Here is a 55855-nt window from a genome sequence, read left to right on the forward strand (position 1 = left end):
CCCGGGTCAGCGCGGTGCGAACCATGCGGGCATTGCTGCGACCGGCATCAATGCACGACATGACGCTGGACGGATTAGAGCGGTCACGGAGCAGAAAATCGATGGCGTCGGCGCTGGTCAGCTTGTCGTAGAGATCGTCATAGATATCGCGGACGCCGGAGCTTTGCAGGACGCCGTCCCAGTCATCCTCGGTGGCTTCCGAGCGCGTCAGCGACATGCGCAGGCCGGCATCGATCAGGCGGGCGCTGTTTTCGGCCCGCTCGATGTAACGGAACATCCAGTAGAGGCCGTTTGCAGTTCTTCCAAGCATGTGCATCAGTCCTCCAGAACCCAGGTATCCTTGGTGCCGCCGCCCTGGCTGGAATTCACCACCAGCGAGCCGGCCTTCAGAGCCACGCGGGTGAGGCCACCCGGAATGATCTGCACCTTGTCTGAGACGAGGACGTAGGGGCGAAGGTCCACATGGCGCGGAGCAATGCCCTTGTTGACGAGGATCGGCACTGTCGAGAGTGAGAGTGTCGGTTGAGCAATGTAGTTGGCAGGGCGTGCCTTCAGCTTTTCGGCAAAGAGCGCGCGTTCCTTCTTGGATGCTGTCGGCCCGACCAGCATGCCGTAGCCGCCGGATCCATGCACTTCCTTGACGACAAGGTCGGCGAGGTTATCGAGCACATATTGCAGGCTGTCGGCTTCCGAACAGCGCCAGGTCGGCACATTCTCGAGCAGCGCCTTGCGACCGGTATAGAATTCGACGATCTCCGGCATGTAGGAGTAGATCGCCTTGTCATCGCAGATGCCGGTGCCGGGCGCGTTGGCAATGGTAATGTTTCCGGCGCGATAGACGTCCATGATGCCGGGAATGCCCAGCGCCGATTCCGGCTTGAAGGTCAGCGGATCGAGATAATCGTCGTCAACGCGGCGGTAGAGCACGTCGATCGCCTCGTAGCCGCGCGTCGTGCGCATCTTTACCTTGCCGTCGATAACACGCAGGTCCGAGCCTTCGACCAGTTCGACACCCATCATGTCGGCGAGGAAGGCATGTTCGTAGTAAGCGGAATTGTAGATGCCGGGTGTGAGCACGGCGACGCGCGGTTTGCCCTCGCAGCCCGGAGGGGCAAGGGATGCAAGGCTGTGGCGCAGCAGGTAGGGATAATTTTCGACCGGGCGCACCCGGTTCTGATGGAAGAGTTCCGGGAACATCTGCATCATCGTCTCGCGGTTTTCCAGCATATAGCTGACACCGGACGGCGTACGGGCATTGTCTTCGAGAACGTAGAACTGGTCTTCGCCGGTGCGCACGATGTCCGTGCCGACGATATGGGTGTAGACGCCGCCCGGTGGACGGAAGCCGATCATCTGCGGCAGGAAGGCGACGTTGCGCTCGATCAGTTCGCGCGGGATGCGCCCGGCCTTGATGATTTCCTGCTTGTGGTAGATGTCGTCGAGGAAGGCGTTGAGGGCGATGACCCGCTGTTCGATACCCTGTGCGAGCTTGCGCCATTCACGGCCGGAAATGATGCGCGGGATCAGGTCGAAGGGGATGAGCTTTTCGGAACTGTCTGCATGTCCGTAGACCGCGAAGGTGATACCCGTCTTGCGGAAGATATTTTCGGCCTCTTTCGATTTTGCAATCAGGCGGGTCCGGTCCTGGCTAGCGTACCAATCATTATAAGTCGAGTAAGGCTGGCGCGGGCTATTGTCCGCATTCATCATTTCGTCAAATGCCAACGGTGTGGTCCCCTTTTTTTGTCATTTGAGTACAACAACAGGGGCAATGCAAGAACCATGCACGTTTTGGGGCAAAAGAAATTCCGGCGCTGGATCGCCGCTTTTTTTTGCCAATAGAGACCATTTTGCCGATTTATCATGCGGTTTTGCCTGTCCTGCTTTCGGCTTTCCGGAAAATCGTGGCGGCGACGGCAGGAGGTGGTGGCGAAGTCACAGCACCGTTGCCTGTTTTATGGGCGAATATGAATTTGTCTCGGTTACGATAAATATCAGGAATTTTGTTTTGACCATCAATGACGGGCGCTCTATCGCAATCCCCGATCACGACATCGTACCGGGAAGCCCCGCATGACCCTCGACCGCCTGGCCCCGGCCATTTTCGTCCTTCTCTGGTCGACCGGATGGGTGATCGCGAAATATGCCCATATTTATGCCGATCCGCTGACTTTTCTGGTCCTGCGCTATATCTTCGCGACGCTGTTGTTCGTCGGTTTCTGTCTGGCGACGGGCGCTGCATGGCCGAAAAGTTGGGTTGCGGTCGGGCATGCCATGGTATCCGGCATTTTCCTGCACGGCCTTTATCTCGGCGCGGTCTGGTGGTGCATCGGGCAGGGCGTGCCGGCAGCGATTTCGGGGATCATTGCGGGGCTGCAGCCGCTGATGACGGCCGCCGTAGCGCCAGCCTTGCTGGGTGAAAACCTGTCAGGCCAGCAGAAGTTTGGGTTGATTCTCGGCTTCCTCGGCATCGGGCTCGCCGTGCTGCCCAAAGTGCTGGCCATCGACAGCGGTGCAACGCCGATCCATCTGTTTCCCGTCATCGTCAATGTGCTCGGCATGGCGGCGGTGACCTACGGCACGATCCACCAGAAGCGCCATTTGCAGGGCGGCGACATCCGCACCACAGCGACGCTGCAATATATCGGTGCGCTGATTGTCACGCTGCCGGCCGCATTGCTGCTGGAGGATATACGTGTCGTCTGGAACGTCCATCTGTTCATGGCGTTGGGCTGGGCGGTGCTGGGCCTTTCGATGGGCGCGGTCGTCCTGCTGCTGTACCTGATCCGGCGCGGACAGGTGTCGCGAGCGGCATCCTTGATCTATCTGGTGCCACCGCTCGCTGCGATCCAGGCCTGGCTGTTCTTCGACGAGGCCCTGACGACGCCGATGATCATCGGAACCTTCATCGCGGTTGCGGGCGTCTACCTGACCAACCGCAAACCCGCGCCGACCAACGTTTAGGCGCGGCGGCGCGGGCAAATACGTGAACGGAGTGGCAGCGGCGTGCTCAGGCGGCTGCGCCGTGGGCCGGGCCTTCTTCCTTGACTTCGCGCGGTGTCGGCGAAGTGATGACACCATGATCCGGATCATGTACGTCCTGGCCCTTCGAGCCGTCTGCCGCTTTCGGAAGCTCCCGGGCCTTGCTGTCGCGTTGCGTGTCGCGCAGGCGGGTTGCTTCGTCGATCAGGGTGGTCAGTTCGTCTTCGGAGAAGTCGGAAAGGTCAAACGTCTTGGCCATGATGGTCTCCTTTGGCGCGTTGATTTCCAAGGGTAAACGCGCGACGTCCGAAATCGACCAAGGCAGCGCGTATTTTTTTAGAATCGGCAGCCAAAGAAAAACGGCGGGATTTTCATCCCGCCGCTGCAATTCAGCAATCATGCTTGCGAAAAGGCTTACGCCTCGTCGCGGCGCTGGCCGTTGGCGCGCTTGCGCTGAGTGTGGGCTCCGGGGCCGGTGGCTTCGCGGTTCTGGTTGGCGCCGCCATGATTGCGGTTGCGCCATTCGCCCTGCTTCTGGCCAGGACGTCCGTTGCGGTTGCCGCCGGGACGCTTGGCGAGTGCCTGCTCGTGGGCTGCCTGTGCGGCCGGACCCTGGCCCTTGCGATGCTGCTTCTTCTGCTGGTTGTCGCCAACCAGAAGATCGTCACCCGCAAACGGGCTCGGTGCCGCACGTTCGGCGCGATGCACGTTGTCGCTGCCGCCCTGCGGACGCGGACGGCGTTCGTTATGGCCGTTGCCGGCCGGACGCGAGGCGTTGCGTGCGCCATTGCCGCCGCGCGCACCCTTCGGACGGGCGCGATCGGCCGGAACTTCGCCGCTGGCAACCTCGATCTCGATGTTCATCAGGCGTTCGATATCGCGCAGCAGGCGGATTTCGTCCGGTGCGCAGAAGGCAATCGCGATGCCGTCGCGGCCGGCGCGGGCGGTACGACCGATACGGTGAACGTAGGCGTCCGGAACTTCCGGCAGGTCGTAGTTGTAGACGTGCGTGACGCCGGGGATGTCGATGCCGCGGGCAGCAACGTCGGTGGCGACCAGAACGCGGGTTTCGCCATCACGGAAGGCCTTCAGGGCACGCTCGCGCTGACCCTGGCTCTTGTTGCCGTGGATCGAGGCGACGGAGAAGCCGACATGGTCGAGATGCTTCATCAGCTTTTCGGCGCCGTGCTTGGTGCGCGAGAAAACCATGGCGCGGCCATCCGGGTTTTCGGTCAGCGTCTTCTTCAGGATTTCGGTCTTCTGGCTGGCGCCCTGAACGAAGTGAACATACTGCTCGACCTTGTCGGCAGCCTTGCCCGGAGGCGTGACTTCGACGCGCTTCGGCGTGCTCAGGTATTCGGCGGCAAGTTCTGCGATCGCCTTCGGCATGGTGGCCGAGAACAAGAGCGTCTGGCGGTTCTTCGGAACCAGCTTGGAAATCTTCCGCAGGTCGTGAATGAAGCCGAGGTCTAGCATCTGGTCGGCTTCGTCGAGAACGAGGTAGCGCGCCTGGGTGAGGGTGACGGCCTTGCGGGCAACCAGGTCGAGCAGACGGCCGGGGGTGGCGACGAGGATGTCGGTGCCGCGGGCCAGCTGTTCGGACTGCTTGTTGATCGAGGCGCCGCCGACGACGGTCACGACCTTGATCGGCGTCTTCTTCACGAAGCCCTTCAGGTTGTCGGCGATCTGGTTCACCAGTTCGCGCGTCGGGGCGAGGATAAGGGCGCGGATGTTGCGCGGGTCGGGACGCTTGCCATCCGCCATCATCTTTTCGATCATCGGCAGGCCGAAAGCGGCCGTCTTGCCGGTGCCGGTCTGGGCGAGACCGATCAGGTCATGGCCTTCCATGACAAGCGGAATGGCTTGGGCCTGGATCGGCGTCGGCGTTTCGAACCCGAGGGAGGAGAGGGTCGAAAGCACGTGCTCGGAGAGGCCAAGGTCTTTGAAAGTGGTCAATGTAGTACCTTTATCGGGGGCGCAAAACGAACATCGCCGGAACTGCACCATGCGGTTCCGGTTTCGCTTCGCGTCAAGAACCCCGCGTGATTTGGGAACTTGTGGGTTGATTAAGCTGTCTGCGCTGCATTTTGCCACGTTTGGCAAAACATTTCTGGGTGCGCTTATCCTTCGTTACGGATCGGTTGATCCCGCAGGGCTCGCTCACGCGGCGGCCAGAAGGTGACGCTGCGCCTCATGTCGTTGTTTTCCCGTCAAAAGTCAAGGGATAGTTTTCGCAGATGCGAACACGATGGCGTGCTAGTTCATGGTGAGCGTGAAATCGCCACCGGCCAGAACCGCGCCGTTGACGAGGATCTCGACGCGGTGGGCGCCGGGGTAATATTGCCGGGTGGTGATGGCGCGCATGGCGTGGCTGCGCGCCATCACAAGCGTTTTGCCGGGCTTCAGCGTCAGGCTCTTCCACTTGAAGACTTTCGGCGCCAGGGTGCCATTGGCTTTCTGGTGATGGACGGCATAGTCGATCATCAACTGTTGCGGCGCAGCATTTTCATTGGTGAGGGACAGGGAGAAGGCGAGGGCGCCACCGAACATGACAACTTCGGTATCGACGGCCAGGACCGCGCTGATACCGGAACTCGGGGCGAAGCCGAAATTGGCGAGCGCGGTAGTATCGCCTTTTTTCAACAAGGTGCGTGAGGCGTGCCGCAGCAACTGTTTTCGTTCCGGTGAAGCACCGCCGATATGTTCGCCGACAAAAGCGGCGACCAGTGCCGGATGATCCTTGGCGATATCGTTCAAGCTGTTGGCGATCGAGCGGCGGACATAGTCTTGCGGGTCATCGAGCAGGGCAGTGAGGATCGGCAGGATCGGCTGTGGATCGCGCATCAGGGCCGGCAGACGCATGGCCCAGGGCAGGCGGGGGCGGGTGCCTTCGCTCGCAAGCCGGCGAACATGGTGGTTGGGATGAGATGCCCATGTGCCGATCGTCTTCAGTGCGCGATCCTGATCGGCATGGATGAAGGGGCGGATGCCGAACTCGGCGGTGAAATGCGGTGTGAGTTTTTTGAGCAGTTCGAGCGACAGATCGAAATGGCCGAGGCCTTTCTGCGCCACGAACTGGCTGACCGGCAGCAGCGCCCAGCCGGTGATGCCGGTGCGTCTGTCCTGCGGCAGGCTGGCGGAGAGGATGGCGGCGGCCTGTTCGAAATCATCAGGCAGGGTTTCTACGAGCGCATCTCGAATCTGCAGCGCACGCTGCATCAGTTCCAGTTGATTGATGTCTTTACTTGCCAGTTTGACAAACCGATCCCTGTCGAAGCCGGAGAATTGTTCCGCGACATTTCCCGCCATGGACAGGATAAGGGCAGGGTGGAGCAGGTTTTTCAGCGGTTCAGGCATGAGACGGGTCCGACATATGATTCGAAAGAGACCATAGCCGCTGTTTGACGTCGAATGTAGCGGCGCCGTGGCTGGCGTTCCGCCGGGGGATTTTTGCCGAAGCCTCGGGAACCTTCCCCATCCGCCGGGCGTTGATTCCTTCGCGCCGCTCGTTCCCCACGGGCGGTGAGGCGTTCGGTCCGGTGCCGCCGGTGCTGTGATCACGGAACGCCAAGATCACGCTCGAGGAGAAAAAAATGACGACGACATGGATTCTTGCCGCCGATGGAAACCAGGCCCGCCTTCTGAAGGGTGTGAATTTCCTCAAGGATGGACCGCAGAACCCCGAGCAGGAAATTTTCCAGATAGAACCCAAGCGCGTGCAGGACATCATGGCCGACAAGCCGGGCCGAAGCCATTCGTCCAACGGCCATGGACGTTCTGCGATGGAATATTCGAGCGATCCGGTGCGCGAAGAGCAGCAGCGGTTTACGGCGGATGTTGCGAGCAAGATCGATCACTATGAGCAGAAAGGGGCGTTCGACCGCCTGGTCGTGTGCGCAGCGCCCCAGACGCTCGGCGACCTCCGCACCATGCTGTCCACCGCGACACGGGCGAAGACCACGGTGGAAATCAGCAAGGATTACAGCAACCTGCCGACGGAAAAGCTGATCTCGTCCGTCCGCTCGGCCATGTCCAACTGATATCCTGCTTCAAAAATCCGTCGGAACGCCGCCTTCGGCTTTCCGGCGGGCAACGAAGGCATCGAGTTCTTCCTCGACCGCCGGATCGAGCGGTGGCTTTTCGTACTCGTTGAGCTTTTCCTTGAACACGCGATTGGCGTGATCGTAAGTGGTCGGCCGGCCGGCTTCCGTCCAAGTCTCGAAATTGCGCCAGTCCGACAGGATCGGCGAATAGAAGGCCGTCTCGTAGCGGGACAGTGTATGGGCGGTGCCGAAATAGTGGCCGCCGGGGCCGACGTCGCGCACCGCGTCGAGGCCGAGCGCATCTTCGCTGACATCGAGCGGCGTCAGGAATTCTGCCACCATCTGCAGCATGTCGACATCGAGGATGAATTTTTCGAAGGATGCCGTCAGGCCGCCCTCGCTCCAGCCGGCCGAATGCATGATGAAATTGCCGCCGCCCTGCGTCAGCGCCCAGAGCGACAGGGCCGATTCGTACGCCGCTTGCGCATCCAGCGTGTTGGATGCGTTGGTGTTGGATGTGCGGTAGGGAATGCCGTAGCGCCGTGCCAATTGGCCGCCGGCAATGACCGCCTTCATGTATTCCGGTGTGCCGAAGGCGGGCGCGCCCGTCTTCATGTCGACATTGGACGTGAAGCCGCCATACATGACCGGCGCGCCGCGGCGGACCATCTGGGTAAAAGCGATCCCAGCCAGCGCCTCGGCATTCTGCTGCACGACGGCGCCGGCAATGGTGACAGGAGCCATGGCACCGGCCAGCGTGAACGGTGTGACGACAACGACCTGATTGCGCGAGGACATTTCGATAATGCCCTGCAGCATCGGCCCGTCGAGACGCAGCGGCGAGGATGTGTTGATGATGGTGAACAGCGACGGCTCGCGCTCCATCTGTTCAGCGGTGATGCCGCGGCCGATCCGGGCGATTTCCAGCGCGTCGATATTGCGCTGCTGGCCGAGCGAATAGCAGTGAAACACCTTGTCGGTGAGCTTCACCATGTCGGACAGGCAATCGAGATGGCGCACTGAAGCATGGATGTCGATCGGCTCGACCGGATAGCCGCCGGTCGTATGGATGATGTCGTACGACTGGGCGAGCTTCACCAGCTTGCGGTAATCCTCCTGGTTGCCGGCGCGGCGGCCGCCTTCACGATCGGCCACGAAGGGAGCGGAGGCGATCTGCGCGAATACGAGGTTGTTGCCGCCGATCTGGACATTGCGGATCGGATTGCGTGCATGCATCGTGAAACCTGATGGCACGGACGAGATCATGTCCATGATCAGGCCACGATCGAAGCGCACGCGGTCGGTTCCCGCCGTCACGTCGGCGCCGGCGGCCTTCATCCGCTGGCGTGCCTCCGGCAGGATGACGTCCATGCCGATTTCTTCCAGAATAGTCAGTGACGCTTCGTGGATCGCTTCCAGCGCCTCCTCGGTCAGGACGGTGGATTTCGCGATCGTGTTGACGAGGTGGAGATATTTCGAACTTCCGGCACCCTTGCGCGAACGGTCCGCACCACGCCCGCCGGTTCGGCGGCGGCGTTCCACCGGCGCATCGGTATCGATGTTGGGGGACTGCGGAAATTCATTCTCACTCATGGTTTTTCCATCGGTTTGGACAGAGGCGCATGTTGCAGATTCGATGTCGTTTATGCGCCACCATTTGCGACAGCAAAAATCCCTGGGAGAGAAGACCGTTTTTCAGGCTGGCTTTTACGCGACGCCGGATGACGATTTCACGCCGCTGAGCATTTCCCGCTTGCTGCCAAATCCCTTTTTACGCTCGACCGCAAAGCCGGCGGCCTGAAGATTGCGACGCACAAAGCCGGCGGCGGCATAGGTGGCGAAGGTTCCGTCCTCGACAGTCTTGCCGTGAACGCGCCGCATCAGGTCCTCCGACCACATGTCCGGATTGCGCCGGGGTGCAAAGCCATCGAGATACCAGGCGTCGAATATAGGATCGAAATTCTGGATCTGGTCGAAGGCATTGCCGCAGGCGACGGTGAGACGGAGGCCACCGGAAAAATCGAGTGTGACATGGCCTGATGGCTGTTTCGGCCAGACAGCGCATAGCGCCTGCCGTTCAGCGGTGATTTCCGGCCAGTGGGACAGGGCCTTGCCGATCTCGTCCGCCTGCATCGGGAATCGTTCGAAGGAAACATAGTGCAACCTGCCGTCCGGAGTTCGCGCCTCTTTCCACTGCCGCCAGGTTTCGCAGAAATTCAGGCCGGTGCCGAAGCCCAGTTCGCCGATGGTGAAATCCGGTTGCCGTGCCCAGCGTTGCGGCAGGCCGTTTCCTTCCAGAAAGACATGGCCGCATTCCAGCCGGCCATCTTCCCGGCAATAAAAATGATCGCCAAATTCCTGCGAATAGGGCATATCGCCCTCGTGCCATTCGAGGGTCGACTGATCCGGGATTTTGGCTTCTGGCGCAGACGCAAGATCGGGGTGTTCGGTGGACATGCCGAACCGATAATCTCCACATCCGGGAAGGTCAATCGATGACGGATCTGTTGATCGTCGGCGGCGGTATCATGGGGCTCTGGGCGGCCGTCATGGCCGAGCGGGCGGGCTTGAAGACAGTGCTGATCGAGAAGGACCGGATCGGAGCGGGCGCCAGCGGTGGCGTGGTCGGCGCACTGATGCCGCATATGCCGGATCGCTGGAACGGCAAGAAGCGGTTCCAGTTCGATGCGCTGGTCGCGCTCGAAGCGGAAATCGCCGCGCTTGAAGCGCAGACAGGATTGTCGGCCGGGTATCGCCGATCCGGGCGGCTCATTCCATTGCCGAAGCCGCATTTGCGCACCATCGCCCTTCGGCACGAGCAGGATGCTTTGGCCAACTGGCGCGTCGGGGACAGGCAGTTCTTCTGGCATGTCCGCGACGATGCCACACCGGCCGGATGGCCGCAGAGCGAGACTATGGCAAGCGGCGTAGTGCTCGATACGCTCGCCGGGCGCGTTGATCCCCGGCGGATGCTGGCGTTGCTGTTGGCGTATCTTCGCCAATCGAACCTTGTACGGATCGAGGAGGGACGGGAATTGCTAAATCTCGATCTCGTCAAGGGACAGGCAATCCTTTCGGGTGGCGAGACGCTGTCGTTCGGGTCGTGCGTGCTTGCCGCCGGCGTCCAGTCCTTCGGGCATCTGGACCGGCTGGAAACAGCGGCTGCGGAGCCAACCGGTGTTGCTGTCAAGGGGCAGGCAGCCTTGCTTGAGGCCGATATCGATCCGGCTCTTCCTGTCATCTTCTTCGATGGACTCTATGTGATCCCGCATGACAATGGCCTTGTCGCCGTCGGCAGCACCAGCGAGAACAGCTTTTCCGATCCGCGATCGACCGACGGCCAACTGGAGGACCTGCTCGACCACGCGAGAACCATCGTGCCTCTGTTGCGCGATGCGCCGGTCGTCGAGCGCTGGGCCGGATTGCGGCCAAAGGCGATCGGGCGGGATCCGATGGTCGGGCGGCATCCTGATTTCGAGAAACTCTATATTCTGACTGGCGGTTTCAAGATCAGTTTCGGTCTCGCACATCGCCTTGCCGAAAGCGTGATCGGAGAAATCTGCGGGCGCCCGGACAAGGGCCTGCCGCAGTCCTTCCGCTGTCAGGAGCATTTTTCGCTGGTGCGCGGCACCTGAACGCAAAAAGCCCCGCAATCGCGGGGCTTTGCAGGCATTGGATGATTACATCCAATAGGGCGGAACGCCGTAATAGTCGTAGACGCGGCGGCCGTTTTCCTTGTTCCAGTCATATTCCTCATCGCCGTGATATTTCGGCGCATTCTCGACCTGCTCGCGGGTGACATCGGTGCGATAGCCGCCAAGGCTTTCATCGTAGCTCAGCTTGCTCCAAGGCAGCGGGTAGTGATCCTCGCCGATGCCAAGGAAACCGCCGAAGCCGAGAACCGCGTAGGAGACGCGACCGCTGCGCTTTTCCAGGATCACGCGCTCGATCGAGCCGATATGTTTGCCATCCTGGCCATAAACGCTGGTGCCTTCAACCTTGTCGCTGGCGATCAGGTCATGGGTTTCCTTGATGCCGGCATCCTGGAAATTGTTGGTCTGGTAAGTCATTGTTTTTCTCCTCGTTTGTTTTCACACACGAAAACGAGGAAAATCGCGGTTGGTTCCCGATATCGGCACAATTTTCCATCGGCAATTGCAACCTGTGATCAATTTTGTGTAAGCCCGACTTCGTCATTCTGTCACGCAAATCACTTAACTCCGGTCCAAGATTTCAAGTTGGAACGGAGCGAGCCCGATGCGGTACGCGATCTATTATACGCCGTCGATGTACGACCCGCTTTCGGTCGCCGCGGCAAGCTGGTTGGGCCGCAACGTCTATTCCGGCGAAGCGCCGGAAGCGCCATCAATTGCCGGTTTCAGCCGGCAGGAACTGGCCTTTCACACCGCCGTGCCGCGTCGTTACGGCTTCCACGGCACGATCAAGGCGCCGTTCCGTCTGCATCCCGACACCGACGAAGCGGCGCTGCTGAAGGCGCTGATGCATTTCGCCAGCACGATGACGCCATTCGAAATTCCCAGTATGGAAATTGCGCGACTGGGCGAATTTTTTGGCCTTACACCTTCGGTCCCGTGCGAGCAGATGAATCACCTCGCCGCTTCCGTCGTCCAGGCTTTCGATACGTTTCGCGCGCCGTTGAGCGACGCCGAAATCGAGCGTCGGAATCCGGACCATCTGACCGCACCGCAGTTTTCCAATCTGCATCGCTGGGGATATCCGTATGTGATGGACGAATTCCGTTTTCACATGATGCTGACGGGGCCGATCCATCCCAGGTTGAACGCCCGGTTCGAAACAGCCTTGCGCGATTTCTTCACGCCGGTTCTGCTTGAGCCGTTGAAGATTTCCAGCCTCGCCTTGTTCGTCGAGACGGAACCCGGCGCACCGCTAAGGGTCCATTCGCAGCATCCGCTCGGCAAGCTTTCGGCACATCGGCCGGTGTCCGGTGGCGTAAGAACTATGGCGGCAATGGCTTCGCCTGGGCCGTATATCACCGAAAGCAAGGCGGCAATGGCAGCACGCCGTCTGCAGGCCAGTTACTGAAAACCTGTCACGCCGAAACCACGACGCAGGCCAGTTTTCGCTTCGTGATTTCCGCCATTTTCACCTCGACTTTCCGGTCTCGGATGCTACCGTTCCGGCACATTCGAAAGGTGATTTGATGGTGGAACAATCCTATCCGCGTGATCTCGTTGGCTATGGCCGCAATCTTCCGGAGGTCCGCTGGCCGGGCGATGCGCGGATCGCCGTGCAGTTCGTGGTCAATTATGAAGAGGGCGGCGAAAGCTCGATCCTCGATGGTGACAAGGCATCGGAAATGCTCTTGTCGGAGATCGTCGGCGCGCAGCCCTGGCCGGGCCAGCGCAATCTCAACATGGAATCGATCTACGAATACGGATCTCGTTCCGGCTTCTGGCGGCTGTGGCGGATGTTCACCAGCCGCAATGTCGATGTCACCGTCTATGGCGTGACGCTCGCCATGGCCCGTAATCCGGAAGCCGTCGCCGCCATGAAGGAGGCGGGCTGGGAAATCGCCAGCCACGGTTATCGCTGGCTGGAATACAAGGATTTTTCCGAAGAGGAAGAGCGCAAGCACATTCGCGAGGCCGTGCGTCTGCACACGGAGCTGACCGGCTCGCATCCGCTTGGCCTGTATCAGGGCAAGCCGTCGAACAACACGTTGAAGCTGGTGCTGGAAGAGGGCGGTTTCGTCTATTCCTCGGACAGCTATGCCGACGAATTGCCCTATTGGGTGCCGGGCCTGACGCCGGAAAAGCCGCACCTGATCATTCCCTACACGCTCGATGCCAACGATATGCGCTTTGCCACGCCGCAGGGGTTCAATTCCGGTGACCAGTTCTTCACCTATCTCAAGGACACGTTCGACGTGCTCTATGCCGAGGGCAAGAAGGGCAGTCCGAAGATGATGAATGTCGGCCTGCATTGCCGCCTCGTTGGTAGGCCGGGGCGAGCGGCGGCACTTGCCCGTTTCGTCGATTATGTGCTGAGCCACGAGAAGGTCTGGATTCCTAAGCGGATCGACATTGCCCGGCACTGGTACGAGCATCACAAACCGCAAGGAGCTCTGTGATGGATGCTGCTGATTTCGTTCAGCGTTTCGGTGGCGTCTTCGAGCATTCGCCCTGGGTGGCCGAACGCGCCTTCGCCAGCAACCCCGGCGTGAATCTCACTTCGGATTCCGTGCATGAAGCTCTCGTCGTGGCCTTTCGTGCGGCGAGCCGGGACGAGCGTCTTACCGTTCTGCGGGCACATCCGGATCTTGCCGGCAAACTGGCTGTAGCCGGCGAACTCACCGAGGATTCGAAGGCCGAGCAGGCCGGCGCCGGTCTGGATCGGCTGACGCAAGCCGAGCATTCGCGCTTCACCGAATTGAACACCGCCTATACCCAGAAATTCGGCTTCCCGTTTATCATTGCGGTGAAGGGGCTGGGCAAGGACGACATTCTCTCAGCCTTCGAGGTCCGGATTGACAATTCGGTCGAAGAGGAATTTGAAACGGCAACGAAACAGGTCGAAAAGATCGCGCTGCTGCGGCTGCGCGCCATGTTGCCCGGAGAAGACAATGCATGAAATGAAGTCGTCACGCCTCGATCAGGCAGGGCAGTCCCGCTGATGGCGCGCATCCTGACGATTGAGCCGCTGACACAGGCTGCTTTTGCGCCTTTCGGCACGGTCATCGAGGCTGATCCGGCCTCAATGCGGCTGATCAATGGCGGTACGACGGAGCGTTTTCACGCACTCGGCGCCGCCGATGTCATCGGCGATGGCGCTCGCGTGATCATCAATATCTTCCGTGGCCAGCCGCGCAGCTTTCCCTACAAGCTCAATATGATGGAGCGGCATCCGCTCGGATCTCAGAGCTTTTCGCCGCTCAGCAGCGGTGGCTGGCTGGCGGTGGTTGCGCCGGACGAAGGTGGCAAGCCGGGCCTGCCGCGCGTTTTCCTGGCGACGGGCGGACAGGGCGTCAATTACGGCCGCAATGTCTGGCATCATCCCCTGATGTCGGTGGACACCGTCAGCGATTTTCTGGTTGTCGATCGCGATGGTCCGGGCAACAATCTTGAGGAAGTGTTTTACGATGAGCCCTTCGTCATCCCCTATCCCTTTTGAAAGCGAGCGTTCCATGAGCACATCCGGCCGGCTGACCACGCATGTTCTGGACACCGCGCTCGGAAAGCCGGCGCAGGGGCTGAGGATCGATCTGTTCCGGATCGAGGGGGATAAAAAGTATCTTGTCCGCAGTGTTTGGACAAACATGGACGGTCGTGTCGATGGGTCGGTGCTGGAAGGTGAATTTTTTGTCGTCGGCATTTACGAGTTTCTGTTCCATGCCGGAGACTATTTTCGGGAGGTTGGGGCCGCCATGCCGGAACCTGCGTTTCTTGATCTAACGCCGCCGTTTCTCGACCTGATCCCGCTACGCTTCGGCATCGCCGATGCTGGCAGCCACTATCATGTCCCGCTGCTGCTCTCTCCATTCAGCTACTCGACCTATCGGGGGAGTTGAATTTTGTGAATTGTAGTTCACGGTTTCTGGTGTAAACTGAGGTCAGGATGGAAGTCCGCCAAACTGCGATCTTCCGGAATTGGCTTGGCAATCTCAGGGATGTGAGGGCCAGAACGCGGATTGCGCAGCGTATCGTGCGTTTACAGGCGGGTCTCTTCGGTGATGCGAAATTTTTCGACGGTATCGGCGAACTTCGCGTCGATCATGGCCCCGGCTACCGCGTCTATTTCGTCCAGCGCGGGGCCGTTCTCGTGATCCTGCTTTGTGGCGGCGACAAAGGCACGCAAGACAGGGACATCAGGAAAGCCAAGGCGATGGTGGACGATCTGGATTTCGACAATGGCAATTGAAACGCTGCCGTTTGATGCGGCCGAATATATCGACACGCCGGAAGCTCAGGCTGAACTTCTCAGCGACGCGTTTGAAAGCGGCGATGCCGCCTACATTGCTGCCGCCCTTGGAACGGTGGCTCGTGCAAAAGGCATGACACAGGTTGCGCGGGATGCCGGCGTCACGCGAGAGGCACTCTACAAGGCCTTGAGTACGGAAGGTGACCCGAAGCTTTCAACCCTCCTCGGCGTCATCAAGGCTCTGGGTGTCAACCTTACGGTCACTCCGGCCTAATCCGATCACTGCGCAAGCACATCCCGGTTGATGTCTCTGATGTCCCGCTTGCCGCAGAGTGCCATGGTGATGTCAAGCTCCTTGCGGATGATCTCAAGCGCGGTCGTCACGCCGGCCTGGCCGCCGGCGCTGAGGCCGTAGAGGAAGGGGCGGCCGATATAGGTGCCCTTGGCGCCGAGCGCGATGGCCTTCAACACATCCTGGCCCGAGCGGATGCCGCCATCGACATGAACCTCGATCATGTCGCCGACGGCATCGACGATCTTCGGCAGCATGCTGATGGAGGAGGGGGCGCCGTCGAGCTGTCGGCCGCCATGGTTGGAAACGATGATGGCGTCGGCGCCGGTGCGCGCGGCCATCTTCGCATCTTCGACATCACAGATGCCCTTCAGGATCAGCTTGCCGCCCCACATCTCCTTGATCTCGGCAACATTTTCCCAGGACAGTTGCGGATCGAACTGCTCGGCCGTCCAAGAGGACAGCGAGGAGAGGTCGGAGACATTCTTGGCATGGCCGACGATGTTGCCGAAGCTGCGGCGCTTGGTCTGCAGCATCTGCATGCACCAGAGCGGCCGCGTCGCCATCTGCCAGATGTGCTTGGGCGTGAACTTCGGCGGTGCAGACAGGCCGTTGCGCAGGTCCTTGTGTCGCTGCCCGAGAATTTGCAGATCGAGCGTCAGCACCAACGCCGAGCACTTGGCCGCCTTGGCGCGGTCGATGAGGTTCTTCACGAATTCCCGGTCGCGCATGACGTAAAGCTGGAACCAGAAGGGCTTGGTCGTGACTGACGCAACATCCTCGATCGAGCAGATGCTCATGGTCGACAGCGTGAAGGGGACGCCGAACGCTTCCGCCGCCTTGGCCGCCAGCATCTCGCCGTCGGCATGTTGCATGCCGGTCAGGCCCGTCGGTGACAGCGCCACCGGCATCGACACTTGCTGGCCGATCATCTCGCTCGTCAGAGAGCGGTTGGTCATATCGACCAGCACGCGCTGGCGCAGCTTGATCTTGTGGAAATCATCCTCGTTTGCACGGTAGGTGCCCTCGGTCCAGGCTCCGCTATCGGCATAATCGAAGAACATCTTCGGCACGCGGCGTTTGGCGAGTGCCTTCAGGTCGGCAATTTCGAGCGGTTTGGACATTGTACGGACTTCCAGCTGACGGGATGTCCCGGCATTATCATGGTTCCGAAACCGATGTTAAGAGCAAAAATTCGGAGAGGTAAAATAAATTTACCTCTTGTGGTTCGCTTACAAGATTTCGTTCGCGAGCTATCAAAGCTCCGCCTTCATCGCAGCACCCGCGACATAGGTCTCCACGATCGCCCGGTCGTCGCCCATGGTCTGCAGCAGGAAAAGCTCGTCGGCGAGTGAGTTGACCACTTCGGCCTTGAGCGCCATGGCAGGGGTTGCCGCCATGTTCAGGACAATGAAATCGGCATCCGTACCGGGCTCCAGCGTGCCGATCCTGTCTTCGAGCGACAAAGCCTGAGCATTGCCTGCTGTCATCAGGTAAAAGCTTTCGAACGGGTTCAGCCGTTCGGCCAGCAGTTGCTGGATCTTGTAGGCTTCGTCCATCGTCCGCAGCATCGAATAGCTGGAGCCGCCGCCGATATCGGTAGCGACGGAAACCCGGACGGGCTTTCCGCGCCGCAGCAGCGACTTCAACGGAAACAGGCCGGAGCCGAGGAAGAGGTTGGAGGTCGGGCAATGCACGGCGACGGACCCCGTCTCGCTCATCGCATCCATTTCTCGCTCGGACAGATGGATGCAATGGCCGAACAGGGATTTTGGACCGAGCAGGCCGTAGCGCGCATAGACGTCGGTATAGTCGACGGCTTCGGGATAGAGAGAACAGGTGAAATCGATCTCGTCGCGGTTTTCCGAGAGGTGCGTCTGCACATGCAGGTCGGGGAATTCACGGACCAGCGCCTGCGCCGCCGACATCTGTTCCGGCGTCGAGGTGATGGCGAAGCGTGGCGTGATGGCGACGTGGTTGCGGCCCTTACCATGCCATTGCTCGATCACGTCGCGGGTCTCGTCGTATCCCATCTGCGGGGTATCGAGCAGGCCCTGCGGCGCATTTCGGTCCATCATCACCTTGCCGGCGACCATGCGCATGTTGCGGCGCATGGCTTCCGCGAAAAAGGCATCGGCCGAGGTCTTGTGGACGGAGCAATAGGCGACTGCCGTAGTCGTGCCGTGGCGCACCATTTCGTCGAAGAAATGGCGCGCAATGCGCTCAGCATGTGCGGTCTCGACAAAGCGGCATTCCTCGGGAAACGTATAGGTGTTCAGCCATTCCAGCAGATTGGCGGCATAGGAGCCGATCACCTGCATCTGTGGGAAATGCAGGTGCGTGTCGATGAAGCCGGGCAGGATGAGGTGCGGCCGGTGATCGATCTCTATTGTGTCCTCGAGCGCTTGCACCTTGACCGCTTCGTAGCTGCCGCTTGCCACGATCAGCCCGTTTTCGATCAGAAGCGCACCGTCCACTTCATAGGTGTAGGCGCCGTCGTCATCCATGCCCATGGGCATGCGTTTGAAGCTCAACGTACGGCCGCGGATGAGTGTGGCAGTCATTCCGTCTTGCCTTCCTGTACGGCGCTTTCGAACCATGCGGTCAGCAGCGCACGCTCGTCCTGGGTCATCTCTGTGATATTGCCGGGCGGCATAGCGTGGCTGCGGCCGGCCTGGAGATAGATTTCGCGGGCATGGGCGGCGATCTCGTCGTCATTTTCCAGCATCACGCCCTTGGGGGGACGCACGATGCCTTCATAGACAGGCTCGGCCGCATGGCACATCGCACATCGCGTGCCGATGGTATCGCGTGCTGCCGGGAAATGGCTGTTTTCGGTGAACTGCCGAAGATGCGGGGCAAGTTCGGTTGTCTCCTCGGCGAACGGCAATTTCGGAACGGTCGAGAGCCACATGATCAGGATGAAGAGGATCAGCGTCACCAGCCATGTCCAGGTCGGCCGTCCCTTGCGGGCATGGGTGGTGTTGAACCAGTGGCGGATGGTGACACCCATCAGGAAGACCAACGCCGCGATGATCCAGTTATAGGCCGTCGCGAAGGCCAGTGGATAATGGTTCGACAGCATGAAGAAGATGACGGGCAGCGTCAGGTAGTTGTTGTGCAGCGAGCGCTGCTTGGCGATGACGCCATATTTCGGGTCCGGCGTGCGGCCGGCGATGAGATCGGCAACCACGACGCGCTGGTTCGGCATGATGATGAAAAAGACATTGGCCGACATGATTGTGGCGGTGAAGGCGCCGAGATGCAGGAAGGCGGCGCGGCCGGTGAAGACCTGCGTATAGCCCCAGGCCATCGCCACCAGCGCCACGTAGAGAATGCCCATCAACGTCCAGGTGTTCCTGCCGAGCGGTGATTTGCAAAGCAGGTCGTAGAACAGCCAGCCGATGCCGAGCGATGCCAACGAAATCAGGATGGCTGTCGTCGATGAAATATCCAGCACATGACGATCGACCAGAAACAGATCGGCGCCGCCGTAATAGACCAGACACAGCATGGCGAAACCCGACAGCCAGGTGGCGTAGCTCTCCCATTTGAACCAGGTAAGATGCTCCGGCATGGCCGCAGGCGCGACCAGGTATTTCTGGATGTGATAGAACCCGCCACCATGGACCTGCCATTCTTCGCCATAGGCGCCAACGGGCAGATGATCGCGTTTCACCAGTCCGAGGTCGAGGGCGATGAAATAGAAGGACGAGCCGATCCAGGCGATGGCGGTGATGACGTGGAGCCAGCGGACGGCGAAGGCGAGCCATTCCCAGGCGATGGCATATTCGTACATTCAGTTCCCCTTTTTGCCTCCCGCTTCGGTACTGTGCGAAAAAACGGCGGCATGGGAAAGAGGCAAACGTAATGTCTTTACCGACCGGCGAGGATTGCGATCATTTCTTTCGTCTTCACGCCCTGGCGCCCCTTCTCGAATGTGGCATGGGACAGGCGGCCATTCGCGAGCGCTGCGGTCAGGCGCTTGCAGCCGACTTCGAGTGCCTCGGCGCGCGACGTCTGCGTATAGGTCGCCAATTCCGCGACATCGGCGGGGTTTCCGAGTTTCTTGCGGCACATCTGCATCACTTTTTCGCGCAGGCCGGCGTCTTTCTTCAATTCCTTTTGCATCGCCCGGTACTCTTCGGCGTCTGTCTTCTTGGCGTTCTCACGCGGTGTCACCGTCAAGGTGTAGTCGCGATAGGGCTCTGGGTCGGGAACGAGCTTGCTGAACTTGCGGCGTGCCTCATTGGCGATGGCACGATCGCGCTTGAGGTCTCCGGAAGACGTTCCGAGCAGGACGTCGGCAAGCTTCCCGTTGGGTCCCGTCTGAAGATGGACGACGGTTCTTCCTGATCCCGTGCACGAAGATAGTGCGAGTGTCGTAACAAGGCAGGCGATAAGAATTTTCAGCATGTCTGATTCCCATGAGGCGGGGCATCTTTGGTCGAAGTGCGGACAAAAGAAAAGTACGCCCTGTGCGTGTTCCACGCCTTTTATGTAGCCTCCCTCGGGCGTGACAAATGTGTTGCCAGGTGGCCTCTATCGGCATTGATGGTCGTGCCCTCAGAGGGTGAGAATTCGCCAAGAAGCCAGTCGCGGAAGCCCTTGATCTTGGGCGAGTGCCGCCGCGCCGTCTGATAGACGACCCAATATTGATGGCCATCGTTGCCGCGCAGGTCGAAGGGTTGATAAAGCCGCCCCAGCGCAATGTCGTCGGGGTAGAATTCCGGGGTCAGGATAGCGACGCCCTGACCGGCGATTGCCGCCCGCGCCTCGAAGGACTGCGCGCCGAGGCGGCTTGCCGGGCGGCTGGCAAGATCGGCGTCGTGGACGCCGGCGGCTGCGAACCAGTGCGCCCACCAAGGATCGCCGGGATCGATGATCCGCAGTTTGAGGAGATCGCGTGGTGTGTGGATGCCACCGATGCTTTCGGCCAGTTGCGGGCTGAGCATCGGAGTGAAATCGACACTCATCAGGGGATGGCTGGTCAGGCCCGGCCACTCTCCGGTGCCGGAGCGAATGGCGAGATCGACGGCTTCGCGATTGAAATCGATAATGGTCTCGCTGGTTGTCATGCGCACCGCGACGCTCGGATGCTTGAGCTGGAACGACCCCAGGTGGCGGGCGAGCCACTGTGAGGCGAAGGTGGGGGTCGAGTGGATGAGCAGGGTGGCTTCCGCATCGTTGCGAACGCTTGCCATGGCATCCCGCAGCAGGTCGAAGGCCTCTCCGACCTTCGGCTCCAGCATTTCACCCGTCCTGGTCAACTGTATCTGCCGCGGCCGGCGCAGGAACAGCGGCTCGCCGACATTATCCTCCAGGAGCTTGATCTGATAGCTGACCGCCGTCTGGGTCATGCCAAGCTCGTCGCCCGCCTTGGTGAAGCTGCCGAGCCGGGCCGCGGCTTCGAAGACCCGGAGCGCGTTCAGCGGAAACTGTTTCGACATCTTCATGGATAAGCTCTCTTCATGCATGCAGACGGATGTTCGATTGGAATTCGACCATGTTTCGCCGCATCCTGCAATCACATTCATCAAAGAGAGCAGGTGTCGTCATGGACTGCCAAGCCATTGAGAAATATGAAGTCCGTTCGCCGAGCGTCATTGAGCGTGTCTGGCATGCAGTCTCCGCAGGCCTTGCGCGGATGCGTCCCGGTTACCCTCGGCTCGATCTCGAAGTCATGTCCGATTACATGAAGCGGGACATGGGTTTTCTCGACGGACGCGACCCGCATCGCGATAGCGATCTGCCGGGACAGCGCATTGCCGATGATCAGGCGTCGGTATTCAGAATGCCGCTTTCCAAGTGATCGAGATAGATGAAATCCGGCGCTTTGACGCCAGCCTGCGCTCGGATTTCAACCAGCCGGTCCGACTCGAAAAAGGCCCGTGCCGCGTCCAGTGAGCGCCAGCGCGAGAAGTGGACGATCCGGTTCGGATCGGAGTCGTATTTCAGGACCTGATAAGAGATTTCACCGGCATCGCGGCGGATCGTGGCGGCGTCGTCGAAGACGGTTTTCCAGGCGTTGTAGTCGGCGACGTCGTGGATGATGAGGACGAATTGCATGAGTATTTCCTTGTTCTGTCGAGGCGCTGTGGCGAAGTTGGTTTACATCAGGCCTTTGGCGCGGATGTAGGGGCTGTTTTCCCATGGCACGGCGGGCATGACATCCGTTTCCGGCTTGAATGGCTTGTCCGGCCAGGGATTGATGCCGTCGCGAAGCCAGAGAAGGCTGTCCAGCCAGAACCCGGATTCGTGGCGCCGGTGGAACAGATCAAAATGCCCGATCCGCTCCATTGAAAAGTCCTCGGGTGAGAGGGCAACCTCAAACGCCGTTGCATTCGGATAGTAATCGAGCGCGCGGCGAATGGCGGCCGGCGTCCCGAATTCATCGTCGGTGACGGCGATGGCCAGAATATCGGCGGTGACGGCGGAAAAGCGTTCGAGCAATGTCTCGCGGGCCTGACGCGGATGGGTGCGTTCCATCCGGGCGCGCCGAAAGCTCCAGTCCAGCGCCACGCCCGCCGGCAGATCCTCCAGCCAGCCCAGCCTTTCGCCGGGAAAAAAGCCGTAGAGCATCGTGATCAATGGCATGGCGACATGCCATTTCAGCAATAGGCGAAGGCGCTGGGTGGCGGCATAATCGCGCCAATAGGCATATTGCGCGCCGATGGTCAGCATCCGGTCAATCCGCGCGGCATTGTGCGCGAAGCCGGGCAGGAAACCGCCGATGCTGTGGCCGACGACGATCAACGGTCCTTGCGTTCTCTGCTCTTGAAGATGATTGAGCACGGCAGCGAAATCGCGCTCGCCCCAATCCGCCCAGCGATAGCCGCAGCCTCGCAATTCTAGCGGACGTGACTGTCCGATGCCTCGGTAATCATAGGTCACTACGGTGAAGCCGTGATCGGCGAGAAATTGTGCGTAAGAGTGGTAGTAGCGGGCTTTGACGCCGGTTGCGGGATTGATGACCACGGTGCCGCAATCTCCGCATCCATGCGACCACAGGTGTCCGCCGAGCCGCACGCCGTCCTCGCAGATAATGTCGAGCGCCTCTTTCGTCTCAAACGCTTCCATGTGTGCTCTCCACTCCTTCGGTCGAGAGGACGCTATGCAAGGCGATGACTTGTGTATACTCACTGGGCGGTATACTTTGACGCATGGCACCGTCTCCGCTCCCGACCCGCGACCGTATCGTTTCCGCTGCTGCCAAGCTGTTTTACAGCGAGGGCATTCGCGCTGTCAGCGTCGATGCCGTGGCGGAAAAGGCGGGCGTGACCAAGCGCACGCTCTACTATCATTTCACCAGCAAGGATGACCTGATCGCCGCCTATTTGGAGATGCGCGACAATCCCAATCTGGCGCTGTTCCAACGCTGGTTTGCCGAAACCGAGGGCGATGTGGCGGACAAGGTGCGCGGTGTTTTTACCAATCTGGCTGTATCCGCGCGCCATCCGCGCTGGAAGGGCTGTGGTTTTCTTCGCACCTCGGCCGAGCTTGCCAACATGCCCGGTCATCCCGCTATTAAGATCGGCGCGGCGCACAAGCGGAAGGTCGAGGACTGGCTCTGTGGTGTTTTCGAGGGGGCCGGATTGACCGCGCAGGCGAGGCAACTTGCACGGGAGGTGCTCCTGCTTCTCGACGGCGCTTTTTCAGTCGTCCAACTGCACCGCGATCCGTCCTATCTGGAGACGGCCGGAGATGCCGCGCATGCGCTGATCAGCAACACGATCCGGCGATAACGTCTAGGCTGATTGCTTGCGTGTCCGATCATGGCTCAGCGCCATCAGAATTTCGGCTGATGTCATGGCGGCGATGACTGCCGGGCGTTTGTCATCGACGTTCTTGCCGCCAATGGGCAGCACCAGCCGTTTGATCGCATCGTCGTCGAGGCCTTCCTTCCGCGCCCAGCTTGCAAAGGTGGCGCGCTTGGTTTTCGAGCCGATCATGCCGATATAGGCGAGATCGTCGCGGGCAAGGGCTTCCTTGGCGATCAGGAAGTCCAGCGCATGGTCGTGCGTCAGGATGACGATGGCCGATCCGGGCGCGATGTCCTTGACGATCACTTCTGGCATAGCGACCAGTCGATGCCGGGCGCCGGCCGACATCTGGTCAAGCTCGGTCTTGCGCGTTTCCACCGCATAGGTCTTCAGTGGCAGCAGGAGCAGCGCGTCGGCAAGGGCGCGCCCGACATGGCCGGCGCCGAACAGCCAGACCTCCGGCTGTGCATCGAGGCGCGCCTCCAGCTTGGCGTTCAAGGCTGCACGCGCCTCGTCATCGCCGATCCGGAACGTCAGAATCACCCGGCCGCCGCAGCACTGGCCGATGTCGGGGCCGAGCGGGATATCCATTTCGAAGATGTCGCTGACCCCGGCCAGCAGCGCGCGGGCATTGTCGATCGCGACATGCTCCATCTGCCCGCCACCGATCGTCCCGTGCGCGTCCGTCGGTGAGACCAGCATTAAAGCCCCGGTTTCGCGTGGCGTCGAGCCGATGGCCTCCCTGATCTCGACGATGACGATCCTGTATTCGCGCTCCAGAAACGCTTCGATTCTGTCGATTGCAAAGTTCATTTCAATTTTGCTCTTCAGGCTTTCGCGGCCCGCAGCCGCTCGACCGCCATCAGTATCCGTTCCGGCGTTGCGGGCGTGTCCAGCCGCGGGCATTCCTTGTAATCGGCGACGCTGGCGACGGCCATGGAAAGCGCCTCCAGCACCGAGATCGGCAACATGAAGGGAGGCTCACCCACCGCTTTGGACCGACCGATGGTCATTTCGGCATTCTCGGCCCATTCCGCCAGCTTGACGTTGAAGATTTTCGGCCGGTCGGAAGCGAGCGGGATCTTGTAGGTCGAGGGTGCATGGGTGCGCAGCCGGCCCTTGGCATCCCACCAGAGTTCCTCCGTCGTCAGCCAGCCCATGCCCTGCACAAAGGCGCCCTCGACCTGGCCGATATCGATGGCCGGGTTCAGGGACCTGCCGACATCGTGCAGCACGTCGACACGATCGACCATGTATTCGCCGGTCAGCGTATCGATCGACACCTCGGAGACGGATGCGCCATAGGCGAAATAATAGAACGGCATGCCGCGGCCGGTGTTGCGGTCCCAGTGGATTTTCGGCGTCTTGTAGAAGCCGGCGGCAGACAATTGCACGCGGGCGAAATAGGCCTGCTTGATGAAGTCCGGGAAGGGAACGAGTTCTTCGCCGATCTTCACATGGTGAGGCACGAAACTGACATTCCCGGGATCCGTCTGCCACCGCTCGGCGGCGAAGGCGACCAGCCGTTCCTTGATCTGGCGGGCGGCATCATGGGCGGCCATGCCGTTGAGATCGGAACCCGACGATGCCGCTGTTGCCGAGGTATTTGGCACCTTGCCGGTCGTCGTCGCGGTGATCTTGACGTTGGTGATATCGACCTGAAAGCTGTCGGCCAGAACCTGCGCCACCTTGGTATAGAGCCCTTGGCCCATTTCGGTGCCGCCATGGTTCAGGTGGATCGAGCCGTCCTGATAGACATGCACCAGCGCGCCCGCCTGGTTGAAGGCGGTCATCGTGAAGGAGATGCCGAACTTCACCGGCGTCAGCGCGATGCCCTTGCGGATGATGCGGCTTGTCTTGTTGAACTCGATGACAGCCTTGCGCCGCGCCTGATAGTCGGTGCTTTCCTCAAGCTCCGCAACGATGCGCTGGATGATGTTGTCCTCGACCTCCTGATGGTAGGGCGTCAGGGTGCGACCAGAGCCTTGCTCCCCGTAGAAATTCAGCTTGCGGATTTCAAGCGGATCCTTGCCGAGCGCATAGGCGATTTCCTCAATGATGCGCTCGCCGCCGACCATGCCCTGCGGTCCGCCGAAGCCGCGATAGGCGGTGTTGGAAACGGTGTTGGTCTTCAGCGGCTGCGAAGTCAGCTTCACATGCGGATAGAAATAGGAACTGTCGGCATGGAACAGGGCGCGGTCGGTGACAGGGCCGGAAAGGTCGGAGGAAAAGCCGCAGCGGGCGGCGTAGTTGGCATTCACTGCGTTGATACGGCCGTCATCGTCGAAGCCGACATCGTAATCGACCAGGAAGTCATGCCGCTTGCCGGTCGCGATCATGTCCTCGTCGCGGTCCGGCCGCAGTTTGACGGCGCGCTTGAGCTTTTTGGCGGCGACGGCAGCGATGGCGGCGAACTGATTGCTCTGCGTCTCCTTGCCGCCAAACCCGCCGCCCATGCGCCGCACCTGCACGGTCACGGCATTGGAGGGCACGCCGAGCACATGGCCGACCATGTGCTGCACTTCGCTGGGATGCTGGGTGGACGACCAGACGGTGATCTCGTCGTCTTCACCGGGAATGGCAAAGGCGATGTGGCTTTCGAGATAAAAGTGTTCCTGACCGCCGATCCGCATGCGACCGGTCAGGCGGCGCGGCGACAGTTCCAGTTCGGCCTCCGCATCGCCGCGCGCCAGCGTCAGCGGCTTGGTCACGAGCTGGGCGCCGTTATCCAGCGCGTCCAGAATGTCCGTGTGGTGCGGCAGGTCGCGATAGGTGATCTTCGCCTTGCGCGCCGCGTGGCGGGCAATATCTCGGGTTTCGGCAATGACGGCAAACGCAGGCTGTCCGTGAAACTGCACGATGCCATCGGCCAGAACCGGCTCATCGTCGAGATGGCTGGGGCTGATATCGTTGGAATGCGGCATGTCCTTTGCCGTCAGGACAAGCACGACACCGGGTGCAGCCTCGACCTCGGAGAGATCCATGGCGGTGATCTCGGCATGGGCACGGTCGGTCATGCCGAGCGCGGCATGCAGCGTTCCGATGGGCTCCGCGATGTCGTCGATATAATCGGCGGTGCCGGAGACATGCTTGTGAGCGCTGTCGTGGCGCAGGGTCGCATGCATGCCGCCGGCGATGGTCTTGCGGTCCGCGAAGGTGGAGTTATCCATCAGAGCGGTCTCCATTCGATTGATTTCTGGGAGAACTTTCGCCGTCCGGCCTTACCCCCCTCTGTCGGCGACGCCGACATCTCCCCCTCAAGGGGGGAGATGAGCCGCTGATTGCGTGCGCACCTTACGTCAGCAGGGATGGGGGAAAAGAACGATCTCCCCCCTTGAGGTGGAGATGTCACGAAGTGACAGAGGGGGGTATCGCCCGGAATTCCCAACATCGTCATCACACTACCTCAAACCGAACAAGTTCGGCCCTTTCGCCGGATGTCTCCAGGAAAAACCGCAACAGCAGGTTTTTCGCCGTCAGCATTCGGTAAGCGGCTGTGGCGCGCCAGTCGGTGAGCGGCTGAAAATCGGTCTCGAAAGCGGGCTGTGCCGCAGTAACGGTTTCCTCGCTCCAGGGATTGCCGATCAGTGCCGCCTCGACGGTCTTTGCGCGCTTCGGTGTTCCCGCCATGCCGCCGAAGGCGATGCGCGCATACATGACCCGGTTTTTGCTATCGAGGGTAATCCGGAATGCGCCGCACAGTGCGGAAATATCCTCGTCGCGGCGTTTGGAAATCTTGTAGACGGCGAAGAGATCGCCTTTCGGCAGGTTCGGAATGAAGATGCTCTCGACGAATTCGCCGGGCTTGCGATCCTGCCGGCCATATTCGATGAAATAGTCTTGCAACGGCACGGTCCGTTGCCCTGATGTGGAGCGTAGTGTGACGCTGGCACCAAGCGCGATCAGCGGCGGCGGCGTATCGCCGATCGGCGAGCCATTGGCAACATTGCCGCCGATCGTACCCATATTGCGCACCTGCTCGCCACCGAGGCGATCCAGCATGCGGCCGAAGGCGGGATAGTGTGTTGAAATGGCCTCGAAGGCGGCGGAATAGCTGACGCCGGCGCCGATGATCAGGCCGTCTTCGGTCTTGCGGATGGATTGCAGGTCTTCGACGCCGTTGATGAAGATCACTGGGTTGAGCGCGCGCATCTGCTTGGTGACCCAGAGGCCGACATCAGTGGAGCCGGCCACGATCGTTGCGCTCGGCTGTTCGGCCAGAGCATTGGCCAGCGCTGCAACATGGCCGGGTACGATCAGGCTGGTATCTCCATCGGAAATGGTGATCGTCTCGCCCGAGCGCATCGCTTTGAGCGTGGCCGTGATCTCGGTCCGCACCTTCAGAATCGGATCGAACACCGCATCCGGCCGCGCCGTTGCGACGGCTTCCGCCGCCTTGATGATCGGCTCATAGCCCGTGCATCGACAGAGATTGCCTTGCAGCGCCTTCTCGATATCGGCCCGGCCGGGATTGTCCTTCGACAGCCAGAGGCCATAGAGCGACATGACGAAACCAGGTGTACAGAAGCCGCATTGCGAGCCGTGATAATCGACCATGGCCTGCTGGACGGGATGAAGCGCGCCGTCCTTGGCCGCCAGATGCTCGACGGTCACGACATGGGTAGCGTTGAGCGAGCCGGTGAAGCGGATGCAGGCATTGACGCTTTCATAGACGAGATCATCGCCCGACAGGCGGCCGACCAGCACGGTGCAGGCGCCGCAATCGCCCTCGGCGCAGCCTTCCTTGGTTCCGGTGAGACGCCGTTCAAGTCTCAGGAAATCCAGCAGCGTCGCTGTCGGTTTCAGACTGTCGAGCGCGATCTCCCGGTCGTTGAGGATGAAACGGATGCTGCCGGCCGACTTTGTCATGCGGACTCTTCTTTTCATTTCGATACTTGAAACTATGCCCGAAACCGGCACCGTGACAATTGTGTTTTTGCACACGCGTCCCCCGACTTTTCGCAGGCGCGAAGGCGCGTTTTGTTTTCGTTTGACATTCGTTTTTGTATCGTATTGAAGTTTTTGAAATGGTCGCTGTCTTGAGGAGAGGTAGTGTACCCAAAGGACGCCGGGGAGGGGCAGGATGAGCGGATATATTCTTGCAATCGATCAGGGCACGACATCGAGCCGTGCGATCATCTTCGATAAAAACCAGAAAATCGCCGGATCCGGCCAGAAAGAATTCGAGCAGCATTTCCCGAAATCCGGCTGGGTCGAACATGATCCGGAGGAAATCTGGGATACGGTTGTCTCGACCATCAAGCAAGCTCTCCGCAATGCCGGTATCAAAGCCGGCGATCTCTCGGCTATCGGCATCACCAACCAGCGCGAAACCGTCGTCGTCTGGGAGCGCGAGACCGGCAAGCCCATCCACAATGCCATCGTCTGGCAAGACCGCCGCACCGCCTCCTATTGCGACAAGCTGAAAAAGCAGGGTCTGGAAAAGACCTTCACGAAGAAGACCGGCCTGCTGCTCGACCCGTATTTCTCCGGCACCAAGCTCTCCTGGATGTTGGCCAACGTCAAAGGTGCGCGGACGCGCGGCGCCAGGGGCGAGCTCTGCTTCGGGACGATCGATACATTCCTGATCTGGCGACTGACGGGCGGAAAATCCTTCGTCACCGATGCGACCAACGCATCCCGCACGCTGATGTACAACATCGTGACCAACGAATGGGACAGCGAACTGCTGGAAATTCTGAGGGTTCCCGATGCGATGCTGCCGGATGTGCTGGACTGCGCGGCGGATTTCGGCGTGACGGATGCTTCCGTCATCGGTGCCGAAGTCCCGATTCTCGGTGTCGCCGGCGATCAGCAGGCGGCGACGATCGGTCAGGCCTGCTTCCAGCCGGGCATGATGAAATCCACCTATGGCACCGGCTGCTTTGCGCTTCTCAATACCGGCAAGGACATCGTCCGCTCGAAGAACCGGCTTTTGACGACCATTGCCTATCGTCTGGATGGCGAGACGACCTATGCGCTCGAAGGTTCGATCTTCGTCGCGGGCGCCGCCGTGCAATGGCTGCGCGATGGGCTGAAGGCGATCAAGGCTGCGTCCGATACGGGCACGCTCGCCGAACAGGCCGACCCCACGCAGGACGTCTATCTCGTTCCGGCCTTCACCGGGCTTGGCGCGCCGCATTGGAATCCCGATGCCCGCGGTGCGATCTTCGGCATGACCCGCAATACCGGCCCGGCCGAATTCGCCCGCGCCGCACTGGAAGCGGTTTGCTACCAGACGCGCGACCTGCTCGATGCCATGCACAAGGACTGGAAGAGTGACGGCAAGGAAACGGTCCTGCGTGTAGACGGCGGCATGGTCGTTTCCGACTGGACCATGCAGCGCCTGTCGGACCTTCTCGATGCCCCGGTCGACCGCCCGACCATTCTGGAGACAACGGCGCTCGGCGTCGCCTGGCTTGCCGGCAGCAGGGCAGGGGTCTGGCCGAACCAGAAGGAATTCGCCAAATCATGGTCCCGCGACCGCCGTTTCGAACCGGCCATGGACGAGAAGACGCGCGCCGGAAAGCTGAAGGGCTGGCGCAATGCGGTGAAGCGTACGCTGACCGAACTGTAACCGTTCAGGAAACGCACCGTTTCCTGTGGTGAACTGTCAAAGCGCGCTGGCCATGGTTATTTCTAATGAGCATGAAATAGCTCGCCCAACGGCTGACAACAGGTAGCATCCCATGGAACTTGGTCTTTACACTTTCGGCGACGTCCACCCTGAAGCACCGACCGGGCGCGGCCGGGAAGGTGAGGAGCGGGTGCGTCATCTGATCGAGGAGATCGAACTTGCCGATCAGGTTGGGCTCGATGTCTTCGGTTTGGGCGAGCATCACCGGCCGGACTATGTCGCCTCGGCGCCGGCAATGATCCTGGCGGCTGCCGCGTCTCGCACGAAAAACATCAAGTTGACGAGCGCGGTGACGGTGCTGAGCTCCGAAGATCCGGTGCGGGTGTTCCAGCAATATGCGACGCTGGACCTGATTTCCAACGGACGCGCCGAGATCATGGCGGGGCGCGGTTCCTTCATCGAATCCTTCCCGCTGTTCGGTTATGACCTCGAAGACTACGACCAGCTTTTTGCCGAAAAGCTCGATCTTCTGCTGGCGATCCGCGAGGGCGAGAAGGTGACCTGGTCTGGCGAGAAGCGCGCGCCGATCAACGGGCGTGGCGTCTATCCGCGTCCGGTCAACGATCCGCTGCCGGTCTGGATCGCGGTGGGCGGCACGCCGCAATCGCTGGCGCGCGCCGGTGCCCTTGGCCTGCCGGTGGCGCTGGCGATCATCGGTGGCGAGCCGGCACGCTATGCGCCATTGTTCGACCTCTACCGTGAGTCGGCACGCCGCGCCGGGCAGGATGCATCGACGTTGAAGACCAGCATCAATGTACACGGCTTTATCGCCGATAAGACCGGGAAGGCGGCCGACCAGTTCTATGGTCCGCAGGCCGAGGTGATGAACCGGATCGGGCGGGAACGCGGATGGGGGCCGACGAACCGGGCGCATTTCAACCAGTCGATAGGCCCGAACGGCAATCTCTTCCTCGGCGATCCCGATACGGTGGCGGAAAAGATCGTCCGGCATCAAAAAATCTTCAGGAATGACCGCTTCCTGCTGCAGATGGCGATCGGCCTGATGCCGCACGACCAGATCATGCGCGGCATCGAGCTCTACGGCACCAAGGTCGCGCCGCTTGTGCGGGCAGCGCTTGCGGACAGCAAGAAAGACGTTGCACCGGCCTGATTTCCGCCGGTTTCCGCATGCTCTGATGCTCGTAGCTTGCGCGGACGGCCTTTCATCCGCCGGCCGGCTGCACGGGGAGCACAAGATTGTGGACATGAATGCCTTTGCCCTGCGGCCCGGCGCCGAAGGTGATCGAGACGCGATTGCCGCACTCTGGCATGCGAGCGCAAGCCTGCCGGGTGTGGGCCCCGCTCTCATGCCGACGCAGCGCGAGATGCTGGAACGCGTTGATCTGGAACTGGCGGGCGGCTGGGATGTGACGGTCGCGGCTGTTGGTGGCCGGTTGATCGGATTTATCGCACTCAAGCCGAAGGAAGCGGTGCTGGACCAGTTGTTCGTCCATCCCGGTTCGCTTGGCTTCGGGGTGGGCCGAGCGCTGCTCGCTCATGCAATTCGGACGATGCCGTGCGGCTTTACGCTTTTCACCCGATCGGCAAACGGCAAGGCCATGCGCTTCTATGAAAGGGAGGGGCTGGTTCGCATTGGGGAGGGGGGTCATCCAAAAACCGGCGACCCCATTACCCATTACGCCTGGAAAGTCCGCTGACATTCTGCTGCCAGGAATGGGCGCTGTTAGTGCCAAAGGTGCATTTTCATCGGACTGACGACTGGAACGAAGGCGTTCGGCGGGTTACATAACCAGCCGAAAGCGAGAGACGATGACCCTCAACAATGATGAAGATCTGGAGCGGCTGAAGGAAATCGGCCGCATCTGCGCCAATGCGATCCAGGTGATGGCCGGGGCGATGGAGCCTGGTATGACCACGGCCGAACTCGATGCCATCGGCCGCAAGGTTCTGGAAGATGCCGGAGCCCGTTCGGCGCCGGAACTCGCCTATAATTTTCCGGGCGCGACCTGTATCAGCGTCAACGAGGAAGTGGCGCACGGCATTCCGGGCTCGCGCGTCATCCAAGCCGGCGATCTCGTCAATATCGATGTATCCGCCGAGAAGAACGGGCTGTTTGCCGATACCGGCGCTTCCTTCGCTTTGTCGCCCGTCAAGCCGCAGATCGAGCGCCTTTGCCGGGATGGCAAGCGCGCCATGTGGGTTGGGTTGAACGAGGTGAAGTCGGGCAAGCCACTCGCGGCCATCGGCAATGCCATCGGCGCCTTTGCCAGAAAGAACCGCTACACGCTTGTCACCAACCTCGCCAGCCACGGCGTCGGCCGCTCGCTGCATGAGGAGCCGACCGAGATCGCCACCTGGCCGGACAAGCACGAGAAGCGCCGGATGACCGAGGGCATGGTCTTCACCGTCGAGCCGTTCCTGTCGCTCGGCGCACAATGGGCCGAAGGCGGCGACGATGCCTGGACGCTCTACAGCGAACCGCGCGCGCCGACGGTGCAGTACGAGCACACCGTCGTCGTGACCCGCAACGGGCCGCTGGTCGTTACCCTACCGGGCTGACCTTCCGCACGCATTCACAGCGCTGAACGACAACATCAAATTTTGTCGTTTGTGCCGGTCATGCTGCGTTGCGATATGTAAACCATGAGCAGCGCAGACAATTCCCCACATGAAAGCCTGATGCCGACAGCCCTTGCAGGCGCTATTGCCATGGCGGTTGCCATGGGCTTTGGCCGCTTTTCCTATACTCCGATCCTGCCCGGCATGATGGCCCGGCTCGGTCTTTCGCCGGCCGATGCGGGTATCATTGCGTCGGCCAATTTCATCGGCTATCTCGCCGGTGCTATTGCCGCAGGATACGGCTGGGCCGCCGGGCGTGAGCGGATGATCAGCCTTTCGGCACTCGTTTCCACCGCGATCCTGCTCCTGGCAATGGGGCTGACGACCTCGCTCGTTGCCTTTTCCGTCATCCGGTTCCTGGCGGGCGTTGCCAGCGCCTTCACGATGATCTTTACCTCCGCCATCGTGCTGAGCCGGGGGCTTGCGGCCGGCAATCCGCATGTTCAATCAACGCATTTCGGCGGCGTCGGCATCGGCATCGCGGTTTCGTCGGTCATGGTGTTCCTCCTGCCGGCGCAAGGGTTCGGCACTGTAGCAGGCTGGCAGGCGGCCTGGTTCGGCGGCGCGGCCATCGCTTTCGCGGGAACGGCCGTTGTCGCCATGCTTCTGCCGCGCGGGCCGGCGGCGGGGGCGGCCAGCGACAGGGAAAAGCCGCTGGTCTGGACGCGGCCGCTCACGGTCGTCACCCTGACCTATGGCCTGTTCGGCTTCGGCTATGTCATCACCGCGACGTTCCTCGTGGCCATGGCGCGGCAGGGCGCGACGGATCACACGGTGGAATTTCTCGCTTGGCTGATCACCGGGCTCAGCAGCGCCGTTTCGGTTTATGTATGGCGCCATGCGGTGCCGCGTCTCGGCATTGTCGGCGTTTACCTCGCCGGACTGCTGGTCGAGGCCATCGGTCTCGTTCTGGTGGTCGCGCTGCCGTCTCCGGCGGCACCGCTGATCGGCGGCCTGATGCTTGGCGCTACCTTCATCATGGTCACCGCCTATGGCCTGCAGATCGGCCGGGCGCTGGCACCGGAAAGTCCCCGCAAGGCGCTCGCCTTCATGACCGCAGCCTTCGGTGTCGGCCAGATCATCGGGCCGCTGGTAGCGGGCTGGCTGGCGCAAGGCAGCGGCAGTTTCGGCCTGCCGACCCTGCTGGCGGCCGGCGTGCTGCTCTTCTGCGCGGCCCTGATCTGCGTGGAGATGCGCCGTATCGTGGCCGCGAGCCGATAGGCGGCTGCCGATTAAATAACGGTAACATTAGCTTGACGTGATTGGCAGGGCAGGGCTTTTGCCCTAGGTTCCGGCAAGCCCTGCTTCATCGCCAACGAAAGCGTTTGATTTGTTCATTTCCTTCTTTCCTTCTCCGCGCCTGTTCTTTCTGTCCGCTCTGCTCTGGGCCTTGGTTGCCGTCGTTGTCTGGTATGTCGGCGGTGAGCAGTTCGGTGCCTTGATCGGGCTTCCGCCGCTCGCTCCCGGTCAGGAGCCTGTGGTCGGGGTCTCAGTCTTCTGGTCGCCGTCCTTCCTGTGGTTCTATATCTACTACGCGGTCATGGTCGGGCTGTTTTCTGCCTTCTGGTTTACCTTCCGGCCGCATCCCTGGCAGAGGTGGTCTGTTCTCGGCTCAGCTCTGATCGTGTTCGCGACCTACTTTTCGGTGCAGGTAAGTGTGGCCATCAATGCCTGGTACGGTCCGTTCTACGACATGATTCAGCGCGGTCTTGCGCGCACTGCGCCGATCCCGACGGCGATGGATTATTATCTCGGCATGGTGGGATTTGCAGGGATTGCATTCGTCGCGATCACCATTGGCGTGCTCAACCTCTTCTTCGTCAGCCATTATGTCTTTCGCTGGCGCACGGCGATGAACGATTTCTACATGTCCCATTGGGACAAATTGCGTCATATCGAGGGTGCTTCCCAGCGTGTGCAGGATGACACGATGCGCTTTTCGCGCACGATGGAAGGGTTGGGTGTCAGCCTCGTCAGCTCGATCATGACGCTGGTCGCGTTTCTGCCCGTGCTTTTCAAATTTTCGAGCACGGTGACCGAGCTTCCACTGATCGGCGAAATTCCGCACGCGCTCGTGTGGGCGGCGATCTGCTGGTCGCTGTTCGGGACGGTTTTCCTGGCATTGGTCGGGATCAAGCTTCCCGGCCTGGAGTTCCGCAATCAGCGTGTCGAGGCGGCCTATCGTAAGGAACTCGTCTATGGCGAAGATCATGCCGACCGGGCACAGCCACCGACGGTGAAGGAACTCTTCGCCAATGTGCGGAAGAACTATTTCCGGCTCTATTTCCACTACATGTATTTCAACGTCGCCCGCATTTTCTATCTGCAGGCGGACAACCTGTTCGGCACGCTCGTCCTCGTTCCGTCGATCGTCGCCGGCAAGCTGACACTCGGTGTCATGAGCCAGATACAGAATGTCTTCGGGCAGGTGCGCGAATCCTTCCAGTATCTGGTGAACTCCTGGACGACGATTGTCGAACTGTTGTCGATCTACAAGCGCCTGAAGGCGTTCGAGGCTGCGATCGATGATGAACCGCTGCCGGATATCGACCAGCGCTATCTTGAGCGGCAGACGGAGGATGACGAACCCGTCAGCGCGTGACGGGTTCGCTCAAACTTGCACCAAATTCCAGAACAATCAAAAGGCGGAGCGATCCGCCTTTTTCTGTTTGGCAATCAGCGGCAGGGCCTGCTCATAGCTGACGCAGGCGACCTCCGGCTTGCTGCAGGTTTCGGTGAGGAAGCGGTCGAGGGCGCGCCAATAGGCGCCGCCGTTCATTTCGACGAAATGGAAGCCCAGCTGCAGGGGAATGCGACTGCTATTGTATTCGTGCTCAAAGGCCTTGCGATAGGCGTCGAGCGTGCGTTCTTCGAAGGCGGCGCTGTCCTTGCGGTTTTCGACGCCCATCGAATGGCGAATGAAGAGATTGTAGTCCATGCCGATGACGCGGCGCTGGCTCGGACCTTCGGGAATGAGCGGCAGGCCGAAACGCGGCATGCCTTCGGCGGACGCAGGCCAATCCGGCCCCTTGGTGACGAGGCTGGCGTCATAGACGAAACCATGCTGCTTCAGGGTGGGCAGCAAGCCATCGCTCAGCGAAAGATAGGGCGCGCGAAAACCCTTGATATCGTTGTCAACGAAATCCGCCCAGCCTTGTGGCTCCTCGTTGCTGATGCCGCCCGCTTTCCAGGCGTTTTCCAGGGCGGAATGGAAGGCGGTGAATTCCGTATCCCAGTCCTTCTTGCTCCAGTCCTTGCCGTCGAAATGGCCGCAGGCATGGCTGCCGATATCGTGGCCATCGAGATGCGCCTGCCAGATATGCCGCACCCGTGTCTGGATTTCCTCCTGGCTCTGGGCAAAGCCGACATTGGAACGCCCGGCCGTGTGGCCCGGGGCCTGATAGGCCCTGCCGCCATCGGCGCGGGTCATCAAAAAGGTGCAGGAGAGAAAATAGGTGAAATGCGCGCCGGTGCGCTTAGCCATATCCAGGCTCTTGTCCCACAGCCGGTTATCATGCGCGCCGTCGAATGAAATGATGACCAATTGCTTGGGCGGAGTGGCGACGGGCGGTTGCACGGCACCGGCAAACGTCGGGGTCAGCGTCAGCGCGAGAGCGAGGGCGGCAGAAAGTCTGGGCATGCGGAAACCTTGGGCGGCAGTGGCGGGATTGTGTTCCCTGCGCGCAGAATGCGGCAATCCCGTGATTAGCCTTTCATCTTGGATACGATCCGGCTATGCGAGAAGGCGAAAATTTTAACGAAACGGGTCGATATCATGGCATTGCTGGTTCTGGGGATCGTCATTTTTCTGGGCATACATCTGGTACGCGTCGTCGCGCCGGAGCTGCGGGCCTCCGTCATCGAGCGCAACGGCAAGGGCGTTTGGATGGGGCTCTATGCCGTCATCAGCCTGGTCGGGCTCTGTCTTGTCATCTACGGCTTCGGCGAAGCGCGGCTGACGACCGGCATGCTCTACAATCCGCCGGTCTTCCTGAAGCATATCGCGCTGCTGTTGATGCTGCTGGCCTTCATCTGTCTTGCCGCCGGCTTTTTGCCGGCTGGTCGTATCGCGGTTGCGCTCAAGCATCCGCAGATCCTGTCGATCAAGATCTGGGCGCTGGCTCATCTGCTGGCCAATGGCGAGACGTCCTCCGTCATCCTGTTCGGCTCGTTTCTCGCCTGGGCCGTCATCATGCGCATCTCGATGAAGCGGCGCCAGCGCGCGGGTGAACAGGTGCTGCCGGTGTTCCGTTCCGGCTCCAGCGACATCCTGGCCGTGGCGATCGGTGTGGTTGCCTATCTGCTGTTTATCTGGAAATTGCATGAATGGCTGATCGGCGTTGCACCGATTGTGATGGGGTAAGCGGCGCTAATTCACGCTGCCCCCTTACAACTGCCTCAAAATACGGTAGAAGCGCGGAAATCTTTACATTCATCACTGCAGGGAAGGCCGGGCGACCGGAACTTAGGAATGGCGAACCAGGACGACAGCTTTATCCGTGAGGTCAATGAGGAACTGCGTTCCGAACAGGTGAAGGCTGTCTGGACCCGGTTCGGCAGCATCATCATCGGTATCGCCATCCTGATTGTGCTCGGCACCATCGGCAAGGTCGGTTACGAATACTGGCACGAGACCTCCGCGTCGAAGTCAGGCGACGAATTCCTCGCCGCGCTGACGCTGTCGCGGGAGAACAAGACCGACGAGGCGATCGCTGCCCTGACGGCGCTCGAAAAGGACGGCTATGGCGCCTATCCGGTTCTGGCCAAGATGCGCGCCGCGACCCTGCAGGCGCAGAAGGGCGACGTGGCCGGTGCCGTGCAGGTCTTCTCCGATATTTCCAAGGATGGCAGCCTGCCGCAGGCCATGCGCGACGCCGCACGCATCCGCGCCGCTTACCTGCTGGTCGATACCGGCACCTATGAGCAGGTTTCGGCCGAGGTCGAACTGCTGGCCGTTCCCGCCAATGGTCTTCGCCATTCGGCGCGCGAGGTGCTTGGTCTCTCCGCGTACAAGGCTGGCGACATGGCCAAGGCCAAGACCTGGTTCCAGCAGATTGCCGATGACCAGGAAACGCCGCGCAACCTTGCGAACCGCGCCCAGATGCTGCTCGATCTGATCACCGCGAGCGGAAAGGCCGCCTGAGCGGCCGATACGAAACTCAGGGGTCTGCGGGCGGCATGGGTTGCCTGCATATCTGGCCCTGAAGACAGGATTATTCGATGAACTTCACCGTCGCCATCGTTGGGCGCCCCAATGTCGGAAAGTCGACGCTTTTCAACCGTTTGGTTGGAAAGAAGCTGGCGCTTGTCGATGACACGCCCGGCGTGACCCGCGACCGGCGGCCGGGCGATGCCAAGCTCGTCGATCTGCGTTTCACCATCATCGATACCGCTGGTCTCGAGCAATCCGGTCCGGAAACCCTGCAGGGCCGGATGTGGCTACAGACGGAAGCGGCGATCGACGAGGCCGATCTGACGTTGTTCGTTGTCGATGCCAAGTATGGCCTGACGCCGGCGGACGAGACGCTCGGCGAAATGCTGCGCCGTCGCGGCAAGCCGGTGGTGCTGGTTGCCAACAAGTCGGAAGCCAAGGGATCCGATGGCGGTTATTACGATGCCTTTACGCTGGGTCTCGGTGAGCCCGTCGCGATCTCGGCCGAACACGGCCAGGGCATGATCGATCTGCGCGATGCGATCGTCGCTGCGATCGGCGAGGACCGCGCCTTTCCGCCCGAGATCGATGAAGCCGAGACCGATATCGACCTGCGTGGCGAAGAGAACTTCGAGGACGAGGAGTTCGAGCCGGAATATGACGAGACCAAGCCGCTGCGCGTCGCCATCATCGGCCGCCCGAATGCCGGCAAGTCGACGCTGATCAACCGCTTTCTCGGCGAAGACCGGCTGCTGACCGGTCCGGAAGCCGGCATCACCCGCGACAGCATTTCCGTCGAATGGGAATGGCGCGGTCGCACCATCAAGATGTTCGACACGGCCGGCATGCGAAAGAAGGCGCGCGTGCAGGAAAAGCTCGAGAAGCTTTCCGTTGCCGACAGCCTGCGCTCCATCCGTTTTGCCGAAGCCGTGGTCATCGTCTTCGATGCGACCATCCCGTTTGAAAAGCAGGACCTGCAGCTCGTCGATCTCGTCGTGCGCGAAGGCCGTGCCGCGATCCTCGCCTTCAACAAGTGGGATCTGGTCGAAGACCCGCAGGCACTGCTGGCCGATCTGCGCGAGAAGACCGAACGCCTGCTGCCGCAGGCACGCGGCATTCGCGCCGTGCCGATTTCCGGCCAGACGGGCTATGGCCTCGACAAGCTGATGCAGTCGATCATCGATACGGACAAGGTGTGGAACCGCCGTATTTCGACCGCGCGGCTGAACAAGTGGCTTGAGGGGCAGCTGATCCAGCACCCGCCACCGGCCGTGTCCGGCCGCCGTCTGAAGCTGAAATACATGACCCAGGTCAAGGCCCGTCCGCCTGGCTTCATGATCTCCTGCACGCGTCCCGATGCCGTGCCGGAAAGCTATCTCCGCTATCTCACCAACGGTCTCCGCGCCGATTTCGAGATGCCTGGCGTGCCGATCCGCATTCATCTCAGGGCCGCCGACAATCCGTTCGAAGGGCGGAAGAAGAAGCGGTAACGGCTCTACCGTTTGTGGCCGCGAATGGCGCTCGGGGCAAAACCGAACCGGGCGCGAAATCGGAGCGCAAAGCGGGATTGCGATTCGTAACCGACATCTTGGGCGATGTGCAGGATCGGCAGATCGGTGGATTGCAGCAGTTGCATGGCGACGGACATTCGGACATCGGTCAGCAATGATTGGAACGACCATCCTTCCGCAGCAAGCTTGCGCCGCAGCGTTGCCGGACTGACCCCGAGTTTCCGGCACAGTTTCTCCCCCGTCCAGTCATACCCCGGTTTCGCCATCAGAAGCTCCCGGGCGCGCGGCTCGAAGCCCGTGGGGCGGGGCAGGCTAAAATGGCCGCCGCACAGATCGAGCCAGATCAGCAGTTCCTTTATCCGGTGCAGGGCGATGACCTCCGGTGATCCCTCCGGGTTCGCGATCGCCTCGGTCGCCAGATCATAGGCATCGAGAAAACTCTTCGGTGGGCTGCCGATGGTCAGCCCGACCTCGATCGCCCGCCCTCCTGTTGGAATGTAGGCGGCGACAAGTTCGGGATCGAAGGCGACCCAGCGTGCCTGATAGACACCGTTCTCATCCGCTTCATTGACCACGTCGAAGACCTGGTTCTGGCTGAGCGCCACCGCGCCACCGGCCTTGATCGTCAGTTCGGTCTCTCCAAGGCGCAGGATTTTCGTTCCGTGCTCGACGAGAATGATCACCGGGCGGGCGATGACAATGTTGGAATAACGCAACCGGTTGTGCTGGATGATCCGGGCGGCGGCGCCGACGGAAGGACGAACGAATATCCGGTGGGTTGCTTCCTGCCTGTCCGTGTCAGGCTTGTGGACGGCGGTCATGGCCTCGCTGTGCCCGGCAATGCCGACATGCCGCGGCGGGTTCGCCCCGCGCGGCATGTCCTGTTCGTAAGCGAGACGATTTCTCGACATTGTTCCTATCGACTTCCTTTCGCCGAGACTGTCGCCACGGCGAGCGTGTTCATGTTGCTGACAAAGCCGATCAACGCCGGCGTGGCATTGTCGGGAACGGGCAGCTTGTCGACCGAGAGCGCCTTCACGGTGATCGTATAATCGTGTTCCGTGCCCTCAGGCGGGCACGCGCCGCCGTAGCCGGCCATGCCGGTATCGGTCGGCGTCATGATCGCGCCTTGCGGCAATCGGCCAGCCTCGCTGCCGGCGCCGGACTTCAGCGACGTTGCATCTGCCGGGATGTTCGCGACCACCCAGTGCCACCAGCCGGAACCTGTCGGCGCATCCTTGTCGTAGAGAGTGACCAGGAAGCTCTTGGTCCCTTCCGGTGCATTTGACCAGCTGATATCCGGCGAGACGTTGGCGCCGGTGCAGCCGAAGACGTTGGCGAACTGCGCCTCAGCGACCTTGCCCGATGCTAAGTCGTTGCTGGTCGCTGTAAAGTCTGCGGCCGAAGCCATGTTCGCGCCCATCAATGTCGTTGCCACCAAGGTCATCAATCTTCCCGTCATCGCGATCTCCTTTGCTTCGTTGACAAGCGCAGGATAGGGCGATCATCGGCACGATACGGTGCCGAACGGATCGATCTTGGTGCCGAAACGATCAGATGTCGAGGGCTTAAAACGACGGTAGCTTATCGCGCGGGATCAGGGCGCCGTGATGCTGGATGACCGCAGCCGCAGCCGACGCCGCGAAGCGGGCGGCGGAGACGGGATCGCCGGAGCGCGCATAATGGGCAATGAAGGCGCCGTTGAAGCTGTCACCGGCACTGGTCGTATCGACGATCCTGTCCACTTTCGCGGAGGCGACAAAATCCGGTGCGGCATCGCCGAAGGCAAGCGTGACGCCGGCCGCGCCGTCCTTGACGACGACATTGTCGACGCCGAGGCCGAGGTAGCGGGCAACCGTGGCTGCCACGACTACATCGCCGAAATGCGTTGCTTCGTCATCGAAGCTTGGCATGACAAGGCTTGCAGCGCGGGCGCCGGCGGTGATCGTTTCCAGCATGTAGGTCTGGTCATCCCACAGGCGCGGCCGGATGTTCGGATCGAACACGACCGTTTTGCCCGCCGCCCTTGCGCGGCGCAGTTCGGACAGTAGCGTTTCGACGCCGGTCGGCGCCAGGATGGCCAGCGTGATGCCGGAAAAGACGAGGATGTCGGAGGCTTCGATGGCGGTGCGCAGATGATCGGCATCATCGGCGAGCGTCTTGGCGGCGGAGACGGAGCGCCAATAGGAGAAGCTGCGTTCACCATCCTTGAGATGGATCATGTAGAGGCCGGGGGAGCGACCCGCGACGCGGCGGATATAGCTGGTGCCAACACCGGTCTTTTCGATAAAGGCCAGCATGTCGTTCGAGACAGTATCGTTGCCGACGGCGGTCAGATAGTCGACCGACCACTCCTGTGGCAGGAAGCTGCGGGCATAATAGGCGGTGTTGAACGTATCGCCGGCATAGCCTTTGCGAAGCAGATCACCTTCGGCCTGCATGAGTTCCACCATGCATTCCCCGATCGAAAGCAGCCTGCCGCCCATGAAATCCCCCCCGCTGGTCGCGCCGTTTTGCGAAAGCCGGGATACGGCTTGTGGGCGCGGAACGCAAGCGGCTGCGCGTGATAGACACGTGCTCCGGCTTCTTCGCCTCATTATGCTGCGGCGCCACAGAATGCCGTTTACTCCCGGCGGCGGCAACGATACATCTTGAGCATATCCTTGTGATCGCGGAGTTTTTGATGGCATCCTCCTTGAAGTCCAATCCCGATTGGTGGCGCGGCGCGGTGATCTATCAGGTCTATCCGCGCTCCTTTCAGGACACCAAGGGCGACGGGGCGGGCGACCTCAAGGGTGTGACGCAGCGGCTCCCCTATATCGCAAGCCTCGGTGTCGATGCGATCTGGCTATCGCCATTCTTCACTTCGCCCATGGCCGACATGGGTTACGATGTTTCCGACTACTGCGATGTCGATCCGATGTTCGGCACGCTCGCGGATTTCGATGCACTGCTGAAAAAGGCGCATCAGCTCGGCATCAAGGTCATCATCGACCAAGTGATTTCCCATACATCCGACCAGCATGCCTGGTTCAAGGAAAGCCGTTCCGACCGCACGAATGCGAAAGCCGACTGGTATGTCTGGGCCGATCCGAAGCCGGATGGCACCGCGCCGAACAATTGGCTGTCGATCTTCGGCGGCCCCGCGTGGGAATGGGACGGCGTGCGCAAGCAATATTACATGCACAATTTTCTCGCCTCCCAGCCGGATCTCAACTTCCACAATCCGGAGGTTCAGGATGCGCTGCTGGATACCGTCCGGTTCTGGCTGAAGCGCGGCGTGGATGGGTTCCGTCTCGATACCGTGAACTTCTACTTCCACGACAAAGAACTGCGCGACAACCCGCCACTGGTCTATGACGAAGATGCGATCGGTCTCGACGCACCCGACGTCAATCCTTACGGGATGCAGAACCATCTCTATGACAAGACCCAGCCGGAGAATATCGGCTTCCTCCAGCGGTTCCGGGCTCTTCTGGATGAGTTCGGCGATCGCGCGTCGGTGGGCGAGGTTGGCGATGGCGCTCGCTCGCTGAAGACCGTGGCCGCCTATACCGGCGGCGGCGACAAGCTGCAGATGTGCTATACGTTCGACCTTCTCGGGCCGGATTTCACGGCCACCCATATACGCCGCTGCGTCACCGCCTTCCAGGACGCCGTCACCGATGGCTGGGTCTGCTGGGCCTTCTCCAATCATGATGTTACGCGCCATATCAGCCGCTTTGCGCAGACGGCCGAGGAACGCGATCGCGTTGCCAAGCTGGCGATCTCGGTTCTGGCGGCATTGCGTGGCTCGATCTGCCTCTACCAGGGCGAGGAACTGGCTCTACCCGAAGCGGAACTCGAACTTGCCGACCTGCGCGACCCCTACGGCATCCGCTTCTGGCCGGCCTTCAAGGGGCGTGACGGATGCCGCACGCCGATGGTCTGGGAAAAGGATGCCGATTTTGCCGGCTTCTCCGACGTCAAGCCGTGGCTACCGGTGCCGAAGGAACACCGCCCGCTTGCCGCCGACGTGCAGGAGAGCGTGCCGGATTCCGTCCTCGCACACTATCGCCAGACGCTCGGCTTCCGCAAACAGCATGCGCCGCTGCTCGACGGCGGCATGCACTTTGTTGAGACGAATCAAGACCTGCTGATGTTCGTGCGTGAAAAGGCCGGCGAGAAGCTGCTGTTCGTCTTCAATCTTCGGCGGGGGCCGCAGACGATAACCTTACCCAAGGGTGTTCTGATCACCGAGGCGGTGCCGATGCCGGGATTTACGCCCGGGTTTGATGGCGACGAGATATCGCTTGAGGCGCTGGATGTGTTCTGCGGGCGGATGGGCTGACCTTCGCCACGCGGGCTACTGGTGAAAGTATCATAAACTGATATAATATCGAGACTGACGCTTGGGAGAAAGCCAATGGCATCGAGCTACACATTGGGAACTCATTACGAAGGCTTTATACGTGATTTGCTGGAGAGCGGCCGCTATGCCAGTGCCAGCGAAGTCGTTCGGGATGGGCTGCGTGTTCTGGAGGAGCGGGAGCAATTGCGGGCCGCCAAGTTGGAAGCATTGAAAGCAGCGATCAACGACGGCTTTGCAAGCGGCGACCCCGAAGACCTGGACATGGCATCGATAAAGGCTGAGGCTCGTTTATCAGCGTCGAAGTCTGCCCGTGGTGCTTGATCTCAGGCGATCGCCGAGGGCAAAAGCCGATCTGATCGATATCTGGCGCTACATCGCGCGCGACAACGATGCTGCTGCCGATCGGCTGTCGGACCGGCCTGAGGCAGGGCGTCCGCGGCCGGAACTTCACGCCGACCTTCGCAGCTTTCCAGTCGGCAATTACATCATCTTTTACACGTTCGATGGGACGGCTTTAACGGTGGTTCGTGTGCTGAGCGGCTTTCGCGATATTTCCGAAGATTTTCTGCGTTAGACAGGCTCACCCGATCAGCGCAAACTTGTTGACATCCACCAGCCCCATGTCTGAAATCTTCAGATGCGGGATGACCGGGAGCGGCAGGAAGGCCAGTTGCAGGAAGGGTTCCTGTAGAGTGGCGCCGAGCGCAAAGGCCGCCTCGCGCAGGTGATGCAGCGTGTCGCGAACACTCTCGTAGGGTTCCAGGCTCATCAGGCCGGCGACGGGCAGCGCGATTTCGCCGGTGACCTTGCCATCCTCGACGACGACAAAGCCGCCCTTGATCTCGCCGAGGCGATTGGCGGCGAGCGCCATGTCGTCTTCGTTGACGCCGACAACGCAGATATTGTGGCTGTCATGACCGACCGTCGAGGCGATGGCACCCTTCTTCAGGCCGAAACCCTGGACAAAACCGTTGGCATGGTTGCCGTTGACGCCGTGGCGCTCGATGACGGCGACCTTGATGATGTCGCGGCCGAGATCGACGCCGGCCTGATTGCCCGATGCCGGCAGCTTGAAGCGCCGGTGTTCGGTAATGATCTTGCCGGGAAGGACGCCGATCACCGAGGTCTCGCCGTCGGCATAGGGCACGCCGAAATCGGCGGCGTTCACGTGCCCCGCCTTGACACTGTCGAGGCCGACGGGCGCAACGGCGCGGCGGGTGGCAAACAGGGCGTCGTTGACCAATCGACCGGCCGCGAAGACCATGTCCGCCTTGCAGTTTTCGAGTGTATCGACGACCACGAGATCGGCGCGCCAGCCGGGCGCGACCAGCCCACGATCCCGAAGACCGAAAGCGCGCGCGGCCGAGATCGAGGCGGCCCGGTAAACCGCCAGCGGTTCGACACCCTGCGCGATCGCCTCACGGATCATGTAGTCGAGGTGACCCTGTTCGGCGATATCGAGTGGATTGCGGTCGTCGGTGCAGAGCGCGAGGAAAGGCGAGAGGCGCTCCGTCAGGATCGGCATCAGGGCGTGCAGGTCCTTGGAAACCGAGCCTTCGCGCACGAGGATGTGCATGCCCTTGCGGATCTTCTCGAGCGCTTCCTCGGCGCTCGTGCATTCATGGTCGGTGCGGATGCCGGTGGAGAGATAGCCGTTGAGATCGAGCCCGCGCAGCAGCGGGGCATGGCCATCGATATGGCCGCCCTGGAAGGCTTCGAGCTTGGCGAGGCAGACGGGATCCTTGTGGATGACGCCGGGGAAGTTCATGAATTCGGCAAGGCCGATGACCTTCTCGTGGTCACGGAACGGCAGCAGTTTCTCGATCGGCAGATTGGCGCCGGAGGTCTCCAGATGCGTCGCCGGCACGCAGCTCGACAGCTGCACGCGGATGTCCATGATCGTTTCGAGGGCGGAGTTCAGAAAGAACCGGATGCCTTCAGTACCGAGCACATTGGCGATTTCGTGCGGGTCGCAGATCACTGTCGTCACACCATAGGGCAGGACGCAGCGGTCGAATTCATGTGGGGTGACCAGCGAGGATTCGATGTGCAGATGGGTGTCGATGAAGCCGGGGACGACGATCCTGCCGGAAATGTCGATCTCCTGAGAGCCTTGATAGGTTCCACAGGTGCCGACGATACGGTCGCCGCTGATGGCAATATCGGAGGCAACCAGTTCGCCGGTGACGAGATCGAAGAAGCGGCCGCCCTTGAGCACGATGTCTGCGGGCACGCGTCCGGTGCCCTGATCGATCAGCGTTTCCAGTCTCTTGCTCATGATGATCCTGCTTCCTGCCTGCCGTTTTGCGTCAGCATAAACGCTGTCGCACGATAATGCACAGGGATAGCGGGAGGTGTGGCCATTCATCCCAATGAAAACGGGCGCCGAAGCGCCCGTTGCCAGTATTGCTGCTTCCGTTTATTCGGCGGCGACGATCTTGCCGCCGTCCCACTTGTAGAGCGAGAAGCTTTGTGAGGTGAGGTCGCCGGTTTCGCCGTAGGTGACATTGCCGATCGCCGTGGTGATCGGCTCGCCGGTCTTCAGCGCGGTGGCAACCGCCGTCGCATCTTCGGCGCTGCCGGCCTTTTCGATACCGGCCTTGATGACTTCGACAGCGGCATAGGCGTTCAGCGTGAAGGCTTCCGGCGGGATGTTGGCGGCCTGCAGGGCCGCAACTGCCGCCTTCGAGTTTTCGTTCTTCAGTGCGTCAGAAGCGTTGGTGAAGACGGTGCCGGCTGCCGCATCCGTGCCGATGCTCCAGAATTCGGTGTTGGACAGGCCGTCACCGCCGATCACCTGGATCGGAGCGGAAATGTCACGCAACTGGCGAACCAGAAGGCCCGCTTCCGGGTGATAGCCACCAAAATAGAGGATATCGACATTCTCGGCCTTCAGGCGCGTAGTGATCGCGCTGAAATCCTTTTCGCCGGGTGTCAGCGAATCGTTGAAGACTTCCGTGATGCCACCGGCGTTCAGCGTCGCCTTGAAGGAATCGGCCAGACCCTTGCCGTAGGCGCCCTTGTCGTTGAGGATGCCGATACGCTTGTCCTTGAACTGTTTCAGAACATAGGCAGCAGCGACTTCGGCCTGCTGGTCGTCACGGCCGCAGGTGCGCAAGATTGTTGCGAGACCACGCTTGGTGAGATCGGGCGTCGTTGCCGTCGGCGTGACCATCAGGACGCCGTTTTCAGCCAGCACGTCGGATGCTGGCATGGCAACGCCCGACGTCACCGGGCCAACGACAAAGCGGATGCCGTCGCCGACGATCTGGTTTGCGGCCGAAACGCCTTGCTTGGGCTCGCCGGCATCGTCAGCCAGCTTCAGCACGACCTGTTCGCCGAGAATGCCGCCGTTCTTGTTGATCTGGTCGACGGCGACCTGGGCGCCGTTCTTCACCTGGTCACCATAGGCGGCGACCGGACCGGTCAGTGGCGCGATCAGGCCGATGACGATTTCCGCATGGGCGAGCGGCGCAAAGGCCAGTGAGGCGGCGAGGGTGGTTGCCGACAGTGTCTTGAAATTCATCTTGCTTCTCCTTGGATGGGTTGGTTCCCCGCAGTGCCAGCGTCGTGATCGCCAGCCGTGCGGAGCAATCCCTCCGATCGAAGCAAACCCGCGCTGATGGCCCCCGTCTTCTGCGAACAGGTCCTTCCCATGCCCATGGGTCTATGAAGCGCTTACGGATTTCGCAAGGCGATTTTCTGGGCAATTGCGAAATATTTGTTCAATTTACCGTGTCGCGGCGAGCGCGGCCGGTTTCAAAATCAGGTCGTCCCGACTGATTCTTTCGTCCGAGACGCGAAGACCACGGACAAAGCAGTTCTCTGCCGAATGTGCCCGGCGAGCGCCTCAAGAAGGGCGCTCGCCGGTATCGGTCATCAGGCGTTGGCGATCAGCACCTTGCGGATGCCGTCGATCAACTCGTCGATCTCAGCCTTCGAGATAATCAAGGGCGGCGAAAGGGCAATGATGTCGCCGGTGGTGCGGATCAGGTAGCCGCTCTCATAGGCCTTCAGGAAGGCGGAGAAGGCACGCTTGGTCGGCTCGCCGGCGATCGGGGAGAGTTCGATAGCGCCGATCAGGCCTATGTTTCTGATATCGATGACATGCGGGCAGTCTTTGAGCGAGTGCAGCGCATCGGCCCAGTAGGGCGCGAGTTCGGCGCCGCGGGTCAAAAGGCCTTCGTCGCGATAGGTGTCGAGCGTGCCGAGTGCGGCGGCGCAGGCGATCGGGTTGCCGGAATAGGTATAGCCGTGGAAGAACTCGATCATGTGCTCTGGGCCGCTCATGAAGGCGTCGTGGATTTCGGCCGTGACGAAGACGGCGCCCATTGGAATGACGCCGTTGGTCAGACCCTTGGCGGTGACGATCATGTCCGGTTTGACGTCGAAATACTGGGCGGCGAACGGCGTGCCGAGGCGGCCGTAACCGGTGATGACTTCGTCGAAGATCAACAGGATGCCGTGCTTGGTGCAGATATCCCGCAGCTTCTGCAGATAGCCCTTCGGCGGAATGAGGACGCCCGTCGAGCCCGCGACCGGCTCGACGATGACGGCAGCGATGGTCGAGGCGTCGTGCAGTGTGACGATGCGTTCCAGTTCGGTGGCGAGATCGGCGCCATGCTCCGGTTCGCCCCGGGTGAAGGCGTTCTTTTCCGGCAGATGCGTGTGGGGCATGTGATCGACGCCGGTCAGCAGCGTGCCGAACATCTTGCGGTTGGAAACGATGCCGCCGACGGAGATGCCGCCGAAATTCACACCGTGATAGCCGCGCTCGCGGCCGATCAGGCGGGTGCGCGAGCCATTCCCCTTCACCTTGTGATAGGCGAGCGCCACCTTGAGCGCGGTCTCGACCGATTCCGAGCCGGAATTGGTATAGAGCACATGTTCCATGCCATCAGGCGCGATGTCGATCAGGCGGTTTGCCAGTTCGAAAGCCTTGGGATGGCCGAGCTGGAAAGCCGGTGCATAATCGAGTTCGCCCGCCTGCTGCTGGATCGCCTCTGTGATCAGCGGACGGCAGTGGCCGGCATTCACGCACCAGAGGCCAGCGGTGCCGTCCAGCACCTGGCGTCCGTCATGGGTCGTGTAGTGCATGTCCTTCGCCTTGACGAACATGCGGGGTTCTTTCTTGTACTGCCGGTTGGCCGTGAAGGGCATCCAGAAAGCCCTCAGATCGTTGGGCGTGGCATTCAGGCGGTTGGACATCGTGTTCTCCGTGGTGTTTCTTCTGGCGGCCAGATCAGGGCATCAGGTTGAATCTTTTACCTGATGGTCAAACTATCAGCGCACCCTGAAGCGTCAAGCCTTGGCCGGATGGCTCCGGGCCTCTGCTATCGCTTCGAAATAAACGTTTTCTTGATCATGGCGGCAGGAATAGGACGTGACATCGGCTTCGTCTTTTCCGAAGTTTAACGTGTTCGGACACAGTGTCTCGCCGCGCCCCGACATTTGGCTTCAGGATGAAAACGTTGCGAAAAAACCTGGTCTGCCTGACAATCGTCTGCCTGACGCTTGCCGTCGTTTTCCGGCTTCCGGCGCAGGCGTGGGCCGCCAACATGATCGCGGACGGTACGTTCGACAACGGTTCGGATGCTTTCTGGGCAACCGGTGGCGTGACGTTGTCCCGGGAAAAGGGAAGACTCTGTGCCGACGTCGAGGCCGGCGGGCAGCCCTGGGACCGGCTGATGGGTGTCAACGATCTGCAATTCACGGCGAGCACGGCCTATCATCTGACCATGAAGCTTGAAGCGCGCGAGGAGCATTTGTTCCCGGTTCTCGTTCAGCGCAATGCCGAGCCGTGGACCGCGCAGGCTGCACTCGAAGCTGCGACGAAGAACGGCAAGAACGAATTTTCGGCCGTGTTCACAGCGACCGAAGCGGAGCCGGCACAGATTCTCTTCCAGCTCGGCGGTGCGGATGCCCCATGGCGTTTCTGCCTCGACGAGATCGCTGTCAGCGAGGCCGAGCCGGAAGCCGTTGCTGCTGCAGCGGCGACCGCAGCCGCTTCTGCTGTCTCCAAGCCAGCGCCGCATACGCTTCCCGCACTGGTCAACCAGACAGGTTACTTCGTCGATGGTCCGAAGCGGGCAACCATTATCTCCGACAGTGCCGAACCACTGGCATTCCAGCTGCAGGATGCGTCAGGCGCCGTGGTCGGGGAGGGGATGACCGCGCCCGGTGGTTTCGACCAGACTGTCGGCTCCGAGACGCAGATCGCCGATTTCTCCGCTTTCACGCGGGTGGGCGAGGGCTACCGGCTCGTCGTCGGCGGCAAGACAAGCTATCCGTTTTCGGTCGGCCATGATGTTTACGGAAAGCTGCGCATCGATGCACTTTCGTGGTTCTATCCGCAGCGCAGCGGCATCGAGATCGATGGCGACATTGCCGGCGATGCCTATGCACGGCCGGCGGGGCATGTGCAGCAGGGGGCGAACCTCGGCGATGTCAACGTGTCCTGCCTGACAGGCAAGGAGGCCGCGAAACTCTATGGCAGGGACTGGACCTGCGACTATACGCTGGATGTCACCGGCGGCTGGTACGATGCCGGTGACGAGGGCAAGTACGTGGTCAATGGCGGGATCGCGGTGGCGCAACTGCTCGGCACGTTCGAGCGCGGCTTTCTCTATGGCAAGGGCGCATCGCCCGTTATCAGCGACAGCCTGTCGCGCATTCCCGAAAACGGAAACGGTATTCCCGATATCCTCGACGAGGCGCGCTGGGAGTTGGAATTCCTGCTGAAGATGATGGTGCCGGATGGCCAGCCCCTGGCCGGCATGGTCCATCACAAGGTGCACGACAGCCGCTGGACGGGGGTGCCGATGCTGCCGCATCTTGATCCGGAAGAACGCGTGCTGCACCGCCCGTCGACCGCTGCCACGCTCAATCTGGCCGCTGCGGCGGCTCAAGGAGCGCGCGTGTTTTCGTCCTATGACGCAACATTTTCCCAGCGATTGCTGGCGGCGGCCGAAAAGGCCTGGCTTGCCGCAGCTGCCAATCCGGTGCTGTTTGCGCCGGAATCGGATGGTCTGCAGGGCGGCGGCGATTACCACGATACCGATATTACCGACGAGACCTATTGGGCCGCCGCCGAACTTTACATCACGACCGGGCAGTCGAAATATCTGACGACGCTGAAGGGCTCGTCCTATTGGGCCGGACCGGTGTTTCCCTCCATCGGTGCCTTCGACTGGCGCAGTGTTGCCGGTCTGGCGCGTCTCGACCTGGCCCTGTTCGGGGATCGCCTGCCCGAGGACGACAAGGCGATGATCCGAGCGTCGGTCGTGTGGGCCGCCCGCAATTTCATAGGCCTGCAGAAGAAGGAACCGTTCGGCCATATCTATCGGCCGGCCAACAACCGCTATGACTGGGGTTCCAATCACCTGATCCTGCAGAACATGATCGTCGTTTCCGCCGGTTACGACCTGACAGGAGAGAAGGTGTTCCTCGACAGTGTCCGGGAAAGCATGGACTACATCTTCGGGCGCAACGCCATGAACCTCTCCTATGTCACCGGTTACGGCAGCGCCTTTTCGAAGAACCAGCACAGCCGCTGGTATGCGCATCAGGTGGACGACAGCCTACCCAATCCACCGGTCGGCACGCTCGCCGGCGGGCCGAACTCGACGCTGGTCGATGCCGTCGCGCAGGCACGGCTTCAGGGCTGCCTGCCGCAGATGTGCTACATCGACGACATCATGGCCTGGGGAACCAATGAAATGACCATCAACTGGAATGCGCCGCTGGTCTATATCACATCCTTCCTGGCGGATGCACGATGAGCAGACAGACCGGAAGCGGACAGACGGGCATCGCCTTCATCGGCACGGGTTTCGTCGCCGACTACTACATGACGACACTCGTCAATCATCCGGGTCTGCGTCTTGCAGGTGTGTGGGACATCGATCCCGCCCGCCTCAAGCAGTTCTGCGATTACTGGAATGTCCGCGCCTATGCCTCCAGCGATGAACTGCTGGCCGATCCCGCTATTACCATCGTCGTCAACCTGACCACGCCGGAAAGCCATTACGCCGTCAACAAGGCGAGCCTTCTGGCCGGCAAGCATGTCTATTGCGAAAAGCCGCTGGCGATGACGGTGGACGAGGCGTGCGAGGTGGTGGCCATTGCCGAGGAGAGGGGGGTGGTTCTCGCCGGTGCGCCGGCAAACGCGCTGAGCGATGCCAAGGCGCACTGCGCTGATATTCTCGCCTCCGGCGTCATCGGAACGCCGCGCCTCGCCTATGCGGAGATGGAGGACGGCCCGGTCTTCCTCGACAACTGGCAGGAGTGGCGAAGCCGCTCCGGCGCAAAATGGCCGGGAGTGCATGAATTCGAAATCGGTTGCACGCTGGAGCATGCCGGTTATGCGACGAGCTGGCTGGTCTCGCTGTTCGGCCCTGTTGCCAATGTTGCGGCTTTTTCAGCGCTGACCTTTCCGAACAAAGGGCCGGGAACGGAAGAGCTTGTGCTCGGACCTGATTTTTCGACCGGCTGCCTGACATTCCGATCGGGGCTTGTCGCCCGCCTGACCAGCGGTCTCGCAGCACCGCGCGACCGATCCCTGACAATTATCGGCGACACGGGAACGATTGTCGTGCGCGATCTCTGGGACAACCGATCGCCCGTTCACGTGTCTCTGGTCGGATCGCGCCGACCGTTGCGGCACAAGTTGCTTGATCGCATCGAACGCCATCTCAAACGGAAACTCCCTTTCCGCTTGTTGACTGGAAAGTCGGTGCCATACCCGCATGCGGCTGCCAAAAGCAGCTTGCCGACCTATCCCTCGCAAATCGATTTCGTGCGCGGGATTGCGGCACAGGCAGAGGCGATCGCCGCCGGCACGCAACCGATCTTCGCGGGCAAGACCGCGCTGCATCTGACGGAAATCGTGCTCGCGCTCAATGCCGGCAAGCGGGACTATACGCCGACCGGCCTATGATGCCGGCTGCGCCAGGATCGTTTCAACGATGTCGAGAGCCGTGACGCTGTTTTCGAGCGGCATCGTCTGGCTTTGACGTTCGCCCTGAAGAATCGCCTTGCTTGCAGCGTCGATCTCGAACTGCAGGCCGTTTCCGACAAAGGTGTGATTATGGACGATGAGGCCGGGCAGAGGCAGTCTTGCTGCAATCTTGCCGGACAAACGCGACAGCCGGCCGGAGCCGGATGGCGCTATAAGCCGCCGCGCCCAACGGTTGCGGGTTACGAACACGCGGCTCGCGCGCAGGAACGGAGTATCGATAATGATGCTACCGGTCTCTCCCTCGATAATGAAACGATTGGTTCCATCGCGATCGAAGCCGCAGCTGATAGAGGCGTTGAAACCGGTGTAGACGAGCTGCAGGTCGGCCGTCATATCCACACCGGACGGTGTCGCGCTCCAGCGTCCAGAAATGGACCGTGGCGCTCCGAACAGCGCCAATGTCAGGGTGACCGGATAGATGCCGAGGTCGAACAACGAGCCACCGCCCAGCGCTTTCGAGAAGAACCGGCTGTTGCTATCAAAGGGCCTGACATAAGCAAGCTCGGCGCGGATGCCGGTGATGGTTCCGATGGCCTTGTCGGACAGCAGCGTGCGGACATGATTGACGGCGGGCAGGAAAACTGTCCAGAGGGCCTCCATCGCAAAGGTCTGCTTCTCAGCCACAAGATCGGCGATCTGGCGGGCCTGTGACACCGTCATGACCATCGGCTTCTCGATCAGCACCGGCTTGCCCGCGCTCAGCAGTCTTTGCGCGGCATCGAAATGGGCCGTGTTGGGTGTCGCGATATAGACGGCATCGATCTGCGGATCGCTCGCCAGTGCATCGATATCAGGAAGGATGCGCAGGCCGGGGAAACGTCGAGAAAACGCGTTTGCTGAATCCGGTGTACGCGAGCAAAGGGCCACTAGGCGGGCATGCCTGGCCAGCCGAATATCTTCGGCAAACGTCGCGGCGATATTTCCCGTTCCCAGGACCGCCCAGGCGACCGTTCTGTCGTTTTCAGCTCTGTTCGTCATGGCTGGGATACTGCATGCCAACTCTCAAGGGTGGGTTAAGCATGGAAAATGCAGGCCAAAAGCGAATTCCGCAAATCTGCAAGCTTTGCACAACCTTTTCGTGCGATCTGAAAGCCGTCCCGTAAAAGGGTGGCGGATCAAGGGCAATTACCGCTGCTTCACGAAGGGCATATGACCTAAGTCCGTCGCGTTCGACGAGAGCGTCCGAATGCGACGGACAAGTTTTGCCGGTCGATTTGAACGTTGGGCTGTATCGCGGAGCGCCATGAGATCGGCCGGCGTCAGTGATCGGCGATCGAAAAAAAATTATTTTTTGAAGAGATTACGGACGGGGGCCGGCGAGCGGCCCCGGTCAGGGATCAGGCCGTACGGCGCTGGGCGAGCTTTTCAGCCGCGGCAGGTTCTTCGCCGTAGATATCTTTCAATGTTTTCAGCACTTTCAGCACTGCATCCGACGAGCTCGAATAGTAGATCGTCTGAGCGTCGCGACGGGTGGTGACCAGATTCTGGGCACGCAATTTCGACAAATGTTGCGACAGGGCAGACTGGCTGAGGCCGACCTGGTTTGCCAAGGCGCCAACTGCCATTTCCTCGTTCACCAGTGAACTGAGAATCAGCAGGCGCTTGGGGTTTGCCATGGCCGACAGAAACTCCGCAGCTATTTCAGCCTTGTCGTGTTTCTGAGGGGAAATCGTTTGCATTCGGTACTCCATGCGAAGATCACATCACGCTTGGTTATGATTGTGAGTAAGGGATAATTAGGCGTGATGAATAAAAGGACAACTACCCACTGCAAGAATTCGGGGTAGTTGAGGAGGGGTTAACCGTAAAGTTTAACGAGCATTGACCGTAACTCCCCCGCAGATTGCAGCGGATGATCGTATTCCAGCCGCTTCAACTGATCCTTCAACGACAGATCGACACCACCCGCATCAAGCCCCGTGATTCGCCAGCCGGAGCCCTTTTGCCGCGCAATAGTTCTGGGCGTAACGGCTCGCTGCATCGGCGTGATCCGTGTTCATGTGATCGATCGCGCGGGCCTCCATTGCCGCAATGTCGGCGATCGCAGGCGAACCGATCAGCAGGTCGGCACCCTCCAGCACATAGGCGCGGCCGAAGCCGCCGTTCAGGCTGGCACGCTGGGGAGACAGGCGGAAGAAAGCAAAATCAGGAAAGTCGACATAGAGTTGTGACTTTGGATGACGGCGGACGAAACGCCCGCGGATGCGTGCATGCGCGTCACTGTCACGGGCGACCTTTCCCGCAAGGCATTGAACTGTCAGGCGCGCATGGGCGAGGGGATCACCCTTGCCGATCTCGCCCGTCAGCAGCGAGCAGCGGCTGTCCGCGGTCAAAGCCTGCGTGTGGGTCGAGAGTGCGGAAACAAGAATGACCGGAGTGCCGTCGGTATCGATCCCCAGCAGAACCCGGCTGACGAACGGAAACCCGTCGCTTGCCGGCTCGATGACGGCGATGGAGGCACTGCGGGCCGAGCGCAGGGTAATGCGGGCGAGCTTGCGCGCCTCGTCATCGGTGTCACGCAGGACGGAAGGTTTGTCGGCCATCGGCTTGCCTCGTTGTTCAATGCAAGACGCCCGGGATGGTGTTGCCCGGGCGTCATTTATTGAGGCTTCGAGGTTGTCTTGGTCAAGTGGTTCTGTTGCGGTGCCGCGTCAGGCCTTCGACAACATTCTGGGCATTGATGGTGCCGACGATGGCACCGTTGTCGACGACACCGATGCTGCCGGGTTGCCGCGACATGGCGTCGAGGATATCGATCAGCGGCGTGGTCGGCTTGGCGGTTGCCGAGACGCCGACGGCGCTGTCGGTGCGGTTGACGCCCTGGCTCATCACATCCATCGCCGTCAGCATGGTGATCGGGTTCATGTGCTGGACGAAATCGGCGACATACTGGTTGGCCGGGTTCTTGACGATGTCCTGAGGCGTGCCGCACTGGATGATACGGCCACCTTCCATGATGGCAATGCGGTTGCCGATGCGGAAGGCTTCATCGAGATCGTGGCTGACGAACAGAATGGTCTTCTTCAGGCGGCGCTGGAACTCGAGAAGCTCGTCCTGCAGGCGCGTGCGGATCAGCGGGTCGAGTGCCGAAAAGGGTTCGTCCATCAACAGGATGGGAGCGCCTGTCGCAAACGCGCGGGCGAGGCCGACACGCTGCTGCATGCCGCCGGAAAGCTCCTTCACCTGTCGTCCGGCCCACTTGGTCAGATTGACCAGTTCCAACTGCTCGGCAACGCGGGCCTTGCGCTCATTGTCCGGCACGCCGGCCAGTTCCAGCCCGAAACCGACATTGTCTTCCACCGTACGCCACGGCAGCAGCGCGAACTGCTGGAACACCATGGAGACATCGTGCATGCGGAAATCGCGCAGCGATTTCGCCGATGTCTTGTAGGGATTGATCGAGCCATGCCGGGTCTTGACCTCGACTTCGCCGCGCACCACCGGGGCAAGCCCATTGACGGCGCGCAACAAGGTCGATTTGCCTGAGCCGGACAGGCCCATCAGGACGAGGATTTCACCCTCTTGAATGGACAGCGACGCATTGGCGACACCGAGCACGAGGCCGGTTGCGGCGCCGATCTCGTCGCGGCTCTTGCCCTGATCGACCATGGCGATGGCGGCGTCGG

The 55855-nt window shown here is 60.8% G+C and carries 55 protein-coding genes and 1 pseudogene (2 of these 56 only partly in view); 27 read left to right on the forward strand and 29 right to left on the reverse strand.

The features are described 5' to 3' along the window. Positions 1 to 310 carry the beginning of an alpha-E domain-containing protein gene (locus ASG68_RS28080; RefSeq protein ID WP_062577090.1) on the reverse strand. It extends 629 nt beyond the left edge of the window, so the window shows 310 of its 939 coding nt (coding positions 1-310); its start codon is at positions 308 to 310; the stop codon falls past the left edge of the window. 5 nt (positions 311 to 315) lie between these two features. Further along, positions 316 to 1710 carry a circularly permuted type 2 ATP-grasp protein gene (locus ASG68_RS28085; RefSeq protein WP_082478152.1) on the reverse strand — a complete coding sequence of 465 codons (1395 nt, stop codon included), beginning with the start codon at positions 1708 to 1710 and terminating at the stop codon, positions 316 to 318. On the opposite strand from ASG68_RS28085, the gene ASG68_RS31685 reads away from it, so the two are divergent. Then, a complete protein-coding gene (locus tag ASG68_RS31685) occupies positions 1694 to 2077 on the forward strand; it encodes a hypothetical protein (protein WP_156373725.1) in 384 nt (127 codons plus the stop codon). The genes ASG68_RS28085 and ASG68_RS31685 overlap by 17 nt on opposite strands. After that, positions 2074 to 2964 (forward strand): DMT family transporter, encoded by an 891-nt coding sequence (locus ASG68_RS28090; RefSeq protein ID WP_062576779.1) that lies wholly within the window; start codon positions 2074 to 2076, stop codon positions 2962 to 2964. Before ASG68_RS31685 ends, ASG68_RS28090 begins: the two co-directional genes overlap by 4 nt. Positions 2965 to 3010: 46 nt before the next feature. Here the strand turns inward: ASG68_RS28090 and ASG68_RS32665 are convergent, their stop codons facing one another. From ASG68_RS32665 to ASG68_RS28105, 3 genes are all read right to left on the reverse strand, one after another. Next, positions 3011 to 3382, reverse strand: coding sequence for a hypothetical protein (locus ASG68_RS32665; RefSeq protein WP_244484354.1), 372 nt, complete (start codon positions 3380 to 3382; stop codon positions 3011 to 3013). Between the two features lie 14 nt (positions 3383 to 3396). Then, the gene (locus ASG68_RS28100; protein ID WP_062576781.1) at positions 3397 to 4938 is read right to left on the reverse strand and encodes a DEAD/DEAH box helicase; all 1542 of its coding nucleotides are present in this window, start codon (positions 4936 to 4938) and stop codon (positions 3397 to 3399) included. Between the two features lie 300 nt (positions 4939 to 5238). Further along, positions 5239 to 6339 carry a DNA alkylation repair protein gene (locus ASG68_RS28105; RefSeq protein WP_062576782.1) on the reverse strand — a complete coding sequence of 367 codons (1101 nt, stop codon included), beginning with the start codon at positions 6337 to 6339 and terminating at the stop codon, positions 5239 to 5241. A gap of 236 nt (positions 6340 to 6575) precedes the next feature. Between ASG68_RS28105 and ASG68_RS28110 the strand changes: the two genes are divergently transcribed. After that, positions 6576 to 7022 carry a host attachment protein gene (locus ASG68_RS28110; protein WP_062576785.1) on the forward strand — a complete coding sequence of 149 codons (447 nt, stop codon included), beginning with the start codon at positions 6576 to 6578 and terminating at the stop codon, positions 7020 to 7022. Between the two features lie 9 nt (positions 7023 to 7031). Here ASG68_RS28110 and ASG68_RS28115 read toward each other — a convergent pair whose 3' ends face one another. Together ASG68_RS28115 and mnmD are read right to left on the reverse strand one after the other, a co-directional pair. Next, positions 7032 to 8618 (reverse strand): trimethylamine methyltransferase family protein, encoded by a 1587-nt coding sequence (locus tag ASG68_RS28115; RefSeq protein ID WP_062576787.1) that lies wholly within the window; start codon positions 8616 to 8618, stop codon positions 7032 to 7034. Positions 8619 to 8732: 114 nt separating this feature from the next. Beyond that, positions 8733 to 9482: a tRNA (5-methylaminomethyl-2-thiouridine)(34)-methyltransferase MnmD gene (gene mnmD, locus ASG68_RS28120; protein ID WP_082478150.1), complete on the reverse strand. Its 750-nt coding sequence runs from the start codon at positions 9480 to 9482 to the stop codon at positions 8733 to 8735. A gap of 38 nt (positions 9483 to 9520) precedes the next feature. Here mnmD and ASG68_RS28125 point away from each other — a divergent pair, with 38 nt between their 5' ends. Continuing rightward, positions 9521 to 10660, forward strand: coding sequence for an NAD(P)/FAD-dependent oxidoreductase (locus tag ASG68_RS28125; RefSeq protein ID WP_062576789.1), 1140 nt, complete (start codon positions 9521 to 9523; stop codon positions 10658 to 10660). Positions 10661 to 10705: 45 nt separating this feature from the next. On the opposite strand, the gene ASG68_RS28130 is transcribed toward ASG68_RS28125, so the two are convergent. Continuing rightward, positions 10706 to 11095, reverse strand: a complete 390-nt coding sequence (locus ASG68_RS28130) for a PRC-barrel domain-containing protein (RefSeq protein ID WP_062576791.1) — start codon at positions 11093 to 11095, stop codon at positions 10706 to 10708. A gap of 187 nt (positions 11096 to 11282) precedes the next feature. Between ASG68_RS28130 and ASG68_RS28135 the strand changes: the two genes are divergently transcribed. The 7 genes from ASG68_RS28135 to ASG68_RS28165 all read left to right on the forward strand — a co-directional run bounded on the left by ASG68_RS28135 (position 11283) and on the right by ASG68_RS28165 (position 15198). Continuing rightward, positions 11283 to 12089, forward strand: coding sequence for a DUF1045 domain-containing protein (locus ASG68_RS28135; protein WP_062576793.1), 807 nt, complete (start codon positions 11283 to 11285; stop codon positions 12087 to 12089). 118 nt (positions 12090 to 12207) lie between these two features. Beyond that, positions 12208 to 13137: an allantoinase PuuE gene (puuE, locus tag ASG68_RS28140; protein WP_062576795.1), complete on the forward strand. Its 930-nt coding sequence runs from the start codon at positions 12208 to 12210 to the stop codon at positions 13135 to 13137. Beyond that, on the forward strand, positions 13137 to 13637 hold the full coding sequence (uraD, locus tag ASG68_RS28145) for a 2-oxo-4-hydroxy-4-carboxy-5-ureidoimidazoline decarboxylase (protein ID WP_413814053.1): 501 nt from the start codon (positions 13137 to 13139) through the stop codon (positions 13635 to 13637). Before puuE ends, uraD begins: the two co-directional genes overlap by 1 nt. 42 nt (positions 13638 to 13679) lie before the next feature. Next, positions 13680 to 14177 (forward strand): ureidoglycolate lyase, encoded by a 498-nt coding sequence (locus ASG68_RS28150; protein WP_062576800.1) that lies wholly within the window; start codon positions 13680 to 13682, stop codon positions 14175 to 14177. A 13-nt stretch (positions 14178 to 14190) separates the two neighbouring features. Continuing rightward, on the forward strand, positions 14191 to 14574 hold the full coding sequence (uraH, locus tag ASG68_RS28155; protein ID WP_062576802.1) for a hydroxyisourate hydrolase: 384 nt from the start codon (positions 14191 to 14193) through the stop codon (positions 14572 to 14574). 47 nt (positions 14575 to 14621) lie between these two features. Next, complete coding sequence (locus ASG68_RS28160) at positions 14622 to 14924, forward strand: type II toxin-antitoxin system RelE/ParE family toxin (RefSeq protein WP_062576804.1); 303 nt, start codon at positions 14622 to 14624, stop codon at positions 14922 to 14924. Next, positions 14914 to 15198 carry an addiction module antidote protein gene (locus ASG68_RS28165; RefSeq protein ID WP_062576806.1) on the forward strand — a complete coding sequence of 95 codons (285 nt, stop codon included), beginning with the start codon at positions 14914 to 14916 and terminating at the stop codon, positions 15196 to 15198. Before ASG68_RS28160 ends, ASG68_RS28165 begins: the two co-directional genes overlap by 11 nt. Positions 15199 to 15203: 5 nt before the next feature. Here ASG68_RS28165 and ASG68_RS28170 read toward each other — a convergent pair whose 3' ends face one another. From ASG68_RS28170 to ASG68_RS28190, 5 genes are all read right to left on the reverse strand, one after another. Further along, positions 15204 to 16340: an alpha-hydroxy acid oxidase gene (locus ASG68_RS28170; RefSeq protein WP_062576808.1), complete on the reverse strand. Its 1137-nt coding sequence runs from the start codon at positions 16338 to 16340 to the stop codon at positions 15204 to 15206. A gap of 132 nt (positions 16341 to 16472) precedes the next feature. Beyond that, positions 16473 to 17780, reverse strand: a complete 1308-nt coding sequence (gene guaD, locus ASG68_RS28175; protein ID WP_062576810.1) for a guanine deaminase — start codon at positions 17778 to 17780, stop codon at positions 16473 to 16475. Then, the gene (gene puuD / locus ASG68_RS28180) at positions 17777 to 19015 is read right to left on the reverse strand and encodes a urate hydroxylase PuuD (protein ID WP_062576812.1); all 1239 of its coding nucleotides are present in this window, start codon (positions 19013 to 19015) and stop codon (positions 17777 to 17779) included. The genes guaD and puuD overlap by 4 nt, the downstream gene beginning before the upstream one ends. A 77-nt stretch (positions 19016 to 19092) precedes the next feature. Next, positions 19093 to 19632 (reverse strand): hypothetical protein, encoded by a 540-nt coding sequence (locus tag ASG68_RS28185; protein WP_062576814.1) that lies wholly within the window; start codon positions 19630 to 19632, stop codon positions 19093 to 19095. 80 nt (positions 19633 to 19712) lie between these two features. Then, positions 19713 to 20672 carry a LysR substrate-binding domain-containing protein gene (locus tag ASG68_RS28190; RefSeq protein WP_082478148.1) on the reverse strand — a complete coding sequence of 320 codons (960 nt, stop codon included), beginning with the start codon at positions 20670 to 20672 and terminating at the stop codon, positions 19713 to 19715. A gap of 101 nt (positions 20673 to 20773) precedes the next feature. Between ASG68_RS28190 and ASG68_RS30985 the strand changes: the two genes are divergently transcribed. Continuing rightward, positions 20774 to 21028 (forward strand): hypothetical protein, encoded by a 255-nt coding sequence (locus ASG68_RS30985; RefSeq protein ID WP_156373723.1) that lies wholly within the window; start codon positions 20774 to 20776, stop codon positions 21026 to 21028. On the opposite strand, the gene ASG68_RS28200 is transcribed toward ASG68_RS30985, so the two are convergent. Both ASG68_RS28200 and ASG68_RS28205 read right to left on the reverse strand, forming a co-directional pair. Next, positions 20992 to 21285 (reverse strand): antibiotic biosynthesis monooxygenase, encoded by a 294-nt coding sequence (locus ASG68_RS28200; protein ID WP_062576818.1) that lies wholly within the window; start codon positions 21283 to 21285, stop codon positions 20992 to 20994. The genes ASG68_RS30985 and ASG68_RS28200 overlap by 37 nt on opposite strands. A gap of 42 nt (positions 21286 to 21327) precedes the next feature. Further along, complete coding sequence (locus tag ASG68_RS28205) at positions 21328 to 22296, reverse strand: alpha/beta fold hydrolase (protein WP_062576821.1); 969 nt, start codon at positions 22294 to 22296, stop codon at positions 21328 to 21330. Between the two features lie 83 nt (positions 22297 to 22379). Between ASG68_RS28205 and ASG68_RS28210 the strand changes: the two genes are divergently transcribed. Further along, positions 22380 to 22961: a TetR/AcrR family transcriptional regulator gene (locus tag ASG68_RS28210; RefSeq protein WP_062576823.1), complete on the forward strand. Its 582-nt coding sequence runs from the start codon at positions 22380 to 22382 to the stop codon at positions 22959 to 22961. A gap of 3 nt (positions 22962 to 22964) precedes the next feature. Here ASG68_RS28210 and xdhC read toward each other — a convergent pair whose 3' ends face one another. The 3 genes from xdhC to xdhA form a co-directional block, all read right to left on the reverse strand. Further along, positions 22965 to 23780, reverse strand: coding sequence for a xanthine dehydrogenase accessory protein XdhC (gene xdhC / locus ASG68_RS28215; RefSeq protein ID WP_413814054.1), 816 nt, complete (start codon positions 23778 to 23780; stop codon positions 22965 to 22967). A 26-nt stretch (positions 23781 to 23806) separates the two neighbouring features. Beyond that, entirely contained in the window at positions 23807 to 26149 is a 2343-nt protein-coding gene (xdhB, locus tag ASG68_RS28220; RefSeq protein ID WP_062577096.1) for a xanthine dehydrogenase molybdopterin binding subunit, read from the reverse strand. 226 nt (positions 26150 to 26375) lie between these two features. Next, complete coding sequence (xdhA, locus tag ASG68_RS28225; protein ID WP_062576828.1) at positions 26376 to 27848, reverse strand: xanthine dehydrogenase small subunit; 1473 nt, start codon at positions 27846 to 27848, stop codon at positions 26376 to 26378. 214 nt (positions 27849 to 28062) lie between these two features. On the opposite strand from xdhA, the gene glpK reads away from it, so the two are divergent. The 6 genes from glpK to sbmA all read left to right on the forward strand — a co-directional run bounded on the left by glpK (position 28063) and on the right by sbmA (position 34798). After that, on the forward strand, positions 28063 to 29556 hold the full coding sequence (gene glpK / locus ASG68_RS28230) for a glycerol kinase GlpK (protein WP_062576830.1): 1494 nt from the start codon (positions 28063 to 28065) through the stop codon (positions 29554 to 29556). 112 nt (positions 29557 to 29668) lie between these two features. Continuing rightward, the gene (locus tag ASG68_RS28235) at positions 29669 to 30727 is read left to right on the forward strand and encodes an LLM class flavin-dependent oxidoreductase (protein WP_062576833.1); all 1059 of its coding nucleotides are present in this window, start codon (positions 29669 to 29671) and stop codon (positions 30725 to 30727) included. A gap of 94 nt (positions 30728 to 30821) precedes the next feature. Further along, positions 30822 to 31274 (forward strand): GNAT family N-acetyltransferase, encoded by a 453-nt coding sequence (locus ASG68_RS28240; protein ID WP_162243560.1) that lies wholly within the window; start codon positions 30822 to 30824, stop codon positions 31272 to 31274. Between the two features lie 112 nt (positions 31275 to 31386). Then, a complete protein-coding gene (gene map, locus ASG68_RS28245; protein WP_062576838.1) occupies positions 31387 to 32136 on the forward strand; it encodes a type I methionyl aminopeptidase in 750 nt (249 codons plus the stop codon). Positions 32137 to 32220: 84 nt separating this feature from the next. After that, entirely contained in the window at positions 32221 to 33417 is a 1197-nt protein-coding gene (locus ASG68_RS28250; protein WP_082478146.1) for an MFS transporter, read from the forward strand. A 109-nt stretch (positions 33418 to 33526) separates the two neighbouring features. Then, a complete protein-coding gene (gene sbmA / locus ASG68_RS28255) occupies positions 33527 to 34798 on the forward strand; it encodes a peptide antibiotic transporter SbmA (protein ID WP_062576840.1) in 1272 nt (423 codons plus the stop codon). Between the two features lie 36 nt (positions 34799 to 34834). Here the strand turns inward: sbmA and ASG68_RS28260 are convergent, their stop codons facing one another. Beyond that, positions 34835 to 35836: a polysaccharide deacetylase family protein gene (locus ASG68_RS28260; protein ID WP_062610312.1), complete on the reverse strand. Its 1002-nt coding sequence runs from the start codon at positions 35834 to 35836 to the stop codon at positions 34835 to 34837. 135 nt (positions 35837 to 35971) lie between these two features. Here ASG68_RS28260 and ASG68_RS28265 point away from each other — a divergent pair, with 135 nt between their 5' ends. From ASG68_RS28265 to der, 3 genes are all read left to right on the forward strand, one after another. Continuing rightward, a complete protein-coding gene (locus tag ASG68_RS28265) occupies positions 35972 to 36559 on the forward strand; it encodes an NnrU family protein (RefSeq protein WP_062576844.1) in 588 nt (195 codons plus the stop codon). 108 nt (positions 36560 to 36667) lie between these two features. Beyond that, a complete protein-coding gene (locus ASG68_RS28270) occupies positions 36668 to 37339 on the forward strand; it encodes a tetratricopeptide repeat protein (RefSeq protein ID WP_062576846.1) in 672 nt (223 codons plus the stop codon). Between the two features lie 77 nt (positions 37340 to 37416). Continuing rightward, entirely contained in the window at positions 37417 to 38838 is a 1422-nt protein-coding gene (der, locus tag ASG68_RS28275; protein ID WP_062576848.1) for a ribosome biogenesis GTPase Der, read from the forward strand. Between the two features lie 5 nt (positions 38839 to 38843). Here the strand turns inward: der and ASG68_RS28280 are convergent, their stop codons facing one another. The 3 genes from ASG68_RS28280 to ASG68_RS28290 all read right to left on the reverse strand — a co-directional run bounded on the left by ASG68_RS28280 (position 38844) and on the right by ASG68_RS28290 (position 41345). Further along, the gene (locus ASG68_RS28280; RefSeq protein ID WP_062576850.1) at positions 38844 to 39770 is read right to left on the reverse strand and encodes an AraC family transcriptional regulator; all 927 of its coding nucleotides are present in this window, start codon (positions 39768 to 39770) and stop codon (positions 38844 to 38846) included. Between the two features lie 5 nt (positions 39771 to 39775). Further along, positions 39776 to 40321, reverse strand: coding sequence for a YbhB/YbcL family Raf kinase inhibitor-like protein (locus ASG68_RS28285; RefSeq protein ID WP_062602510.1), 546 nt, complete (start codon positions 40319 to 40321; stop codon positions 39776 to 39778). 106 nt (positions 40322 to 40427) lie between these two features. Then, positions 40428 to 41345 carry a sugar kinase gene (locus ASG68_RS28290; RefSeq protein WP_062576854.1) on the reverse strand — a complete coding sequence of 306 codons (918 nt, stop codon included), beginning with the start codon at positions 41343 to 41345 and terminating at the stop codon, positions 40428 to 40430. A 197-nt stretch (positions 41346 to 41542) separates the two neighbouring features. Between ASG68_RS28290 and ASG68_RS28295 the strand changes: the two genes are divergently transcribed. The 3 genes from ASG68_RS28295 (at position 41543) to ASG68_RS28305 (ending at position 43784) form a co-directional block, all read left to right on the forward strand. Continuing rightward, entirely contained in the window at positions 41543 to 43189 is a 1647-nt protein-coding gene (locus tag ASG68_RS28295; protein WP_062577099.1) for an alpha-glucosidase, read from the forward strand. Positions 43190 to 43264: 75 nt separating this feature from the next. Next, positions 43265 to 43531: a type II toxin-antitoxin system ParD family antitoxin gene (locus ASG68_RS28300; RefSeq protein ID WP_062576856.1), complete on the forward strand. Its 267-nt coding sequence runs from the start codon at positions 43265 to 43267 to the stop codon at positions 43529 to 43531. Further along, on the forward strand, positions 43521 to 43784 hold the full coding sequence (locus ASG68_RS28305; RefSeq protein WP_062576858.1) for a type II toxin-antitoxin system RelE/ParE family toxin: 264 nt from the start codon (positions 43521 to 43523) through the stop codon (positions 43782 to 43784). The genes ASG68_RS28300 and ASG68_RS28305 overlap by 11 nt, the downstream gene beginning before the upstream one ends. A 6-nt stretch (positions 43785 to 43790) precedes the next feature. On the opposite strand, the gene ade is transcribed toward ASG68_RS28305, so the two are convergent. The 3 genes from ade to ASG68_RS28320 form a co-directional block, all read right to left on the reverse strand. Continuing rightward, the gene (gene ade, locus ASG68_RS28310) at positions 43791 to 45488 is read right to left on the reverse strand and encodes an adenine deaminase (protein WP_062576860.1); all 1698 of its coding nucleotides are present in this window, start codon (positions 45486 to 45488) and stop codon (positions 43791 to 43793) included. 141 nt (positions 45489 to 45629) lie between these two features. After that, positions 45630 to 46736: a branched-chain amino acid ABC transporter substrate-binding protein gene (locus ASG68_RS28315; RefSeq protein ID WP_062576863.1), complete on the reverse strand. Its 1107-nt coding sequence runs from the start codon at positions 46734 to 46736 to the stop codon at positions 45630 to 45632. Positions 46737 to 47089: 353 nt separating this feature from the next. Then, positions 47090 to 48418: an aspartate aminotransferase family protein gene (locus ASG68_RS28320; protein WP_062576866.1), complete on the reverse strand. Its 1329-nt coding sequence runs from the start codon at positions 48416 to 48418 to the stop codon at positions 47090 to 47092. A 263-nt stretch (positions 48419 to 48681) separates the two neighbouring features. Here ASG68_RS28320 and ASG68_RS28325 point away from each other — a divergent pair, with 263 nt between their 5' ends. Further along, positions 48682 to 50991: a glycoside hydrolase family 9 protein gene (locus ASG68_RS28325; RefSeq protein WP_244484356.1), complete on the forward strand. Its 2310-nt coding sequence runs from the start codon at positions 48682 to 48684 to the stop codon at positions 50989 to 50991. Beyond that, positions 50988 to 52148, forward strand: coding sequence for a Gfo/Idh/MocA family protein (locus ASG68_RS28330; protein ID WP_062576870.1), 1161 nt, complete (start codon positions 50988 to 50990; stop codon positions 52146 to 52148). The genes ASG68_RS28325 and ASG68_RS28330 overlap by 4 nt, the downstream gene beginning before the upstream one ends. On the opposite strand, the gene ASG68_RS28335 is transcribed toward ASG68_RS28330, so the two are convergent. The 4 genes and pseudogenes from ASG68_RS28335 to choV all read right to left on the reverse strand — a co-directional run. After that, positions 52143 to 53207, reverse strand: a complete 1065-nt coding sequence (locus tag ASG68_RS28335) for a Gfo/Idh/MocA family protein (protein WP_062576872.1) — start codon at positions 53205 to 53207, stop codon at positions 52143 to 52145. The two genes, ASG68_RS28330 and ASG68_RS28335, sit on opposite strands and share 6 nt — an antisense overlap. A 359-nt stretch (positions 53208 to 53566) precedes the next feature. Next, positions 53567 to 53908 (reverse strand): ArsR/SmtB family transcription factor, encoded by a 342-nt coding sequence (locus tag ASG68_RS28340; protein WP_062576876.1) that lies wholly within the window; start codon positions 53906 to 53908, stop codon positions 53567 to 53569. Between the two features lie 119 nt (positions 53909 to 54027). Further along, positions 54028 to 54772 (reverse strand): annotated as a pseudogene (locus ASG68_RS28345) (HugZ family protein). Between the two features lie 82 nt (positions 54773 to 54854). Next, positions 54855 to 55855: the 3' portion of a choline ABC transporter ATP-binding protein gene (gene choV / locus ASG68_RS28350; RefSeq protein ID WP_062576878.1), read on the reverse strand. 52 nt of this gene lie beyond the right edge of the window; 1001 of the gene's 1053 nt are visible here — the last part of the coding sequence; the start codon falls outside the window, past its right edge — the gene reads right to left on this strand; its stop codon occupies positions 54855 to 54857.

The organism is Rhizobium sp. Leaf453 (genome assembly GCF_001425605.1).
Taxonomy (GTDB): Bacteria; Pseudomonadota; Alphaproteobacteria; order Rhizobiales; family Rhizobiaceae; genus Pararhizobium.

Coding starts and splice junctions, on each gene's coding strand:
- ASG68_RS28190 (WP_082478148.1), bottom strand. CDS start 20,672: ATGAAGATGTCGAAACAGTTTCCGCTGAACGCGCTCCGGGTCTTCGAA.
- ASG68_RS28105 (WP_062576782.1), bottom strand. CDS start 6,339: ATGCCTGAACCGCTGAAAAACCTGCTCCACCCTGCCCTTATCCTGTCC.
- ASG68_RS28295 (WP_062577099.1), top strand. CDS start 41,543: ATGGCATCCTCCTTGAAGTCCAATCCCGATTGGTGGCGCGGCGCGGTG.
- xdhB (WP_062577096.1), bottom strand. CDS start 26,149: ATGGATAACTCCACCTTCGCGGACCGCAAGACCATCGCCGGCGGCATG.
- ASG68_RS28320 (WP_062576866.1), bottom strand. CDS start 48,418: ATGTCCAACCGCCTGAATGCCACGCCCAACGATCTGAGGGCTTTCTGG.
- uraD (WP_413814053.1), top strand. CDS start 13,137: ATGGATGCTGCTGATTTCGTTCAGCGTTTCGGTGGCGTCTTCGAGCAT.
- ASG68_RS28125 (WP_062576789.1), top strand. CDS start 9,521: ATGACGGATCTGTTGATCGTCGGCGGCGGTATCATGGGGCTCTGGGCG.
- ASG68_RS28090 (WP_062576779.1), top strand. CDS start 2,074: ATGACCCTCGACCGCCTGGCCCCGGCCATTTTCGTCCTTCTCTGGTCG.
- ASG68_RS28260 (WP_062610312.1), bottom strand. CDS start 35,836: ATGCCCAGACTTTCTGCCGCCCTCGCTCTCGCGCTGACGCTGACCCCG.
- ASG68_RS28265 (WP_062576844.1), top strand. CDS start 35,972: ATGGCATTGCTGGTTCTGGGGATCGTCATTTTTCTGGGCATACATCTG.
- ASG68_RS28130 (WP_062576791.1), bottom strand. CDS start 11,095: ATGACTTACCAGACCAACAATTTCCAGGATGCCGGCATCAAGGAAACC.
- ASG68_RS28235 (WP_062576833.1), top strand. CDS start 29,669: ATGGAACTTGGTCTTTACACTTTCGGCGACGTCCACCCTGAAGCACCG.
- ASG68_RS28280 (WP_062576850.1), bottom strand. CDS start 39,770: ATGTCGAGAAATCGTCTCGCTTACGAACAGGACATGCCGCGCGGGGCG.
- ASG68_RS28110 (WP_062576785.1), top strand. CDS start 6,576: ATGACGACGACATGGATTCTTGCCGCCGATGGAAACCAGGCCCGCCTT.
- xdhA (WP_062576828.1), bottom strand. CDS start 27,848: ATGACAAAGTCGGCCGGCAGCATCCGTTTCATCCTCAACGACCGGGAG.
- ASG68_RS28210 (WP_062576823.1), top strand. CDS start 22,380: ATGGCACCGTCTCCGCTCCCGACCCGCGACCGTATCGTTTCCGCTGCT.
- ASG68_RS28335 (WP_062576872.1), bottom strand. CDS start 53,207: ATGACGAACAGAGCTGAAAACGACAGAACGGTCGCCTGGGCGGTCCTG.
- ASG68_RS28160 (WP_062576804.1), top strand. CDS start 14,622: ATGGAAGTCCGCCAAACTGCGATCTTCCGGAATTGGCTTGGCAATCTC.
- ASG68_RS28115 (WP_062576787.1), bottom strand. CDS start 8,618: ATGAGTGAGAATGAATTTCCGCAGTCCCCCAACATCGATACCGATGCG.
- ASG68_RS28340 (WP_062576876.1), bottom strand. CDS start 53,908: ATGCAAACGATTTCCCCTCAGAAACACGACAAGGCTGAAATAGCTGCG.
- puuD (WP_062576812.1), bottom strand. CDS start 19,015: ATGTACGAATATGCCATCGCCTGGGAATGGCTCGCCTTCGCCGTCCGC.
- ASG68_RS32665 (WP_244484354.1), bottom strand. CDS start 3,382: ATGATTGCTGAATTGCAGCGGCGGGATGAAAATCCCGCCGTTTTTCTT.
- uraH (WP_062576802.1), top strand. CDS start 14,191: ATGAGCACATCCGGCCGGCTGACCACGCATGTTCTGGACACCGCGCTC.
- ade (WP_062576860.1), bottom strand. CDS start 45,488: ATGAGCAAGAGACTGGAAACGCTGATCGATCAGGGCACCGGACGCGTG.
- ASG68_RS30985 (WP_156373723.1), top strand. CDS start 20,774: ATGGACTGCCAAGCCATTGAGAAATATGAAGTCCGTTCGCCGAGCGTC.
- mnmD (WP_082478150.1), bottom strand. CDS start 9,482: ATGTCCACCGAACACCCCGATCTTGCGTCTGCGCCAGAAGCCAAAATC.
- ASG68_RS28315 (WP_062576863.1), bottom strand. CDS start 46,736: ATGAATTTCAAGACACTGTCGGCAACCACCCTCGCCGCCTCACTGGCC.
- ASG68_RS28205 (WP_062576821.1), bottom strand. CDS start 22,296: ATGGAAGCGTTTGAGACGAAAGAGGCGCTCGACATTATCTGCGAGGAC.
- ASG68_RS28240 (WP_162243560.1), top strand. CDS start 30,822: ATGAATGCCTTTGCCCTGCGGCCCGGCGCCGAAGGTGATCGAGACGCG.
- puuE (WP_062576795.1), top strand. CDS start 12,208: ATGGTGGAACAATCCTATCCGCGTGATCTCGTTGGCTATGGCCGCAAT.
- ASG68_RS28150 (WP_062576800.1), top strand. CDS start 13,680: ATGGCGCGCATCCTGACGATTGAGCCGCTGACACAGGCTGCTTTTGCG.
- ASG68_RS28250 (WP_082478146.1), top strand. CDS start 32,221: ATGAGCAGCGCAGACAATTCCCCACATGAAAGCCTGATGCCGACAGCC.
- ASG68_RS28285 (WP_062602510.1), bottom strand. CDS start 40,321: ATGACGGGAAGATTGATGACCTTGGTGGCAACGACATTGATGGGCGCG.
- glpK (WP_062576830.1), top strand. CDS start 28,063: ATGAGCGGATATATTCTTGCAATCGATCAGGGCACGACATCGAGCCGT.
- ASG68_RS28290 (WP_062576854.1), bottom strand. CDS start 41,345: ATGGGCGGCAGGCTGCTTTCGATCGGGGAATGCATGGTGGAACTCATG.
- ASG68_RS28135 (WP_062576793.1), top strand. CDS start 11,283: ATGCGGTACGCGATCTATTATACGCCGTCGATGTACGACCCGCTTTCG.
- ASG68_RS28165 (WP_062576806.1), top strand. CDS start 14,914: ATGGCAATTGAAACGCTGCCGTTTGATGCGGCCGAATATATCGACACG.
- ASG68_RS28170 (WP_062576808.1), bottom strand. CDS start 16,340: ATGTCCAAACCGCTCGAAATTGCCGACCTGAAGGCACTCGCCAAACGC.
- ASG68_RS28185 (WP_062576814.1), bottom strand. CDS start 19,632: ATGCTGAAAATTCTTATCGCCTGCCTTGTTACGACACTCGCACTATCT.
- ASG68_RS28200 (WP_062576818.1), bottom strand. CDS start 21,285: ATGCAATTCGTCCTCATCATCCACGACGTCGCCGACTACAACGCCTGG.
- ASG68_RS28085 (WP_082478152.1), bottom strand. CDS start 1,710: ATGATGAATGCGGACAATAGCCCGCGCCAGCCTTACTCGACTTATAAT.
- guaD (WP_062576810.1), bottom strand. CDS start 17,780: ATGACTGCCACACTCATCCGCGGCCGTACGTTGAGCTTCAAACGCATG.
- der (WP_062576848.1), top strand. CDS start 37,417: ATGAACTTCACCGTCGCCATCGTTGGGCGCCCCAATGTCGGAAAGTCG.
- ASG68_RS28330 (WP_062576870.1), top strand. CDS start 50,988: ATGAGCAGACAGACCGGAAGCGGACAGACGGGCATCGCCTTCATCGGC.
- ASG68_RS28270 (WP_062576846.1), top strand. CDS start 36,668: ATGGCGAACCAGGACGACAGCTTTATCCGTGAGGTCAATGAGGAACTG.
- ASG68_RS28300 (WP_062576856.1), top strand. CDS start 43,265: ATGGCATCGAGCTACACATTGGGAACTCATTACGAAGGCTTTATACGT.
- map (WP_062576838.1), top strand. CDS start 31,387: ATGACCCTCAACAATGATGAAGATCTGGAGCGGCTGAAGGAAATCGGC.